The 40,703-nt window shown below is 72.0% G+C and carries 33 protein-coding genes and 3 pseudogenes (1 of these 36 cut by a window edge); 24 read left to right on the top strand and 12 right to left on the bottom strand.

The genetic code is table 11. The features are described from left to right. Positions 1 to 9: 9 nt before the first annotated feature. Both ABZ457_RS16675 and ABZ457_RS16670 read right to left on the bottom strand, forming a co-directional pair. Positions 10 to 102, bottom strand: a pseudogene (locus ABZ457_RS16675) (Scr1 family TA system antitoxin-like transcriptional regulator); the annotation flags it as partial. A gap of 67 nt (positions 103 to 169) precedes the next feature. Beyond that, on the bottom strand, positions 170 to 1,846 hold the full coding sequence (locus ABZ457_RS16670) for a fumarate hydratase (RefSeq protein WP_359158290.1): 1,677 nt from the start codon (positions 1,844 to 1,846) through the stop codon (positions 170 to 172). A gap of 208 nt (positions 1,847 to 2,054) precedes the next feature. On the opposite strand from ABZ457_RS16670, the gene ABZ457_RS16665 reads away from it, so the two are divergent. Together ABZ457_RS16665 and ABZ457_RS16660 are read left to right on the top strand one after the other, a co-directional pair. Next, a complete protein-coding gene (locus ABZ457_RS16665) occupies positions 2,055 to 2,711 on the top strand; it encodes a DUF1707 domain-containing protein (RefSeq protein ID WP_359158289.1) in 657 nt (218 codons plus the stop codon). 153 nt (positions 2,712 to 2,864) lie between these two features. After that, a complete protein-coding gene (locus tag ABZ457_RS16660; protein ID WP_359158288.1) occupies positions 2,865 to 3,230 on the top strand; it encodes a WhiB family transcriptional regulator in 366 nt (121 codons plus the stop codon). Between the two features lie 207 nt (positions 3,231 to 3,437). Here ABZ457_RS16660 and glpX read toward each other — a convergent pair whose 3' ends face one another. After that, positions 3,438 to 4,469 (bottom strand): class II fructose-bisphosphatase, encoded by a 1,032-nt coding sequence (glpX, locus tag ABZ457_RS16655; protein ID WP_359158287.1) that lies wholly within the window; start codon positions 4,467 to 4,469, stop codon positions 3,438 to 3,440. A gap of 131 nt (positions 4,470 to 4,600) precedes the next feature. Between glpX and ABZ457_RS16650 the strand changes: the two genes are divergently transcribed. Continuing rightward, the gene (locus ABZ457_RS16650; protein ID WP_359158286.1) at positions 4,601 to 5,158 is read left to right on the top strand and encodes a DUF4245 domain-containing protein; all 558 of its coding nucleotides are present in this window, start codon (positions 4,601 to 4,603) and stop codon (positions 5,156 to 5,158) included. Between the two features lie 157 nt (positions 5,159 to 5,315). Further along, positions 5,316 to 5,906: a malonic semialdehyde reductase gene (locus ABZ457_RS16645; protein ID WP_359158285.1), complete on the top strand. Its 591-nt coding sequence runs from the start codon at positions 5,316 to 5,318 to the stop codon at positions 5,904 to 5,906. Positions 5,907 to 6,035: 129 nt separating this feature from the next. Here ABZ457_RS16645 and ABZ457_RS16640 read toward each other — a convergent pair whose 3' ends face one another. The 3 genes from ABZ457_RS16640 to ABZ457_RS16630 all read right to left on the bottom strand — a co-directional run bounded on the left by ABZ457_RS16640 (position 6,036) and on the right by ABZ457_RS16630 (position 9,091). After that, positions 6,036 to 6,275 carry an exodeoxyribonuclease VII small subunit gene (locus ABZ457_RS16640; protein WP_359158284.1) on the bottom strand — a complete coding sequence of 80 codons (240 nt, stop codon included), beginning with the start codon at positions 6,273 to 6,275 and terminating at the stop codon, positions 6,036 to 6,038. Positions 6,276 to 6,395: 120 nt separating this feature from the next. After that, positions 6,396 to 7,604 (bottom strand): exodeoxyribonuclease VII large subunit, encoded by a 1,209-nt coding sequence (xseA, locus tag ABZ457_RS16635; protein WP_359158283.1) that lies wholly within the window; start codon positions 7,602 to 7,604, stop codon positions 6,396 to 6,398. A 95-nt stretch (positions 7,605 to 7,699) separates the two neighbouring features. Then, positions 7,700 to 9,091 (bottom strand): APC family permease, encoded by a 1,392-nt coding sequence (locus ABZ457_RS16630; RefSeq protein WP_359158282.1) that lies wholly within the window; start codon positions 9,089 to 9,091, stop codon positions 7,700 to 7,702. 125 nt (positions 9,092 to 9,216) lie between these two features. On the opposite strand from ABZ457_RS16630, the gene ABZ457_RS16625 reads away from it, so the two are divergent. Beyond that, entirely contained in the window at positions 9,217 to 10,209 is a 993-nt protein-coding gene (locus ABZ457_RS16625; protein ID WP_359158281.1) for a 4-hydroxy-3-methylbut-2-enyl diphosphate reductase, read from the top strand. Between the two features lie 110 nt (positions 10,210 to 10,319). Then, a complete protein-coding gene (gene ppgK, locus ABZ457_RS16620) occupies positions 10,320 to 11,060 on the top strand; it encodes a polyphosphate--glucose phosphotransferase (RefSeq protein ID WP_359158280.1) in 741 nt (246 codons plus the stop codon). Between the two features lie 30 nt (positions 11,061 to 11,090). On the opposite strand, the gene ABZ457_RS16615 is transcribed toward ppgK, so the two are convergent. Beyond that, on the bottom strand, positions 11,091 to 11,612 hold the full coding sequence (locus ABZ457_RS16615; protein WP_359158293.1) for a DUF6542 domain-containing protein: 522 nt from the start codon (positions 11,610 to 11,612) through the stop codon (positions 11,091 to 11,093). A gap of 327 nt (positions 11,613 to 11,939) precedes the next feature. Here ABZ457_RS16615 and ychF point away from each other — a divergent pair, with 327 nt between their 5' ends. Beyond that, positions 11,940 to 13,049: a redox-regulated ATPase YchF gene (gene ychF, locus ABZ457_RS16610; RefSeq protein ID WP_359158279.1), complete on the top strand. Its 1,110-nt coding sequence runs from the start codon at positions 11,940 to 11,942 to the stop codon at positions 13,047 to 13,049. A 135-nt stretch (positions 13,050 to 13,184) separates the two neighbouring features. On the opposite strand, the pseudogene ABZ457_RS16605 reads toward ychF, so the two are convergent. Further along, positions 13,185 to 13,342 (bottom strand): annotated as a pseudogene (locus tag ABZ457_RS16605) (NAD-dependent protein deacetylase 1); the annotation flags it as partial. A 297-nt stretch (positions 13,343 to 13,639) separates the two neighbouring features. Between ABZ457_RS16605 and ABZ457_RS16600 the strand changes: the two are divergent. The 4 genes from ABZ457_RS16600 to ABZ457_RS16585 all read left to right on the top strand — a co-directional run bounded on the left by ABZ457_RS16600 (position 13,640) and on the right by ABZ457_RS16585 (position 17,716). Then, positions 13,640 to 15,289, top strand: a complete 1,650-nt coding sequence (locus tag ABZ457_RS16600) for an alpha/beta fold hydrolase (protein ID WP_359158278.1) — start codon at positions 13,640 to 13,642, stop codon at positions 15,287 to 15,289. Next, the gene (locus ABZ457_RS16595; protein ID WP_359158292.1) at positions 15,289 to 16,881 is read left to right on the top strand and encodes an alpha/beta fold hydrolase; all 1,593 of its coding nucleotides are present in this window, start codon (positions 15,289 to 15,291) and stop codon (positions 16,879 to 16,881) included. Before ABZ457_RS16600 ends, ABZ457_RS16595 begins: the two co-directional genes overlap by 1 nt. Positions 16,882 to 17,180: 299 nt before the next feature. Next, positions 17,181 to 17,465, top strand: coding sequence for a type II toxin-antitoxin system prevent-host-death family antitoxin (locus ABZ457_RS16590; protein ID WP_359158277.1), 285 nt, complete (start codon positions 17,181 to 17,183; stop codon positions 17,463 to 17,465). Then, entirely contained in the window at positions 17,462 to 17,716 is a 255-nt protein-coding gene (locus ABZ457_RS16585; RefSeq protein WP_359158276.1) for a Txe/YoeB family addiction module toxin, read from the top strand. Before ABZ457_RS16590 ends, ABZ457_RS16585 begins: the two co-directional genes overlap by 4 nt. 179 nt (positions 17,717 to 17,895) lie before the next feature. Here the strand turns inward: ABZ457_RS16585 and ABZ457_RS16580 are convergent. Beyond that, a pseudogene (locus tag ABZ457_RS16580) lies at positions 17,896 to 18,496 on the bottom strand (hypothetical protein); the annotation flags it as partial. A gap of 220 nt (positions 18,497 to 18,716) precedes the next feature. Between ABZ457_RS16580 and ABZ457_RS16575 the strand changes: the two are divergent. Both ABZ457_RS16575 and ABZ457_RS16570 read left to right on the top strand, forming a co-directional pair. Beyond that, on the top strand, positions 18,717 to 20,291 hold the full coding sequence (locus ABZ457_RS16575) for a S8 family peptidase (protein WP_359158275.1): 1,575 nt from the start codon (positions 18,717 to 18,719) through the stop codon (positions 20,289 to 20,291). A gap of 354 nt (positions 20,292 to 20,645) precedes the next feature. Continuing rightward, entirely contained in the window at positions 20,646 to 21,674 is a 1,029-nt protein-coding gene (locus ABZ457_RS16570; protein WP_359158274.1) for a DUF4190 domain-containing protein, read from the top strand. A gap of 88 nt (positions 21,675 to 21,762) precedes the next feature. Here the strand turns inward: ABZ457_RS16570 and ABZ457_RS16565 are convergent, their stop codons facing one another. After that, positions 21,763 to 23,175 carry a glycoside hydrolase family 18 protein gene (locus ABZ457_RS16565; protein ID WP_359158273.1) on the bottom strand — a complete coding sequence of 471 codons (1,413 nt, stop codon included), beginning with the start codon at positions 23,173 to 23,175 and terminating at the stop codon, positions 21,763 to 21,765. A gap of 241 nt (positions 23,176 to 23,416) precedes the next feature. On the opposite strand from ABZ457_RS16565, the gene ABZ457_RS16560 reads away from it, so the two are divergent. From ABZ457_RS16560 to ABZ457_RS16540, 5 genes are all read left to right on the top strand, one after another. Further along, entirely contained in the window at positions 23,417 to 24,169 is a 753-nt protein-coding gene (locus ABZ457_RS16560; RefSeq protein ID WP_359158272.1) for a GntR family transcriptional regulator, read from the top strand. A 203-nt stretch (positions 24,170 to 24,372) separates the two neighbouring features. Further along, positions 24,373 to 24,552 carry an SPOR domain-containing protein gene (locus ABZ457_RS16555; protein WP_359158271.1) on the top strand — a complete coding sequence of 60 codons (180 nt, stop codon included), beginning with the start codon at positions 24,373 to 24,375 and terminating at the stop codon, positions 24,550 to 24,552. A 109-nt stretch (positions 24,553 to 24,661) separates the two neighbouring features. Then, a complete protein-coding gene (locus ABZ457_RS16550; protein WP_359158270.1) occupies positions 24,662 to 25,096 on the top strand; it encodes a (deoxy)nucleoside triphosphate pyrophosphohydrolase in 435 nt (144 codons plus the stop codon). A 158-nt stretch (positions 25,097 to 25,254) separates the two neighbouring features. Continuing rightward, positions 25,255 to 25,680 (top strand): ATP-binding protein, encoded by a 426-nt coding sequence (locus ABZ457_RS16545; RefSeq protein ID WP_359158269.1) that lies wholly within the window; start codon positions 25,255 to 25,257, stop codon positions 25,678 to 25,680. 148 nt (positions 25,681 to 25,828) lie between these two features. Further along, complete coding sequence (locus ABZ457_RS16540) at positions 25,829 to 28,447, top strand: SpoIIE family protein phosphatase (protein WP_359158268.1); 2,619 nt, start codon at positions 25,829 to 25,831, stop codon at positions 28,445 to 28,447. Between the two features lie 126 nt (positions 28,448 to 28,573). Here ABZ457_RS16540 and ABZ457_RS16535 read toward each other — a convergent pair whose 3' ends face one another. Both ABZ457_RS16535 and ABZ457_RS16530 read right to left on the bottom strand, forming a co-directional pair. Next, positions 28,574 to 29,284 carry a PspA/IM30 family protein gene (locus tag ABZ457_RS16535; protein WP_359158267.1) on the bottom strand — a complete coding sequence of 237 codons (711 nt, stop codon included), beginning with the start codon at positions 29,282 to 29,284 and terminating at the stop codon, positions 28,574 to 28,576. 80 nt (positions 29,285 to 29,364) lie between these two features. Then, positions 29,365 to 31,467, bottom strand: coding sequence for a TPM domain-containing protein (locus tag ABZ457_RS16530; RefSeq protein ID WP_359158266.1), 2,103 nt, complete (start codon positions 31,465 to 31,467; stop codon positions 29,365 to 29,367). Between the two features lie 292 nt (positions 31,468 to 31,759). Here ABZ457_RS16530 and ABZ457_RS16525 point away from each other — a divergent pair, with 292 nt between their 5' ends. The 6 genes from ABZ457_RS16525 to ABZ457_RS16500 all read left to right on the top strand — a co-directional run. After that, the gene (locus ABZ457_RS16525; RefSeq protein WP_359158265.1) at positions 31,760 to 34,246 is read left to right on the top strand and encodes an ABC transporter family substrate-binding protein; all 2,487 of its coding nucleotides are present in this window, start codon (positions 31,760 to 31,762) and stop codon (positions 34,244 to 34,246) included. A gap of 334 nt (positions 34,247 to 34,580) precedes the next feature. Next, entirely contained in the window at positions 34,581 to 36,488 is a 1,908-nt protein-coding gene (gene typA, locus ABZ457_RS16520; RefSeq protein WP_359158264.1) for a translational GTPase TypA, read from the top strand. 428 nt (positions 36,489 to 36,916) lie between these two features. Beyond that, on the top strand, positions 36,917 to 38,539 hold the full coding sequence (locus ABZ457_RS16515; protein ID WP_359158262.1) for an ABC transporter substrate-binding protein: 1,623 nt from the start codon (positions 36,917 to 36,919) through the stop codon (positions 38,537 to 38,539). Between the two features lie 131 nt (positions 38,540 to 38,670). Beyond that, positions 38,671 to 39,600 carry an ABC transporter permease gene (locus ABZ457_RS16510; RefSeq protein WP_359158260.1) on the top strand — a complete coding sequence of 310 codons (930 nt, stop codon included), beginning with the start codon at positions 38,671 to 38,673 and terminating at the stop codon, positions 39,598 to 39,600. Next, positions 39,593 to 40,561 carry an ABC transporter permease gene (locus ABZ457_RS16505; RefSeq protein WP_359158259.1) on the top strand — a complete coding sequence of 323 codons (969 nt, stop codon included), beginning with the start codon at positions 39,593 to 39,595 and terminating at the stop codon, positions 40,559 to 40,561. The genes ABZ457_RS16510 and ABZ457_RS16505 overlap by 8 nt, the downstream gene beginning before the upstream one ends. 11 nt (positions 40,562 to 40,572) lie before the next feature. Then, positions 40,573 to 40,703, top strand: the 5' portion of a protein-coding gene (locus tag ABZ457_RS16500; protein ID WP_359158257.1) for an ABC transporter ATP-binding protein. Its footprint extends 928 nt past the window's final position; only the first 131 of its 1,059 coding nucleotides appear in the window; the start codon lies at positions 40,573 to 40,575; the stop codon falls past the right edge of the window.

Genomic DNA, 40,703 nt, shown 5'->3' with positions numbered 1-40,703 from the left:
CCGATCTTAGAAGATGTCCGGGTGGTCCTCGAAGCGCAGCAGATTGAAGGCACCTGCCAGTCCAGGATGCTCACCCGCCGAGAACGGCAGTACCTGTACCCGGGCACCACGCTCCGCGCGGTGTCCTCAATCGCCGGACGGGCTGAAAAGCCCTCCGGCGCCAAGGGCGTCAGCCCAGCCCCGGCCCCCGCACCGGAATCGCCGTGAACGTCGGCGCCGGAGCCGGCTCCGTGAAGAAGTCGTTCCCCTTGTCGTCCACCACGATGAACGCCGGGAAGTCCTCCACCTCGATCCGCCAGACCGCCTCCATGCCGAGCTCCTCGTACTCGACGACCTCGACCTTCTTGATGCAGTCCTGCGCCAGCCGCGCCGCCGGGCCGCCGATCGAGCCCAGGTAGAAGCCGCCGTGCGCCCCGCACGCGTCCGTGACCTGCTTCGAGCGGTTGCCCTTCGCCAGCATGATCTTCGAGCCGCCCGCAGCCTGGAACTGCTCCACGTAGGAGTCCATCCGGCCCGCCGTCGTCGGCCCGAAGGACCCCGACGCGTACCCCTCCGGCGTCTTCGCCGGGCCCGCGTAGTAGACCGGGTGGTCCTTCAGGTACTGCGGCATGTCCTCGCCCGCGTCCAGCCGCTCCTTGATCTTCGCGTGCGCGATGTCGCGCGCGACGACCAGCGGGCCGGTCAGCGAGAGCCGGGTCTTGACCGGGTACTTGGTCAGCTCCGCCAGCATCTCGTCCATCGGCCGGTTGAGGTCGATCCTCACGACCTCGCCCTCCTCCGCGAGCTGCTCGTCCGTGGTGTCGGGCAGGAAGCGCGCCGGGTCCTTCTCCAGCTGCTCCAGGAAGACGCCCTCCGCCGTGATCTTCGCGACCGCCTGGCGGTCGGCGGAGCAGGAGACCGCGACGGCCACCGGCAGGGACGCGCCGTGGCGCGGCAGCCGGACCACGCGCACGTCGTGGCAGAAGTACTTGCCGCCGAACTGCGCGCCGATGCCGATCTTCTGGGTCAGCTCGAAGACCTTCTTCTCCAACTCCTCGTCCCGGAAGCCGTGCCCGAGCTCGGAGCCCTCGGCGGGCAGCTCGTCCAGGTAGTGCGCGGAGGCGTACTTCGCGGTCTTCAGCGCGAACTCGGCGGAGGTGCCGCCCACCACGATTGCCAGGTGGTACGGCGGGCACGCGGCGGTGCCCAGCGAGCGGATCTTCTCCTCCAGGAACCTCATCATGCTCGCCTCGTTGAGGACGGCCTTGGTCTCCTGGTAGAGGAAGGACTTGTTCGCCGAGCCGCCGCCCTTCGCCATGAAGAGGAACTTGTACGCGCCGCCGTCGGTCGCGTACAGCTCGATCTGCGCGGGCAGGTTGGAGCCGGTGTTCTTCTCCTCCCACATGGTCAGCGGCGCCATCTGCGAGTAGCGGAGGTTCAGCTCGGTGTAGGCGTCGTAGATGCCCCGGGAGAGCGCCTCCTCGTCCCCGCCGGAGGTCAGGACGTTCTGGCCGCGCTTGCCCATGACGATCGCGGTGCCGGTGTCCTGGCACATGGGCAGCACCCCGGCCGCCGCGATGTTCGCGTTCTTCAGCAGGTCGAGCGCGACGAACTTGTCGTTGGACGACGCCTCGGGGTCGTCGATGATCCGGCGGAGCTGGGCGAGGTGCGCGGGGCGGAGGAAGTGCTGGATGTCCTTGATCGCCTCGGCCGCGAGGGTGCGCAGGGCCTCCGGCTCGACCTTGAGGAAGGTGCGCCCGTCGGCCTCGAAGGTGGAGACACCCTCGGAGGTCACCAGCCGGTACGGGGTGGTGTCCTCGCCCAGCGGGAGCAGATCCGTATACGCGAACTCCGGCATGTCGCCCATTCCTCACTTCACAGACAGCAGCGTGCCTCCGTTGGCAGCGCCATCCAGGGTAGGGCGAGCCCCGGAGCCGGACCTTGTGAGGTAAGGCTCACTTGCCGCCGCCCCGGTCCGGGCCCGGCTCCGGCTCCTGTCCCTGTCCGGTTCCGCGCCGCGCCGCGCCGTGTGCCACCCCTGGTCGCGATCTATCGCGTTTCGCTACGCTGGTTCCGTGGACCTCGAGAAGCACTCCCAGAAGCCGGCCGCCCCCGCCGACGCCGAGCCGGCCCTCCGTGCGTCCGACGCCGACCGGGACCGCATCGCGGACATCCTGCGGGACGCGCTCGCCGAGGGCCGGCTGGACGCCGAGGAACACGCCGAGCGGATCGACGCGGTCTACCGCGCCAAGACCATGGGCGAACTGGAGCCCCTGGTGCGGGACCTGCCCGCGACGGGGCACCGGTCCGCCGCGGCCGCCCGCGCCGAGGACGGGGACGACACCGCACCCGCGGAGAACCTGGTCGCCGTCTTCTCCGGCTCCACCCGCAAGGGCCGCTGGCGCGTCGGCCGCCGCACCAACGCCTTCTCCCTCTTCGGCAGCGTCGAGATCGACCTGACCCAGGCGCTGTTCCGCCAGCGCCTCACCGTCATCAACGCGACGTCGATCTTCGGCAGTGTGGAGATCCGCGTCCCGGAGAACATCACCCTGCGGGGGAGCGGCACGGGTGTCTTCGGCAGCTTCGAGGTGGTGACCCTGGAGGCGGAGGACCCGGAGGCTCCGGTCGTGGTCGTCAACGGGTACTCGGTTTTCGGCAGCGTCGAGGCGAAGCCCAAGCGGGGGCGCAGGATCTCCGACCTCCACGGCCGCCTGCGCAAACACCTGGGCTGAACACCCGGCGCGTGCGGGGGATTTCACGCCGTGCGCGGCCGCGCGTGATCCCGCGCCTCCCGGCGGTGTGCCACTCAGTGCATAGGCGTGCGCACAGCGGGTAGGGACTGCTGCATCGTCTCTCGCTCGCGAATTCGTCGTCAGGAGTAGACCGTGCTGCAACTGCCGCCTCAGTCCCTGCAGGTAGCCGCGCAGGTAGCCGCCGTTCCCCGCCAGCGCGTCCCCACCCGGGACGACGAGGCCGGGCCCTGGCACGCGGAGGCGGCCTGCCGCCGCGACGAGGCGGGGCTGTTCTTCGCGCCGTCGAAGGAGCCCACGGCCGCGCGGCTGTCCCGCGAGGAGGCGGCCAAGCGGGTCTGCGCCCGCTGTCCCGTGATGATCGAGTGCCGTGAGCACGCCCTCCTCCAGCCCGAGCCGTACGGCGTCTGGGGCGGGCTCACCGCGGCCGAGCGGCGGGTGGTGCTGGCCCGGCGGCGCCGGCGCGAGACGGAGGTCAAGAAGCCCGCGTCCGCGGCCTGAGACGCGTCGCGCGGGCCGGGCCGCCTCGTTCCGCCGCGCGGTTCGGGCAGGACACGCGCGACACCGGCGGCCCGCCGCACACCCCGCACCACGGTCGTACGCAACGCGAGAGGCGCCCCTCCGCACAGGGGCGCCTCTCGTGTGCGCGTTCGCCGTGGCCGTGAGCCGGTCGCCGCGACGCGGCCGCGGCGACCGGGGCCGCCGCGCCTACTGCGCGCGGTCGAAGTCGATCTGGCTGTACGCGCGCAGCTTGGAGAGCCGGTGCGTCGAGTCGATCTGGCGGATGGTGCCCGACTTGGACCGCATCACCAGGGACTGCGTGGTCGCCGTCTCGGCCCGGTAGCGCACCCCGCGCAGCAGCTCGCCGTCGGTGATGCCGGTGGCCACGAAGAAGACGTTCTCGCCGCTGACCAGGTCGTCGGTGGAGAGCACCCGGTCGAGGTCGTGCCCGGCGTCGATCGCGCGCTGCCGCTCCTCGTCGTCCTTCGGCCACAACTTGCCCTGGATCACACCGCCCAGGCACTTGATCGCGCAGGCCGAGATGATGCCCTCGGGCGTACCGCCGACACCGAGCAGCAGGTCGACGCCGGTGCCCTCCTTGACGGCCATGATCGAGCCCGCGACGTCGCCGTCCGAGATGAACTTGATCCGGGCGCCCGTCTCGCGGATCTCCTTGACGATGCCCTCGTGGCGCGGGCGGTCCAGGATGACCACGGTGACATCCTCGGGGGAGGAGTTCTTCGCGCGGGCGACGCGGCGGATGTTCACCGAGACCGGGGCGTTGATGTCGACGAAGTCGGCGGCCTCGGGGCCGGTGACCAGCTTGTCCATGTAGAAGACCGCGGACGGGTCGAACATGGTCCCGCGGTCGGCGGCGGCCAGCACGGCGATGGCGTTCGGCATGCCCTTGGCCGTCAGCGTGGTGCCGTCGATCGGGTCCACGGCGATGTCGCACTCGGCGCCGGTGCCGTCGCCGATGCGCTCGCCGTTGAACAGCATCGGCGCCTCGTCCTTCTCGCCCTCGCCGATCACGACGACGCCGTTCATCGAGACGGTCGAGACGAGGGTCCGCATGGCTTTGACGGCGGCGCCGTCGGCGCCGTTCTTCTCGCCGCGGCCGACCCAGCGGCCGGCGGCCATGGCGGCGGCCTCGGTGACCCGGACGAGCTCAAGGGCGAGGTTGCGGTCGGGGGCCTCGGGTGAGACCTCCAGTTGGGACGGCAGCTGATGCTCGGTCATCGGGAGCGCACCTTTCTGTACGACGCGACGGCCGTAGGTAAAGAGGGTGGTGCCGACTCTATCGGTACATCGACAAACTGAGCAGAGGGGGCCACGTTTGAGCACGGACCCCGGATGCGACCATAGGCGGCGTGGCAGGCAATCGAGGCAGACAGACAATCCGCGGCATGATCCAGTCGATGGCGGTCATCGGCATCGTCGTGGCCGGTATCTACATGCTGGTCCCGCACGACGAGAACGCGGACCCGATCAAGGAGCAGGACTACCGCGTCGAACTCCTGACGGCGCGCCGCGCCGCCCCGTACCCGATCGCGGCCCCCGAGGGTCTGGGCACCGGCTGGAAGGCCACCTCGGTGCGGTTCGACGGCGCGGACGCCCACGCGTGGCACCTCGGCTTCCTGGACCCGGACCGCCAGTACGTGGCCGTCAAGCAGTCCTCGGCCGAACCCCGTGACAAGTACGTCCGCGAGGTGACCCACGAGGCGCGCCCGACCAAGGAGACCCGCACGGTCGGCGAGCGGACCTGGCAGCGCTGGGAGGGCCCGAAGTACGACGCCCTGGTGCTGACCGCCGACGGCGCGACCACGGTCGTCCTGGGCACGGCCTCCGAGGACCGGCTCGCCGAGATGGCCGGCGCGCTGGTCGCCGAGCGCGGCGAGAAGCCGTCCGCCGCCCCCTCCGCGTCGTAGGCGGAGCCCGCCGAAGGGCGACCTGACCCGGCTCACCCCGCATCGGGCTGTGTGAGTCGGGTCACGTGCGCCCGCATTTTTGTTGAACTTTAATCAAATGCGGTACCGTGGGGCTCGTTAGTTGGTTGGCCCATGATTCGCCCCCGGGAAGGTTCCCATGTCCCTCGTTCTTGACCCCACCGCGCAGGACCTGCTGTTCCGCGAGGCCCGTACCGCGAACACCTTCACCGGCGAGCCGGTGACCGACGAGCAGGTCCAGGCGATCTACGACCTGGTCAAGTACGGCCCGACCGCCTTCAACCAGACCCCGCTGCGCATCGTGCTCGTCCGCAGCGAGGAGGCCCGCGAGCGCCTGGTCGCGCACATGGCCGAGGGCAACCAGCCCAAGACCCGCACCGCCCCGCTGGTCGCGATCCTGGCCGCCGACAACGAGTTCCACGAGGAACTGCCGGCCCTGCTCCCGCACTTCCCGCAGGCCAAGGACATGTTCTTCAGCGAGCGCCCGGCCCGTGAGCCGGCCGCCCTGCTCAACGCCGCCCTCCAGGCCGCCTACTTCATCGTCGGCGTCCGCGCCGCCGGCCTCGCGGCCGGCCCGATGACCGGCTACGACGCCGCGGGCATCCAGAAGGAGTTCCTCGACGGCGACCACACCCCGCTGATGGTCGTCAACATCGGCCGCCCCGGCGAGGACGCCTGGTTCCCGCGCTCCCCGCGGCTCGCGTACGACGAGGTCGTCACCACGGTCTGAGGCGCCCCCGGCCGCCCCCCTGTAGGGCGTTCGCGGCCGCATACGCTCATGGCACGGCGAAGGCCGCCGCTCCCGGTCCTCCCGGGAGCGGCGGCCTTCGCCGTACGCGTGCGTGCGGGCCGGTGCCCGCTACTCGCTGTCCGCCGACGCGCCCTCCGGCGGCGCGGACTCCGCCAGCGCCGCGTCCAGGCGCGCCCGGGCGCCCTCCAGCCAACGCCGGCAGACCTTGGCCAGCTCCTCGCCGCGCTCCCACAGGGCGAGCGACTCCTCCAGCGTGGTCCCGCCCGCCTCCAGCCGGCGCACGACCTCGATCAGCTCGTCCCGTGCCTGCTCGTAGCCGAGCGCGGCCTCTTCCGTCTTGGCAGCCATGTGATCCACCCTAAATTTGAGCCTGCTGAGCCTGCTGAGCCTGCTGAGCCTGCTGAGCCTGATCTGCCCGATGAGCCTGACGCCCCCGAGGTCCCCGGCGTCCCCGCTGTCCCCAGGGCCTCACTCCTCCACCCGGACCGCGAACTCGCCCTCGGCGACCCGGGCCCGCAGCCCGTCCCCCGCCGCGACCTCCTCAGGGGAGCGCACCACCGCGCCGTCCGCCCGCTGGAGCACCGCGTACCCCCGCTCCATCGTGGCCGCGGGGGAGAGGGAGAGGACCCGGGCGCTCGTGTGCGCCAGCTCCGAGTCCGCCCGGTCCAGGAGGTGGCCGAAGACCCGGCGGCCCCGCGCCAGCAGGGCGTCCACCTCGTCCTCGCGCTGCTCCACCATCCGCTGCGGATGCTCCATGGACGGCCGGGCCAGCGCGTGCGCGAGGCCGCGTTCCTCGCGGTCCAGCAGCCCCCGCACCGTGCGCAGCGCCCGGTCCCGCAGCATGCCCACCCGCTGGAGCTCCTCGCCGACGTCCGGGACGACCTTCTTCGCCGCGTCCGTCGGGGTCGACGCCCGCAGGTCCGCCACCAGGTCGAGGAGGGGGGTGTCCGGTTCGTGGCCGATGGCCGAGACGACCGGCGTCGAGCAGTCGGCCACCGCCCGCACCAGCTGCTCGTCCGAGAACGGCAGCAGATCCTCGACGCTGCCGCCGCCCCGGGCCACGATGATCACGTCCACGTCCGGGTGGTCGTCCAGCTCCTTCACCGCCTGGACCACCTGCGTCACGGCGTGGACACCCTGGACGGCGACGTTCCGCACCTCGAAGCGGACCTGGGGCCAGCGCCGGCGCGCGTTCTCCAGGACGTCCCGTTCGGCGGCCGAGGCGCGCCCGCACACCAGGCCCACCCGGTGCGGCAGGAACGGGAGCGCCCACTTCCGGTCGGCGGCGAACAGGCCCTCCGCGCCCAGCGCCCGCTTCAACTGCTCCAGCCGCGCCAGCAGTTCACCGATGCCGACCGGCCGTATCTCCGTCGCGCGCAGCGAGAGCTGGCCCCGGGGCGCGTACCACTCCGGCTTGGCGAGCACCACCACCCGCGCCCCCTCCGCGACCACGTCGGCGACCGCGTCGAAGACCTGCCGGAAGCAGGTGACGCCCACCGAGATGTCGTACGAGGGGTCGCGCAGGGTCAGGAACACGACACCCGCGCCCGGGCGCCGCGAGAGCTGGGTGATCTGCCCCTCCACCCACACCGAGCCGAGGCGGTCGATCCACCCGCCGATGAGGCGGGACACCTCGCCGACGGGCAGGGGCGTCTCCGCGGACGTGTTGAGAGCCATACGGGGGAGCGTATCGGCCGCCTGTGACAATCCCGGCGTCCCGAACCGGCCGCGTGCCCCGGCCCCGTGCCCGTGTCCCGGGCCCGTGCTCCCCCTCACCCCGTCCCGCGCCGCCCCCACTGCACCGAGAGCACCACCAGCCCCACCCCCAGCCACACCACGCCCACCACCTGAGCCGAGGCCGCCGCCTCCACGATCACCGCGACCAGCACCGCCGTGCCCACCAGCGGCACCACCAGATGCCGCAGCCAGTCCGGCGGCCCGTCCATCCGGCGCACCACGAACCAGCCGACCACACTCGCGTGGAGCAGCACGAACGCCGTCAGCGCCCCGATGTCCACCACCGACACCAGAAGATCCAGACCGTCGTCCCGCTGGGCCGCCCACACCGCGGCGACCATCGTCACCACCGCCGCGACCAGCAGGGCCAGCCGCGGAACCCCGCCGTCCGTCCGGGCCAGCGCCCCCGGCAGCCGCCGGTCGCGGGCCATCGCGAACAGCAGCCGCCCGGCCGCCGCCTGCCCCGCCAGCGCCGCGAAGGCCGCCCCGATCGCCTTGCTCACCGCCACCAGGTCGTGCAGCCAGGTCCCGACCGAGGCGTCCACCGCGTCGTAGAACGCCGCCCCCTGCCGGGCCGGCTCCGCCGCCAGTTCCGCCGAGGACACCGGGGTGAGCAGCGCCGCCAGATACGTCTGGAGGACGAACAGGGTGCCCGCGAGCCCCAGGCAGAACAGCACCGCCCGCGCCACCTTCCGCGAGCCGCCCGTCACCTCCTCCGCGAAGGAGACGATCGCGTCGAACCCGAGGTAGGAGAGGACCGCGACCGACACCGCGCCGAGGACCGCAGCCAGGGAGAAGGCCGCGTCACCCGTCAGGGGCGACAGCCAGTCCCGCCGCGGCCCGTCCGCGACCAGCACCGACACCGCCGCGGCCACGAAGACCAGCAGCACCGCGATCTCCATCGCCAGCACCGCGAAGCCCACCCGGGCCGCCGCCCGCACGCCCCACAGGTTCAGCGCGGTGGTCACCACCACGGCGATCGCCGTCCACACCCACCGGTCCACCGCCGGAACCAGCGCCTCCATGGCGATCCCCGAGAACAGATACGCCACCGCGGGGATCAGCAGATAGTCCAGCATCGCCATCCACCCGGCGACGAACCCCGGCGCCTCGCCCAGCCCCTTGCGGGCGTAGGTGAACACCGACCCGGCCTGCGGCGCGACCCGGACCATCTGCGCGTAGCTCGAAGCGGTGAACGCCATGGCGACCGTCGCGACGAGGTAGACCAGCGCGACCGCGCCGCCCGACTTCGCGTCCAGGGTGCCGAACACGCCGACGGGCGCCATGGGCGCGATGAAGAGCAGCCCGTACACGACCAGGTCCCGGAACCCCAGCGTCCGCCGCAGCTCGCTGTGCCCCGGACCCGGCTCCTGCCAGGGGCGCCGCCCCGGTCCCCGCCCGGCCCTGCCCGCCGTGGCCCGCCGCATGGTGTCCCTCCCGCTGCCGTCCCCGGGCGCCCCGGGCGCGTCGCCGGCGTGCCGGGCCCGCCGTACCGTCCCGGGCCAGTCTGCGGCCGGGCGCCGATTACCTGCCCGTTCTGGGCGGCCTTACGATGGGACGCATGACTGCTGCGCCGACTGCCCGACGCGTCCTCCTCGCCGCTCCCCGCGGCTACTGCGCGGGAGTCGACCGCGCCGTGATCGCCGTGGAGAAGGCCCTGGAGCAGTACGGGTCGCCCATCTACGTCCGCCACGAGATCGTCCACAACAAGTACGTCGTGCAGACCCTGGAGAAGAAGGGCGCGATCTTCGTCGAGGAGACGGCGGAGGTCCCCGAGGGCTCGATCGTCATGTTCTCGGCCCACGGCGTCGCCCCGACCGTCCACGCGGAGGCCGCCGAGCGCAAGCTCGCCACCATCGACGCGACCTGCCCGCTGGTCACCAAGGTCCACAAGGAGGCCGTGCGCTTCGCCAAGGAGGACTACGACATCCTCCTGATCGGCCACGAGGGCCACGAGGAGGTCATCGGCACCTCCGGCGAGGCCCCCGAGCACATCACCCTCGTCGACGGCCCGGACGACGTGGCCAACGTCGAGGTCCGCGACCCGGACAAGGTCGTCTGGCTCTCCCAGACCACGCTCTCGGTCGACGAGACGATGGAGACGGTCGGCGCGCTGAAGACCAAGTTCCCCGGTCTGATCTCCCCGCCCAGCGACGACATCTGCTACGCCACGCAGAACCGCCAGATCGCGGTGAAGCAGATGGGCGCCGAGGCGGACCTCGTGATCGTCGTCGGCTCCAAGAACTCCTCCAACTCCGTCCGCCTGGTCGAGGTCGCCCTCGGCGCCGGCGCCAAGGACGCCCACCTGGTCGACTTCGCCGAGGAGATCGACGAGGCATGGCTGGAGGGCGTCTCGACGGTCGGCGTGACCTCGGGCGCCTCCGTGCCGGAGGTGCTGGTGGAGGGCGTGCTGGAGTGGCTCTCCCAGCGCGGTTACGAGGACGTCGAACTGGTCAAGGCGGCCGAGGAGTCCATCACCTTCTCCCTCCCGAAGGAGCTCCGCCGCGATCTGCGCGCGGAGGCGGCGAGGCTGTCGGGGCAGTGACGCGCGGGCCGGCCGGGGCGGTGGTGCTCCGGGTAGCCCGGTCCGCCCCGGGGGGTGCTCTCCGGCCGTCCTCGCCGTCACGGTCGGCTCCGGGTCGTAACGTTGGGTCCATGAACGTCTTCGGAGTGGACATCGGCGGATCCGGGATCAAGGGCGCTCCCGTGGATCTGGAACGGGGCGACCTGGCCGAGGCGCGCCACAAGGTCCTCACCCCGCACCCGGCGACGCCGGACGCCGTCGCGGACGGGGTCGCCGAGGTGGTGGGGCACTTCGGCTGGAGCGGGCCGGTCGGCATCACCTTCCCCGGGGTCGTCACCCACGGGGTCACCCGTACCGCGGCCAACGTGGACAAGGGCTGGATCGACAAGGACGCGGCCCGGCTGCTGGGCGACCGGCTCGGCGGCCTGCCCGTGACGATCCTGAACGACGCGGACGCGGCGGGCGTCGCCGAGACGACCTTCGGCGCCGGGCGCGGCCGCAAGGGCACGGTCATCGTCCTCACCTTCGGCACCGGCATCGGCAGCGCTGTCTTCACCGACGGCCGCCTGGTGCCCAACACGGAACTCGGCCACCTGGAACTGCACGGCCACGACGCCGAGAAGCGGGCCTCCACCAAGGCCAAGGAGGACCACGACCTGAGCTGGGAGCACTGGGCCCGGCGGGTGACCAAGTACCTCGCGCACGTGGAGATGCTGTTCTCGCCCGAGCTGTTCGTGATCGGGGGCGGCGTCAGCCGCAAGGCCGAGAAGTTCCTGCCCCTGATCGAGGGCATCCGGGCGGAGATCGTCCCGGCCGAGCTGCAGAACAACGCGGGGATCGTGGGGGCGGCGATGGCGGCGGCCGGCCGCTGAGTGCCCGGCCGGGGCCGGGCGGGGCCGGGCTCAGCCCCTGGACGTCGGGCGGCGCACGGGGCGGGCCCGGTCGCCGCCGGTGCCGCCCCCCGGCCTGGCGGCTGCGGCCCCGGCCCCCTTCCGCCGCCGTCCCATCGCCCGCACCTTCCGCACACAGGTGATCAGCCCGGCGATCAGGGTGCCCCCGTACAGCCAGCCCGCGTGCACCGCGAGGGAGGTGATCACGGCCATCGTCTGCCCGCCGATACCGCCCTCGCCGCCGGAGATCGGCACGATGCCGACCGCGAAGGCGATGGGCACGATGACCGGCGCCATCACCAGGTCCGCTTCCCGTACCCAGAACGCGGTCAGGGCGCTGACCAGCAGGAACAGCACGCCGTACACCGCGGCCGAGCCGTCCAGCAGCAACCAGTCGAAGAAGCCCAGCACCAGCATCACGGCCGCGGCGAAGAGACCGGCGCCCAGCCCCGTCAGCCGGGGGTTCGGGAAGCGCCGCAGCGCGACGGCCGCCGGGCTCGCGGGCCGGGGGGCGCGGGCCGGCACCACGGGCACGGCGGGGCCGTCCGCGAGCGCCCCGCGCGCGGGAAGGGGCCCCCGGGCGGGCCGTTGCGTACGCTGCGGGCGCTGCCCGGCCCCGGGACGACGAGTCTTGTGCTGCTCCACCCTCACAACGTAGGTCTCCGGACACCGCCGTACAGGTACCAGACACGCCCTTTGGCCGACCTTGGCCGTGCGTTCGACCGCGGGCCGCGCCGAGCGGGCCCCGAGCCGGGGCGCGGGCGGGGCCGGGCCGGGTCCCGGCTGCCGTCACCGGCCGGCGCGGGCCGCCCGTAAACTGGGGGATCGGCCCACCACCCACCCACTCAGGAAGTCGCCAACGTGTCGCTCACGATCGGAATCGTCGGTCTGCCGAATGTCGGCAAGTCGACCCTGTTCAACGCCCTGACCAAGAACGACGTGCTGGCGGCCAACTACCCGTTCGCCACCATCGAGCCGAACGTGGGCGTGGTCGGTGTCCCCGACACCCGCCTGACGAAACTGGCCGAGATCTTCTCCTCCCAGCGGATCCTGCCCGCGACCGTCGACTTCGTCGACATCGCCGGCATCGTGCGCGGCGCGAGCGAGGGCGAGGGCCTGGGCAACAAGTTCCTGGCGAACATCCGCGAGTCCGACGCGATCTGCCAGGTCATCCGCGCCTTCAAGGACGAGAACGTCGTCCACGTCGACGGCAAGGTCTCGCCGAAGGACGACATCGAGACGATCAACACCGAGCTGATCCTCGCCGACCTCCAGACCATCGAGAAGGTCCTCCCGCGCCTGTCGAAGGAGGCGCGCATCAAGAAGGACGTGGCCCCGAAGGTCGCGGCCGTCGAGGCGGCGAAGGAGATCCTGGAGCGCGGCGACACCCTCTTCTCCCAGGGCGTCGTCCAGGGCTCCGAGAAGGCCGAGCTGCTGCACGACCTCCACCTGCTCACCACCAAGCCGTTCCTCTACGTCTTCAACGTGGACGAGGACGAGCTGACGGACGACGCCTTCAAGGACGAGCAGCGCGCCCTGGTCGCCCCGGCCGAGGCGATCTTCCTCAACGCCAAGCTGGAGGCGGACCTCGCCGAGCTGGACGACGAGGACGCGATGGAACTCCTCCAGTCCGTCGGCGCCGAGGAGCCCGGCCTCGCCATCCTCGCCCGCGTCGGCTTCGCCACCCTCGGCCTCCAGACCTACCTGACCGCCGGCCCCAAGGAATCCCGCGCCTGGACCATCAAGAAGGGCGCCACCGCCCCCGAGGCGGCCGGTGTGATCCACACCGACTTCCAGAAGGGCTTCATCAAGGCCGAGGTCATCTCCTTCCCCGACCTCGTCACCACCGGCTCCGTGGCCGAGGCCCGCGCCCAGGGCAAGGCGCGCATGGAGGGCAAGGACTATGTGATGCAGGACGGGGACGTGGTGGAGTTCCGGCATGGAGGAACCTCTGGGAGCGGGAAGAAGTAACCACGCCTCAGCACCCGCTTTCCCAGAACGAGAGCCCCGCGACCAGCCACTCCGGTCGCGGGGCTCCGTCGTTGACGCTCCGTCGGAAGAGCAGCTCGGGCTCAACTTCCCCGAAGCATCCGCAAGAAGAACGAGCCCCTCGCCGCGGTAGTCGGGGAGCCCGACTCCGCGGAGATCCCCGCCCCGCCGAGCACCGGCACACCTCCCGAACCCGGAGCGTCCACGGCGGGCCCGAGATCGGTGGTGCCCGGCGGTAGGTCCTCGGCGGGAGACCGGCTCAAGGTGGGGCGCATGCCGCCCAGGGCACGAAAAGCGCCGTCGGGGGCGCTCGGCGCGCGGGATCACCTCGGCCGGCTCAGGGGCGCCCGCCGGGTTGCTTCGAGTGGAGTCAACAAGTGGTGCACGGGTCTGCCCCGCCAGAGGCTGACGTACGCGGTGCCCGCCGAGCGACGCGGTGGCGGGCACCGCGTCGCTCGGAGCGGTCCCCGGCCCTCCAGGCACGGGGCGGGCGCAGTGACGAAGCACGGCGTTCCGCGGCCCCGGCGGCCCGAGGCGCACGCGGTACCAAGACCCCGGAGAAACGAGATCACATGGCAGAGAAGGACATCGGGACGGAGCCTCGGCCCTCCGCCCGGGAGAGCGGCGAGACCGTACGCCGGCGGACGCGGCACGGCTTCGCCCGGCGACGTTCATGGGGCGCGAGCACCGGGAGCACCCTGGTCGTGGCCGGCCTCGCCCTCCTGAGCGTGCTCGGCGCCGCCCCCGGCAGCGCCGCGCAGCCGACCGGGAAGGGACCCGCGCCGGGGGCGCCGCCCCGATTCGTGCCCGCTCCGTGCCCGGACACGCCGGAGCCCATCCCCGGACGGTGCGGGTTCCTGGAAGTGCCCGAGAACCGCGCCCACCGCAGCGGGCGGACCATCCGGCTGACCGTGGCCGTTGTTCCGGCCGCGACCACGAAACCCGCCGAGGACCCGGTCGTGTTCATGGAAGGGGGCCCAGGTGGTGACGCGATCGGCGCCATCCCCTTCCTGATCGACTCGGGCGTCAACCAGGATCGCGACCTGATCGTCATGACCCAGCGCGGCGCCCTCCACTCGCAGCCGAACCTCGCCTGTCCGGAGGTCGACCGCTTCAACGCCGAGGCCGTCGGCCTGCGCTACGACGCGCCCTCCACGGGGCAGCGCCTGGTGCGCGCGGCGAAGGCGTGCCGGGACCGCCTGACCGCCGCGGGTGTCGAGCTGAGCGCCTACAACACCACCGAGAACGCCGCCGACTTCGCCGACCTGCGCAAGGCACTGGGCCTCAAGAAGTGGAACGTCTACGGCTACTCGTACGGCACCGAACTCGCCCTCACCTACCTGCGCCGGCACCCGCAGGGCATCCGCTCGGTGGCGATCGACTCGGTGGTGCCCCCGCAGATCGTGAGCCTGCCGTGGACCTGGGACAGCGCCCGGGAGGGGATCGGTGAGATCCTCGCGGCCTGCGAGGCCCAGCCCCGCTGCAGGAGCCGCTACCCGGACCTTTCGCGTACCCTCACCCGGCAGGTCCGCCGCCTGGAGGCCCACCCCCTCACCCTCACCGTGCCGCCGCCGGGAGGAGGAGACCCGGTGAAGGTGGTCCTCGACGGGGGAGCCCTGGTGAACCTGCTGGTCGCCGACGGCTCCGTGCTGCCGGCCGCCGACGTTCCCGCGGCGCTCGACGAACTCGCCCACGGAAACCCCGAGCGCTTCGCGCGCGCCCGCGCTGCTGGTGCGCAGCCCGCCGTCGGCGAGTTCGCCCACGGACTGACGAACTCGGTGGCCTGCGCCGAGTGGGCGCCGGGCTTCTCGGAGGCCGACGTGCTCCGGGCGGGGCGCCGGGCCTTCCCCGGATGGCCGGACACGGTGCTGGCCCAGCCGCCGCAACTGCCTTTCCAGTACGACGTGTGCCGCGTCTGGGACGTCCCGGACCGCACCGCGGTCCAACGCGTGGCCACCTACAGCAAGGTGCCCACGCTCATCGTCAGCGGAACCTTCGACGCCAAGACCGGCGCGAGCTGGGGCCCCTACACGGGCCGCACGCTGCCTCGCTCGACCGCCGTGCGCATTCCCGGGATCGGCCACTTCGTGGTCCCCCAGTCGCCCTGCGCGCAGAGCGTCCTCGACTCCTTCCTCACCCGTCCCACCGCGCCCGACACCAGCTGCGTGGCAGGACTCAAGCCGAAACCGTTCACCATCACTCCCGAGCCGGAGACCCGATGATGTCCCTCCCCCCACCTCGCCACCCACGCACCACCCCCGGACGACTCCCCACCCTGCTGGCCGCCGCCACGACGGGAGCCCTTGTCGCCACCCTCGCCGCGACGCCCGCCCAGGCCGGACCCGGCCACGGGGCACCCCTCGGCACGGTCGCCCGCACGGTCGGTGACGCCCGCTTCGCGCCGGGCCCCTGCCCGCGGACGGCCGACCCGGTTCCCGCTCTGCAGACGGCCCGCTGCGGGACGCTCACCGTGCCCGAGAACCGTTCCCGGCCCAAGGGGCGGAAGATCACCCTGTCGGTCGCGGTCGTGCCCGCCGCCACCGGACGACCGGCACCCGACCCGATCGTGTGGTTCGCGGGCGGGCCCGGCGACGACGCGATCTCCGAGATCCAACTGGCGCTCGACGGCAACCTGAACCGCGACCGCGAACTCGTCTTCATGTCCCAGCGGGGCACCTACTCCGCCGACCCCGAACTCACCTGCCCCAACATCGACGAGTTCAACGCGCGCGCCCTCGGCCTCGTCTCCAACGCCCCGTCCACCGGACGCCTGCACGTCCGGGCCACCCGGACCTGCCGCGACCGCGTCGACGCCCGTGGCGCCGACCGCAGCACCTACAACGACATCGAGAGCTCAGCCGACTACGACGCCCTGCGCAGGACCCTGGGCCTCAAGCAGTGGAACGTGTTCGGCATCTCCTACGGCACCCACCTGGCGCTCAACTACATGCGCCTGCACCCGAAGGGCATCCGGTCGGTCGGCATCGACGGCGTCCTGCCACCGTCCATCGCCGGCGGGGCCCTCACCTGGAAGGCAGCACGGGAGGGCTTCGACGGCCTGTTCGAGGCGTGCGCGCGGCAGCCCGACTGCAACGCCCGCTACCCGCATCTGAAGGCCACCTTCCTGCGCCTCGTCAGCGAGCTGGAGGCCGACCCGATCACCACCACCGTCACCGTCCCGGTCCACCCGGAACCGGTGAAGGTGGTACTGGACGGGAGCAACCTGGTCACCTGGCTCACTTCCGCCACCCACGTGGCGGCCGGTGTGCCCCGCTCCATCGACGAACTCGCCCAGGGCAACCCGCAGCGGATCGCCGAACAGCTCGCGGGCGGCAGGTACAGCCCGCAGGCCATCGGGAGGGTCGCCCACGGCCTCGTCTACGGCATCTTCTGCAGCCAGTGGACCCCGTACGAGAGCGAAGCGGATGTGATCCGGGGCGGGCGGCAGGCGTTCCCGACGTTCCCCCGCTCGATGCTGGCCAACGCCCCGCAGCTCGCCTGGCTCCACGACGACTGCCGGGCCTGGAACGTCCCGGCGGCACCGCCCTGGATCCGGGACGTCACCCGCAGCGACATCCCGACCCTGCTCCTGTCCGGCGGTTTCGACGCCCAGACCGCACCGAGCAACGGCGCGTACGCCGCCCGCACCCTGAGCCGCTCCACCGCCGTCACGGTCCCCTACGTCGCCCACGTGGTCTTCGCGGACTCCACGTGCGCACAAACCATCACGACCTCCTTCTTCAGGACCCCGACCCGCCCGAACACCCGCTGCCTGGCGGGCCTCCAACCACCCCAGTTCGACATCGCCCCGTAGACCACCCGGCGACGCCCCACCCCGGCCGCAGCAATGCGGCCGGGAACCAGCGAACCAACGGACGTCCGTCCGTCGAGACCCGTGCATCGTGAAACGTGCAGGTGAGCTGACCTGGAGCGGACCATCGCCCGCCGAAGCGAACTGAACCCGTGACAAGGGGTCGGCTCCCGAGGGCCGGCCCTTGGTCATGTGCGGGCAGGGGTGGGTGTCGGGCCTCCCGGTCACCGGTCAGGCGTCCGCGGCCCGGATGTGACGGAAGTGGTACGTTATTCGGTACCACAGTCGGGAAGGGGTAGGTCATGTCGATAACCGCGAGTGAAGCCCGTAAGGCACTCTTTCCGCTGATCAAGAAGGTCAACGACAACCACGAGGCCATCGAGATCGTTTCCAAGCACGGCAATGCGGTGCTCGTCTCGGCCGAGGACTACGCGGCCCTGCGCGAAGGCTCGTACCTGCTGCGCTCTCCGGCGAACGCTCGCCGCCTGCTCAAGGCGTACGAGAACGCCCTGTCCAACATCAACGTGTCCGAACGGGATCTGATCGATCCCGACTCACCGGATGCGGCCCGTGAGGGTGCGGCGTGAGGCTTGTCTTCGAAGGTCAGGGCTGGGAGGACTACACGTCCTGGCTCAAGAACGACCGGAAGATACTCGCTCGGATCAACAAGCTCATCGAGGACGTCACGCTCGAACCCTTCACCGGGATCGGCAAGCCCGAGCCGCTGAAGTACCACTTGCCCGGGGCGTGGTCGCGGCGGATCGACGACGAGCACCGCCTTGTCTACCTGGTGACAGACAAGGAGACCATCATTCTCGCGGCCCGCTACCACTACTGACATCCCGACGCCTTCGCCTACGGCTTGCCAAGGGCGGGCGCGGAATCTCGGGTGGGCTGCGGTACCCGACGGAGGGTCAATCCGTCGGCTACCGGTCGGGTCAGCCGGAACTCGGCTTGGCCGCGACCTGGTTGACCAGGTCGCGGCACTTCGTGGTGTTTTTGAAGAGCGGTGCGAGGTAGGCCGCGGCGGGCCAGGTCCGCCTGGGCGGTGCGGAGTCGGGGCTCGGTGACCGTCAGGAACTCGCCACCCGACTCGCGGACCGCGCGGAGGATCTGGCGGGCCCGGGGCGGGTTCGGGATCGGGTGCCCTCGTCCGGCAGCGCGCCCCCGAGGTCCTCCCGCAGCTCGTAGACATAGGTCTTGGTGCCGTGCAGGAAGTGCGGGTTGTACACATGGCCGGCCGCGACCACCCGGCGCGGCCCCGGCCGGCGGGCCGGTTCGGCGAGCGTCACCCGCGCCCCGGTCCTTGAACGACAGGGTCGGCGTCGGGGAGTCGAGTTTGGCCGAAACGGTAGGGGTCAGCTCCACCAGCGGAGTTCGTCCCTCCCCGAGCGAGATCCCGGGGGACCCGGTCCCCGGGCCCGAGGGCCCGGGGGGCGCGAGCGGCAGCGCTTCCGCGTACCGCCAGAGGGAGTCGACCCGGTGGGGGAGGGTGTCCCGGGGCACCGCGCCGGCGCCAAAGGGCCAGGTCGAGGGGCCCCTGGCAGCCGGGGCAGCGCCAGATGACAGAATCGCCCGGCCATTCGTTTCTGCAGTCGGGGCACTGACAGCGCGTCATGGGTCGTCCGCATGGCAGCCGTGTGGCGCTTGTGTTTCACAGCGCCCCGGCCTCTTGTGCGATTCCTATGGATCGGTCAATCTTTCGGTCGGCGGACGTGCAAGGGGGAACCGCCTGTTGATGCCGAATCGTTGACGAGCCGTCGGTGATTCGGAGGCTCCCCTCTCGCGTTTGTCATGACCCCCACAGCAGCGCACCACCTATGAGGAGGACCCCTCACATGTCTGTGATGCGTAACTCGCGGCGAAGAATCGTCGCGGCCAGCGCCATAGCCGTCGCCGCCCTCGCGGCCGGCACGGTCTCCGCCCTTCCCGCCGCGGCCGAGCCGGCCCCGGAGGGTGTCATCGCGAACGCCGGCGCCCCCGGCGCGATCAAGGGCAGCTACATCGTGACGCTCGACGAGTCCGAGGCAGACGCGGGCTCCAAGGAGGGCAAGGCCCTCGCGGCCGAGTACGGAGCCAAGATCAAGCGGACGTTCAACGCCGCGGTCAACGGCTACTCGGTCCAGCTCACCGAGGCGCAGGCCAAGAAGTTCGCAGCGGACCCGGCCGTCGAGTCCGTCGTACAGAACCGCACCTTCACGATCACCGGCACCCAGCCGAACCCGCCGTCCTGGGGCCTCGACCGGATCGACCAGCAGTCGCTCCCGCTGAACCAGAGCTACACCTACCCGGACCCGGCCGGTGAGGGCGTCACCGCCTACATCATCGACACCGGTGTCCGCATCGCCCACAGCGACTTCGGCGGCCGCGCCGTCGACGGCTACGACGCCATCGACAACGACAACACCGCGCAGGACGGCAACGGCCACGGCACCCACGTCGCCGGAACCGTCGCCGGCACCGCCCACGGCGTCGCCAAGAAGGCCAAGATCGTCGGCGTCCGCGTCCTCAACAACCAGGGTTCCGGCACGACCGAGCAGGTCGTCGCCGGTATCGACTGGGTGACGCGGAACGCGGTGAAGCCGGCCGTCGCCAACATGAGCCTCGGCGGCGGGGCGGACCCGGTCCTCGACGCGGCCGTCCGCAACTCGATCGCCTCCGGCATCACCTACGCGATCGCGGCCGGAAACAGCGGTGCCAACGCGGCCAACTACTCGCCGGCGCGCGTGACCGAGGGCATCACCGTCGGCTCCACCACCAGCACCGACGCCCGCTCCAGCTTCTCCAACTACGGCAGCGTGGTGGACATCTTCGCGCCGGGCTCCTCGATCACGTCGGCCTGGCACACCAGCAACTCGGCGACGAACACGATCTCCGGCACCTCCATGGCGGCCCCGCACGTCGCGGGCGCGGCGGCGCTGTACCTGGACGGGAACCCGACCGCCACTCCGGCGCAGGTCTCGGCCGCGCTCACCTCCGCCGCCACCCAGGGCAAGGTGACCAACCCCGGCTCCGGTTCGCCGAACCGGCTGCTGAACGTGGGCGGCGGCGGCACCACGCCCCCGCCCGGAGCGAAGTTCGAGAACACCGGCGACTACACGATCCGCGACAACGCCACGGTCGAGTCGCCGATCACCGTCAGCGGTGTGACCGGCAACGCGCCGTCGAACCTGGCCGTCTCGGTCGACATCAAGCACACCTACATCGGTGACCTGAAGGTCGACCTGGTCGCGCCCGACGGCTCGGTCTACAACCTGAAGGCGTTCGGCTCCGGCGGCAGCTCGGACAACGTGATCACCACCTACACGGTGAACGCCTCCTCCGAGCCGGCCAACGGCGTCTGGAAGCTGCGGGTGGCGGACAACGCCAGCTGGGACACGGGCAAGATCGACGCCTGGTCGCTGCAGTTCTGAGGTACCCGGCTGTGCGCTGAGGCGCGCGCCGGCGCAGTGAGGGAGGGGCGGCCGTCCGCGGCCGTCCCTTCCGCGTTCCCGGGCCGCCCGCGCCGCCCGGCCCGGTCCAGCCCCGCCCCGCCCGGCCCGGTCCAGCCCCGCCCCGCGCCGCCCGGCCCGGTCCAGCCCCGCCCCGCGCCGCCCGGCCCGGCCGGGCCCCGTGTGCCGGGACCGCCCCGCGCCTGCCGTCCCCGCCGTGCTTCGTCGTATGATCCGCGCGCCGTTCCGAACGCGCGCGGCCGATCGGTCCGGGTCCGCCGGAACATCCGGACACACCGGACGCCGATCCCTTTCAGCACCGAGGAGCACCGAGTCGTGGACCCCGCAGCCCCCGGCGGCCGGCCGGACCCGCAGCAGCCGTGGGGCGCGCCCCCGTACCCCCAGCAGCAGCCCGCGGCCCCGCAGCAGCCGTACGGGACGCCCCCGCCCGGCTACGGCCCGCCCACCACCCCGTACCCGTACGGCGGCGGCTACGGGCCCTACCCGCCGCCCTCGCGCCAGGGCGGTGACTCCCACAACGGCCTCGCCATCGCCGCCCTCGTCACCGGCATCGTCTGCTGCCTCCCGCCCCTGGGCCTGGTCCTCGGCCTGATCGCGCTCCGCCAGATCCGGCGCACCGGGCAGCGCGGCAAGGGCATGGCCGTGGCGGGCGTCGCCCTGTCCGCGGTCAGCACCCTGCTGGTGGTGGTCTGGACGGTCTCGGGCGCCGCGGGCGACTTCTGGCGCGGCTTCAGCGAGGGCGTGGACGAGGCGACGAACTCCAGCAGCCCCTTCGACCTGGAGAAGGGCGACTGCTTCGACATCCCGGGCACGGAGGTCCCCGACGAGACCGAGACGACCTCCGTCCCGACCGTCGACTGCGCGGAGCCGCACGACGCCGAGGTGACCGGCGGCTACCGCCTGCGGGGCTCGGACGGCTACCCCGGCTCGGCCGCGGACGACACGGCCATGGAACGGCGGTGCAACGACATCAGCGACGCCCATGTGCCCGACCCCACCGCCCTGGCACCGCACATCGCCAACTACTACTACCTGCCGACCCGGGAGAGCTGGGCCCTCGGCGACCGGACGGTGACCTGCGCCCTGGCGGCCACCGAGGGCAAGCTCACCGGCACCCTGGCGGACGGCGCCGGCACGGACGAGGGCACGGGGGAAGGCACCGACGGAGCCACCGGCGGCACGGACGGCACCGGCGGCACGGACGGCGGCGCCGAGGCGGTGACGGACGAGGCCGCCGGGACGGGCGGGACCGCCGGCCCCGGCGAGCGCGCCCCGGCCGCACGCGCCGCCGCACGCACGGCCGCCGCCACGGCGCGCACGCCGGACGGCGGGACCGGCGCCTGAGCCGGCGCCGGTCCCGCCTGCCCCGTCCCGGAGCGGCCCGCCCCGGGACGGGGGTTCTCAAGGGCGTCCGGGCAGGCGGACGCGGGCCTCAGCGGCGCCCGAGCCCCCGGTCGACCGCGGTCATCAGCTCGCCGTCGGCCGTGTCGCCGTCCAGCGACCAGAACATCGCGCCGCCCAGGCCCATCGACCGCACATACGCGGACTTGGTGCGCAGCACCTGCGGGTCGTCGTAGGTCCACAGGGTCGTGCCGTCGAAGATCCACGCGTGCCCGTTCCGCAGATCGCGGTGGATCTTGTACGTGCCCGACCGGGCCAGCTTCTTGAGGGCCTTGTAGTCCTCGTAGCCGTTCGCCCAGGTCGCCGGGGCCGGGCCCGCGGCCGGCTGGTTGAGGCCGTCGCCGCCGCCCGTCACCCCGGTCCAGCCCTGCCCGTAGAACGGCATGCCGACCACCAGCTTGCGTGCCGGAGCGCCCCGGCGCAGCCAGTCGCGGACGGTCTGGTCGACGCTGAAGTCGCCCCGGGCGCGCAGTGCGGACTGCTGGTTGGTGACCGGCTCGCCCGAGACATGGAAGTCGTAGCCCTGGAGGGTCACGAAGTCGAAGTCCCGCATGATCTTGGGGACTTCGAAGCCCGCGTCGATCTTCTCCGGCGCGGTGGGCACGAAGGCGGTCAGCTCGTAGTGCCTGGGCTTCGGCCTGTGCTTGCCCTTGCCGTCGCCGTGTCCCTTCGCCTTCGCCTTCGCCTTCGACTTCGCGTACGCGTCGAGCTGGGAGCGGAACTCGCGGACCAGGGCGGTGAAGTTCTTCTTGTCCTCCGGCCGGAAGACGGTGTCGGTGTCGCCCGCCGAGCCGGGCCACTCCCAGTCCAGGTCGATGCCGTCGAAGAGCCCGGCCGCCGCGCCTTCGCCGCCGCGGGCGCCGTCGACCGGCAGATTGCCCTTGATGTAGAGGTCGATGCAGGAGGAGACCAGGGCCTTGCGGGAGGCGGGGGTGCGGACGGCGTCCGAGAAGTGGGTGGACCAGCTCCAGCCGCCGAGGGAGATCATCACCTTGAGCCCGGGGTGCTTGGCCTTGAGCTCGCGGAGCTGGTTGAAGTTGCCGGCCAGGCGCTGGTCGGGGGTGTCGGCGACGCCGTCCACGGAGTCCGCGGCCTCCAGCGGGCGCGCGTAGTCCGCCCAGGCGTCGGCCTCCCCGGGGATGTTGCCGGTGAAGCACTTGCCCTCGGCGCTGACGTTGCCGAAGGCGTAGTTGATGTGGGTGAGTTTGGCGGCCTGGCCGCTGGTGTCCATGTCCTTGACCTGGAAGTCGCGGCCGTAGACGCCCCACTGGGTGAAGTAGCCGACGCGCTTGTACACGGGGGCGGAATGCCGGTCGCCGGGCCGGTCGCCGTGGCGTTCCCCGGGCCGGTCGCCGCCGGTGGCGGCCGCGGCGGGGGCCAGGGTGGCCACGAGGGAGAGGGCGCTGACGGCGACTGCCGTGCGGAGCAGGGTGTTTCGACGCATGGGGCTGGGCTCGTTCCTGTGCGTGTGCCGACGGGGGATGAGCGAAGTCGTGCGTGCACGCAGGAAGTTATTGGTCTGGACCATTAGGGTCAAGGGGTCGGGCGGTTCGTCCGTGCATACCCGGGGTAAACCCCCGCTCACCGGTAAGTCATCACATCGGGTGAAACCGTGGCCCACACTTGCGGTCAACAACCGACGGTTGCCAGTCTGTTGCTGTCTGTCAACCTGTTGGGAGTGGCCAGTGACATTCGGTGAGCAGCCCGCCTATCTGCGCGTTGCGAGCGATCTGCGGCAGAAGATCGTGAACGGCGCGCTGCCGCCGCACACCCGGCTGCCGTCGCAGGCGCGCATCCGCCAGGAGTACGGGGTCTCGGACACCGTCGCGCTGGAGGCGCGCAAGGTGCTCATGGCGGAGGGGCTCGTCGAGGGCCGGTCCGGCTCGGGGACGTATGTGCGTGAGCGGCCCGTGCCGCGCCGGGTCGCCCGCACGGGCTTCCGGCCGCCGTCGGGCGCCAGCCCGTTCCGGCAGGAGCAGGCGGACGAGGGGGCCCGCGGCACCTGGGAGTCCAGCAGCGAGCAGGAGGTCGCCGGCCCCGAGATCGCCGGGCGCCTCGGTATCGAGCTGGGCGACCGCGTGATGCGCACCCGCTACCTCTACCGGGACGCGGGCGAGGCCATGATGATCTCGACCTCCTGGGAGCCCCTGGCCGTCACCGGGCGCACCCCCGTGATGCTCCCCGAGGAGGGGCCGCTCGGCGGCTGCGGTGTCGTCGAGCGGATGGCCGCCATCGACGTCGTCGTGGACAACGTGGTGGAGCAGGTCGGCGCCCGCCCCGGCCTCGCCGAGGAACTGCTCGCGCTCGGCGGGGTACCGGGCCATGTGGTCATGGTGATCGAGCGGACGTACTACGCCTCGGGGCTCGCGGTCGAGACGGCGGACGTGGTGGTCCCGGCGGACCGCTACCGCGTGGCGTACCACCTCCCGGTGCGCTGACGGCTTTTCCCGGGGTCCCGGGCCCACGAGGTGCCTTCGCCGGTCGATCAGGGGGCGTATCCAGCCGGATGCGCCCCCTTGTGCTGTCTCTTTGTAAAAACACGTATCCGCTCAGTGAAGGTCAGGCGTACGCTTGGGCATATGCGTAGTGCGGTTTCCCGGCGATGGTTACGGACGCTCGGCACGACCTGGGGAGGGACGCGATGACGGAAGGCGCCGCCGTGCTCCCCTGGCAGGTGGTACGGCAGGACGACAACGGCAACCGGTACCGCGTCGGCCGGTACGCGACCCGGGCCGAGGCGGAACGGATCGCGGACTCCCTCGATGTGCGCGGCCACAAGCAGCTCTACTCGGTGGAACAGGTCGGTCAGCCCGGGCGCTGATCCACCGGCCGGGCGGGCCCCCTGACGGCCCGTCCGCGCCCGCCCGCCCGTGGTCCCGCCCCCCCGGTCCCGTCCATGCCCCGTGCGCCGGCGCAGTACGCTCCGGCGCATGGACGAGCGTGTGGTGGTGGCCGGTGCCGTGTACGACGACGGGCGGCTGCTCGCCGCCCGGCGGAGCACCCCCGCGGAGCTGGCGGGCCGGTGGGAGCTGCCCGGCGGCAAACAGGAGCCGGGGGAGAGCCCCGAACAGGCCCTGGTGCGCGAACTCCGCGAGGAACTGGACATCGAGACCGAGCCCGTGGAGCGCGTCCCGGGCCAGTGGCCCCTGAAGCCCGGCTATGTCCTCCAGGTGTGGACCGTGCGCATCCTCTCCGGCCGCCCCCGCCCGCTCCAGGAGCACGACGCCGTCCGCTGGCTCGCCCCGCACGAACGGGACGACGTGGACTGGCTCGACCAGGACCGGCCCGCGGTCGCGGAGGCCGTCCGGCTGCTCCTCGCCCGCGCGGAGCCGGGGGAGCGGGCCGACGGGTCCCCACGCGGCTGACGCCCGCCTCGCCTGCGCCCCCGCGCTCCGTCATATGCCCGTCACACCCGTCCCGGCCGTCACGGTACCCACCCCGGTAAACGGGGTATGTGCACCTTGTCCCCCGAAAAGGGCGTGGGGTCGTGGGCCGTCCGGCGAAGTCCGGGGAAGTGAGCGGCGTGAGCGACGTGGTCGGCGCCGAAGGCACCTGTGCCGAATGGAGCTTCCCCGCGCGCCCGGGCGCCGTGCGCGCCGCCCGTCACGCCGTCCGCGACACCCTGCGAGGCTGGGGCGTCGACGAGACCGCGCGGGATCTGGTGGTCCTCCTGGTGAGTGAACTGGTCACCAACTCCCAGCGCTACACGGCGGGACCGGTCGGCGTCCGCCTCGTCCCGCTGGTCGGCCCCGATCCGTCCGCGCCGCCGTCCGCCCTGCGCGTCGAGGTCTCCGACCCCCTCCCGGACCCGCCCGTCGCCAAGGCCGCCCACCCGGAGGACGAAGGGGGCCGCGGCCTGCAACTGGTGGCCTGTTCGGCCCGCCGCTGGGGTACCCGGCGCGGCAGAACGGGCAAGACGGTGTGGTTCGAGCTGGCTCTGACTGGTTAGGAGTCGGGGAGGGACGACGATCACGGAGAACTCGGCCGGAAATGAACGAGACCTCTCTGTGATCGTGAACGCCGTGTCCGCCGGGGCCGTAGTGCTGAATACTGCGGTCATGGCCGGTCCGGTGCGGTGAGCTGGAGGGGACGGTCGCGTGAGCGAGATACCTGGGACGGCGAGCGGCGTCATGTGGCAGAGCAGCCCGCCTGGCTCGATCTACGACTACATCAAGGTCGCATCCTTCTCGATCGGCCCGGACGGGCTGGTCGACCAGTGGAGCCGGCGTGCCGCCGAACTGTTCGGCATCACGTCCGAGCAGGTCAGGGGCAAGGACCCGATCGAGGTCTTCCTCCCCGCCGAACTGCGCACACGCGGACGGCGCAAGGTCGCCGAGATCCTCGACGGCAAGGAGTGGACGGGCCTGGTCCCGTTCCGCGTCCCGGGAGCCCCCGACGGGGCGCGGGCGGCCGGTGAGCGCGGCCGGACGGCGCACGGACTCGCCGAGATCTACGTCATGCCGAGCGAGGCGGAGGACGGCCGGCAGGCGGCCCTGTGCATCGTGGTCGATGTGCGCGCGCTGCGCCGGATCGAGAGCGATCTCGCCGCTTCACAGGCCATTTTCGGCCAATCCCCGTTCGGTTTCCTCCTGTTCGGTACCGATCTGACGGTGCAGCGGGCCAACCGCCGCTTCGCCACCGTCTTCGGCGGCGAGGCCGAGGACCACCGCGGACGCACCGTCCACGACTACCTCCAGCGCCCCGAGGCCGAACGCCTGGACGCGGCCCTGCGTCATGTCCTCGCCACCGGGGAGTCCGTCACCGACCTCCAGATCTCCGGCACGGTGGCCGGCAGCAGCGAACGCCGCCACTGGTCGGTCAACCTCTACCGCGTGCACGGCGGATCGGGCCGGCCCGTCGGCGTCGCCGGTCTCGGCACCGATGTCACCCGCCGTCAGATCGCCGCCCGGGAGGCCGCCAACGCCCGCCGCAACCTGGCCCTCCTCAACGAGGCCGGGGCCCGGATCGGCAACTCCCTCGACCTGGAGACCACCGCCCGGGAACTGCTGGACGTCGCCGTCCCGGGCTTCTGCGACCTCGCCTCCGTCGACCTCTACCAGGGCCTGCTCACCGGGGACGAGGCCCCGCCCGGGCAGTTCGGCTCCGCCCACTCGGAGAGCTACGGCGGCGGCACCGCCGAGCTGCGCCGGGTCGCCTTCGCCAGCGCCGTCTCGGACGCGCCCCTCGTCGCCACCCCGGACTGCGTCGAGAACGGCGCCTCGCCCGCCGCCGTCGGCGAGGTCCACCGCTACCCGTTCAACTCCCCCTGCGCGGACGCCCTGCGCACCGCGACGGTCCGCTCCCTGCCCGGGGCGGAGGGCAGCCTGGTGCAGTCCGCCCTCGCCGTGCCGATGGTCGCCCACGACACCGTCGTCGGGCTGGTCCAGTTCGCGCGGGCCAAGGGCAGCGAGCCGTTCGGCGAACGCGACCGGGCCCTCGCCGTGGAACTCGCCTCCCGTGCGGCCGTCTGCATCGACAACGCCCGCCTCTACCGCCGTGAGCACGAACGCGCCCTGATCCTCCAGCGCAGCCTGCTCCCGCCCGGCGACCCCGAGGCCGCCGGACTGGACATCGCCTGCCGCTATCTGCCCGGTACCACCACCACCGAGGTCGGCGGCGACTGGTTCGACGTCATCGAACTCCCCGGTCACCGCACCGCCCTGGTCGTCGGCGACGTCATGGGCCGCGGTCTGCGGGCCGCCGTCGCCATGGGCGAACTCCGCACCGCCGTACGGACCCTGGCCCTGCTCGACCTGGAGCCCGCGGAGGTGCTGTCGGCTCTCGACGAGATCGCCCGCGGTCTCGGCGGCCCCGGCACGCCCTCCCAGGTCCGGCGCTCCGGCCCGGCGGGCGGCTCGGCCCCCCGCGGCACCCAGCAGGCCGACCTCGCCGAGGTCTACCTCGCGACCTGCGTCTACGCCGTCTACGACCCGGTCACCCGCCGCTGCACCTTCGCCAACGCGGGCCATCTGCCGCCCGTCCTGGTCGAACCGGGGGAGGAGGCGCTGCTGCTGGACGTGCCGCCCGGGATGCCCCTCGGCGTCGGCGGCGAACCCTTCGAGGAGGTGGAGGTCGAACTCCCCGAGGGCTCCCTGCTCGCCCTCTACACCGATGGCCTGGTGGAGTCCCGCGACCACCCCCTCGACGAGGGCCTCCAGGCCTTCCGCGCCGCCCTCGGCGACCCGGGCCGCCCCCTGGAGGACGTCTGCGACCACGTCCTCTCCACCCTGGACACCCGCCACGGCGAGGACGACATCGCCCTTCTCATGGCCCGTATCCAGGGCCTGCCCGCCGAGTCGGTGGGCGACTGGCGCCTGCCCCGCGAGCCCCGCTCGGTGGGCCGCGCCCGGGAACTGGCCCGGACCCAGCTCACCGCCTGGGACCTGGACGCCCTGGTCGACACCGTCGAACTCCTCGTCAGCGAACTGGTCACCAACGCGCTCCGCTACGGCGAGGGCGAGATACGGCTGCGGCTGCTGCGGGACCGCACCCTGGTCTGCGAGGTCTGGGACGCGGGCCTGGTCCAGCCCCGCCGCCGGCGCGCCCGCGACACCGACGAGGGCGGCCGGGGCCTCCAGCTGGTGGGCCTGCTCAGCTCCGGCTGGGGCTCCCGCAGGACCCCGCGCGGCAAGACGGTCTGGTTCGAACTGGGCCTGCCCGAGGAGGGCGGCGGGACGGCGGAGCCGACGGTGGACCAGCTCCTGAGCATGTTCTGACGGCCGGTCTTCCGGCGCCCGGTTTCACCAGGGCGCCCGGCCTTCAGAAGGCCGGGCGCCCTGGTGAAACCGGGCGCGGGGCCGGGCCCCCGCCGACCCGCGCGGCTCGCCCCGGAACGACCCGCCTCACGCCGACTTCAGCGCCGCCAGCCTCGCCTCGACCTCCGCGCCGTCCCCCAGCGCGTCCAACTGCTCGAACTGCGCGTCCAGCGAGGAGGCGGCCAGCTCCTGCTTGCCCAGCGCCCGGGCCTCCTCACGGCGGACCTTGTCCTCGAAACGGTTCAGCTCGCTGGTCGGGTCCAGGACGTCGATGCTCCGCACCGCGTCCGTCATCCGGTTCTGCGCCTCGGCCGACTTCGCCCGCGCGACCAGTTCGTCCCGCTTCGCCTGGAGCTGGGAGAGCTTCTCCTTCATCTGCTGGAGACCGGACTTGAGCTTGTCGACCACCTCGGTCTGCGAGGCGATCACCGGCTCGGCGGCCCGGGCCTCCTTCTCCGACGCCAGCTGCCGGCCGAGCGCCACCTTCGCCAGGTTGTCGAAGCGGTCCGCGTCCGGGACACTGCCCGCCGCGCGCAGCTCGTCGGCCTTTCGGCTGGCCGCGAGCGCCTTCCCGCCCCACTCCGCCGCCGCGTCCACGTCCTCCCGGTGGTCCTGCTCCATCAGCCGCAGATTGCCGATGGTGGCCGCGACGGCCTGCTCGGCGTCGGCGATGTTGTTGGTGTAGTCGCGGATGAGCTGGTCCAGCATCTTCTGCGGGTCCTCCGCCTGGTCGAGGAGCGCGTTGATGTTCGCCCTCGCCAGTTGGGCCACACGTCCGAGGACGGTCTGCTTGGTCATCGCCACTCTCCCTTGAACCTGGTGAACAGGAGCCTTGTCGGTACGAGCCTGTGAAATACGGGGCCGGCCGCCCTCCGTGGTCAGAAGCGGCCGCCGCCCATCCGGCCCCGCGTGCCCCCGCCGCCGAAGCTGCCGGGACGGCCGCCCCCGAAACCGCCCCCGCCACCCCCGCCGAAGCCGCCGTACCCCCCGCCCCCGCGGCCGCCGAGCATGCCGCCGAGGATGATCCCGCCGAGGACCGCGCCGCCCAGCCCGCCGCCGGGACCGCCCCGCATCCCGCCGCCGCCCGGGCCGAAGGGGCCGCCGCCGTAACCCCGGACGTCGTTCTCGGCGAGGGTCTGTGCCTCCTGGGCCATCGCGTCGGCCCGCTGCGCCTCCGCCAGCGCGGCCTGGGGGTCGCCCCCGGCGCCCGAGCCGTCGCCGCTCAGCGACTCCGCCCGCTCCAGCCGCCGCCGCGCCTCGGCCAGGCGGGTGCGCGCCTCGCTGCCGACCGCGCCCCGGTGGGTGGCGATGTAGTCGGCCGCCGCGTCCACGGCCGCCCGCGCGCCGAACAGCGCCCGGTCCAGCAGGGCCCGGGCCCGCTGGGAACCCTGCTCCCGCTCGCGTGCCCCGGCCAGCGCCTCGTCGAGGGCGGCGTCCGCCTCCTCCACCCGGCGCAGCGCGTCGATCGGGTCGTACGGCCCGGCCTCCGTCTCCCGCCGCACCTCCCCGGTGACCGTCTCGGCCCGGGCCATCCGCCCCTGGAGGGCCGCCGTGGCCACCCCGTCCGGGGTGCCCTCAAGCACCCCGCGGGCCTCGGCGAGGTCGGCCTCGGTCTCGGCCAGCGTCCCGGGCAGCCGCCCCGCCGCCCCGGCCAGCTCCTGCGCCCGCCGGTCCACCGCGTCCACCAGCAGCACCGCCTGTGCGAGGGCCCCCTCTGCGGCCCGCACCTGGACGGCGGCGGTCCCGTTGTCGCCGCTCTCCACGGCCTCGCGCGCCTCGGCCAGCGCCCCGGCCGCGAACTCCAGCCGGTCGGCCGCCTCGTCCACGGCCCCGGCGACGGGCGCCGAGGCGGTCGGGGCGTAGCGCTCGCGCATCACGCCGAGGGCGGCCTCGGCGCTGATCATCCGCCCGGCGGTCTCGTCGTGGGCCGTCTGCGCGGCGGCCAGTGCCGCGGGCGCGTTCCGCTCCATGGCGCGCAGCCGGTCGAAGTCCTCGGACTCGGCGTCCAGCCGACGGTTCGCCTCGGCGCAGCGGGCCAGGATCTCCTCCAGCATCCGCCGCCGGGTCGCCTCGTCCTCGGGGTACGCGTCGTCGAGCTGCTGGCGCAGCCGGAACGCGGCGGTCAGCTCGCCCTGGGCGTGCGCCACCGCCTCGGTGAACGGGCGGGCCGCCTCCTCGCCGAACTGGGCGGTGGCGAAGCCGAGTTCCTCCTGGCTGGTGCGGATCGCGTCGTCCGTGTCGACGAGGGCCTGCCGGGCCCGGCCGTCCAGCTCCGGCAGCGGGGTGGCCGGCGGAGCGCCCCAGCCCTCCTGGCCGCCCCGGGGCGTGGTCCGGGTCTCGGTGCGCCGCCGCCGCTTGGTGTACGTGTACGCGGCGAGCGCGCCCGCCGCGCCGATCACCGCGATCGGCAGCACCAGGTCGCCCGCCCCGGTACCGGCGTCCCCGCCGCCGCCCGGGTCCACCTGCCCGGGGGTGACGGCGACCTCGGGCACCGGGCGCCCGGCGAGCACGGCGTCATAGCCGTCGGCCGCCCCGATCGCCGCCCCGGCCCAGTCGTTCTCGCGCAGGGCGGGCTCGATACCGCGCTGCGCCACGGCGGCGAGCTGGGCGTCGGTGAGCCGGGAGTCGTCGGCGACCCAGTAGGCGTACTGCCGGGCACCGGTGGCGACGGCGAGGAGGACGTCGCTGTCGCCGAGGCCGTTGCGGTCGGCGGTCCGGGCGGCCCACTCGGGGGCGGCGGTGCCGGAGAAGTCGCGGACGTAGACGACGAAGAGCTGGAGGCGCTGGCGTTCCCAGAGCCGGTCCAGGGCGGTGGCGACCGCGGCCTCCCGGTCGCCGAGGGCGTCGGTCCGGTCGGTGATCTGGCCCTGCCGGGACAGTTCGACGGGCTCGTCGGCCAGGGCGCCCGGGACGGCGGGCCCGAGCAGCCACCACGCCGCCGCCAGCGCCGAGAGCAGGGCCCGCACGGCAGTTCGCGTCACATTCCGGAGGCTAAGCCGGGCCCCGGTGGGCCGCGACCGGACCGGACGGCCCCGGAGGACCTGCCGCGACCGCCCCGCCCGGCCCGCCTCCGCCCGGCCCGCCTCCGCCCGCACCGCACGGCCGCCCGCGACCGCGCACCGGGGCCCCGGACGGCCCCCCGGAGGGCTGTCCGGGTGAGCTTCCGGGCCGCCCCCGCCGTGTCGGCGCGCGGGACGCCGGAGCGTCCACTTGAGTGGGGAATCGGTGTGATCATCTCCAAATTCGACGAACCAGGACTAAGAGGTGCAGGCCATGTCCCAGGTCGAGGCCCCCCGCGGGCGGACATGCTCCCGAAGGCTCCGCTCCGTCGCCCTGCTCACCAGCGGTGTCCTCGCGCTCCCCGTCCTCGCGGCGTGCACCGCCGAGGACGACGGGAGCTCGGCGAAGCCGCCCGCCCAGGACATCGCCCCCGCCGGCCGCGGCGCCACCGCCGACGGCGGCACGGTGCGCTGGGCCGTCGACACGGTGCCCGCCACCCTCAACGCCTTCCAGGCCGACGCGGACACGACGACCGGCCGGATCGCGGCGGCCACCCTCCCCGCCCTCTTCACCGTCGACGAACGCGGCCGTCCGGTGCGCAACCCGGACTACCTCGAATCGGCCGAGGTCGTCGAGCGCGAGCCCAAGCAGGTCGTCCTCTACAAGATCAACCAGCAGGCGGTCTGGAGCGACGGCCGGGAGATCGGGGCCCCCGACTTCCTGGCCCAGTGGCGCGCCCTCAGCGGCAAGGACTCCGCCTACTGGACCGCCCGCAACTCCGGGTACGAGCGGATCGAGCGGATCGAGCGCGGGGCGGACGACCTGGAGGTCAAGGTGACCTTCACCAAGCCCTACGCCGACTGGGAGTCGCTGTTCACCCCCCTCTACCCGAAGGAGGTGACGGCCACCGCCGCCGCTTTCAACGACGGGGCGCGCGCCAAGCTCCCGGCGACGGCCGGGCCCTTCCGGATCGAGAAGGTCGACCGGGACGGCGGGGCCACCACCCTGGTCCGCAATCCGCGCTGGTGGGGGGAGCGGGCCAAGCTCGACTCCCTGGTCCTGACCGCCGTCCCGCGCGGGGAGCGGATCGCCGCCCTCACCGCCGGAAAGCTGGACGTCGCGGACATCGACCGCCCGGCGGCGGAACGTATCTCCTATGCCGCGAAGGACGCCGGCCGGGGCGGCAAGCCCCTCGCCCACGGCCCCGGCTCCGGCCTCACCCCGTCCGCCGCGCTCCGCTCCTGGGCGCTGGCCCACGGCTCCGACGAGGGAGTGGCGGAGACGGCGCGCGCGGCCCGCGAGCGCACCGCGAAGGCGCAGGCCCGCTACGCCGAGGAGCAGTCGGTGCTCCGGGGCTACCGGGTCCGCAAGTCGCTGGAGCCCGCCTACACCCAGCTCGCGATGAACGGCGAGTCCGGTCCGCTGGCCGACGACCGGGTCCGCCGGGCCGTCGCCCGGGCGATCGAGCGGGCGGAACTGGCCGAGACGGTCCTCGGCCCGCTCGGTCTGCCGGCGAAGCCGCCCGGCAGCCACCTCGCCCTGGCCGGCCAGCCCCACTACAAGGACAGCAGCGGCGCCCTCGGCAAGCAGAACACCCAGGAGGCCCAGGCCCTGCTGACCGCGGCCGGCTGGACCCCGGGCGGGGCGCTGGAGAAGAAGCCCGCCGAGGCGGCCGGCGCCGAGAAGGACGCCACCGGCAAGGACGCCACCGGCAAGGACGCCACCGGCAAGGACGCCTCCGAGAAGGACTCCCCCGAGGAGAACAAGGACAAGGACGGCGCCGGGCAGTCCGACAAGCCCGGCGGTGCCGACACCGCCTCCGACGAGGGCCTCTACATCGTCGGCGACGACAAGCCCGCCACCGATGCGCGCCTGCGCGAGCACGCCCCCACCGGCACCCGGGTGATCGCCCCCGCCCCGGCCGCCGCCCTCCAGAGCCTCGCCCTGGAGCGCCAGGCCCGCGCGCTGACCGAGAGCGACGACGCGGAGGGCTCCGGGGCCTCAGGGGACGCGGACGGCACCGCGACCGCGAAGGGACAGGAGAAGGGCGACGGCATGGCCGGCGCCTACGCCCCGCGCGGCACCGCCGCCCCCTCCCCGGCCGCCGCCGGCGGCGCGGTCGGCAAGGACGGCAAGCCCCTGACCCTGCGCTTCGTCCTCCCCTCCGGCCCCGGCTCCGAGCAGGTGCGCACGGTCGGGACGAAGATCTCCCGGATGCTGGAGCACATCGGCATCCGGACCGAGGTCACCAAGGTCGCCGACGAGAGCTACTTCAAGGACCACGTCGCCTCCGGCGACTACGACCTGGCCCTCTACTCCTGGCCCGCGAGCGCCTACCCGGCGACCGACGCCCGCCCGATCTACGCCAAGCCCCGGCCGGCCTCGGACGGCTCGCTGCTGGTCGAGCAGAACTACACCCGGGTCGGCACCGACTACATCGACCAGCTCTTCGACCAGGCGGCCGGCGAGCTGGACGACAAGGCCGCCCGCGAGCTGATGCACCGGGCCGACGCCCGGATCTGGGCCGCGGCCGGGTCCGTGCCGATCTACCAGCGCCCCGACCTGGTCGCGGTGAAGTCCTCGCTCGCGAACGTCGGGGCCTTCGGCTTCGAGACCCCGCGCTACCAGGACATCGGCTACCGCAAGCCGTCGAGCGGGCCCGAGAAGCCCGCCGGGAAGCCGTCCGAGCAGCCCGGGAAGGCGACCGGGAGTCCCGCGGCCGAGTCCCGGCCGCCGGCCGAGGAGTCCGCGACGCCGTAGGGCGCGTACCGCCCCGGGCGGGTGCCACGGCCCTCCGGACAGCCGCGGGACTTGCTTGCGCAAGCTCATGACCTGCTCAATTCCCTTGCCCGCCGGCCACGCCGGCGGGCAAGCTCGTTCCCGCCTCCCGACCCGGCCCGACCGGCGCCCTTCCCCACCCCACCCCCGGGCGCCCCGGCGTGATCCTCGTCCCATGCCCGCCCGCCCCCGATCGGCCGCGCGGCCCCGTGCGCCGCCGCCCCGTACCATGGGGGGAGCCGTGGCGCGTCCGCCCGGCGGGCGTACGAAGGAACTGACGCCGATTCCCACGATCCGAGAGAAGCGCAAGCCACTCATGCCCACGCGCCATGACATCCGCAACGTCGCCATCGTCGCCCACGTCGACCACGGCAAGACGACCATCGTCGACGCCATGCTCAAGCAGGCGGGAGCCTTCGCCGCGCACCAGCTCGACTCCGTCGACGACCGGATGATGGACTCGAACGACCTGGAGCGTGAGAAGGGCATCACGATCCTCGCCAAGAACACGGCGGTGAAGTACCACCCCAAGGACGGCGGGGCGCCCATCACGATCAACATCATCGACACCCCCGGCCACGCCGACTTCGGCGGCGAGGTCGAGCGCGGTCTGTCGATGGTGGACGCCGTGGTGCTCCTCGTCGACGCCTCCGAGGGCCCGCTGCCGCAGACCCGGTTCGTGCTCCGCAAGGCGCTCCAGGCCCGGATGCCGGTCATCCTCTGCATCAACAAGACGGACCGCCCGGACTCCCGGATCGACGAGGTCGTCAACGAGACCTACGACCTCTTCCTCGACCTGGACGCCGACGAGGACCAGATCGAGTTCCCGATCGTCTACGCCTGCGGCCGTGACGGCGTCGCCTCGCTGACCAAGCCGGAGGACGGCACGGTCCCGGCGGACTCCACCAACCTGGAGCCGTTCTTCTCCACGATCCTGGAGCACGTCCCGGCCCCGACGTACGAGGAGGACGCGCCGCTCCAGGCCCACGTCACCAACCTCGACGCCGACAACTTCCTCGGCCGTATCGCGCTGCTCCGCGTCGAGCAGGGCGAGCTGCGCAAGGGCCAGACGGTCGCGTGGATCAAGCGCGACGGCACGGTGTCCAACGTGCGCATCAGCGAGCTGATGATGACCGAGGCGCTGACCCGCAAGCCCGCCGAGGTGGCCGGCCCCGGTGACATCTGCGCCGTCGCGGGCATCCCCGACATCATGATCGGCGAGACCCTGGCCGACCCGGAGAACCCGGTCGCGCTGCCGCTGATCACGGTCGACGAGCCCGCCATCTCCATGGTGATCGGCACCAACACCTCCCCGCTGGTCGGCCGCGGCGGCACCGGCAAGGGCGCGGACGCCAAGTCCGCGGTCAAGGACCGCAAGGTCACCGCCCGCCAGGTGAAGGACCGTCTGGACCGCGAGCTCATCGGCAACGTCTCGCTCCGCGTCCTGGACACCGAGCGCCCGGACGCCTGGGAGGTGCAGGGCCGCGGTGAGCTGGCGCTGGCCATCCTGGTCGAGCAGATGCGCCGCGAGGGCTTCGAGCTGACCATCGGCAAGCCGCAGGTCGTCACCAAGGAGGTCGACGGCAAGGTCCACGAGCCGGTCGAGCGCATGACGATCGACGTGCCCGAGGAGCACATGGGCGCCGTCACCCAGCTGATGGGCGTCCGCAAGGGCCGGATGGACAACATGTCGAACCACGGCTCCGGCTGGGTCCGCATGGAGTTCGTCGTCCCGTCCCGCGGTCTCATCGGCTTCCGCACGGAGTTCCTGACGAACACCCGCGGCACCGGTATCGCGCACTCCATCCACGAGGGCCACGAGCCCTGGTTCGGCGCGCTGCAGACCCGCAACAACGGCTCCCTGGTCGCCGACCGCTCCGGCTCGGTGACGGGCTTCGCGATGACCAACCTCCAGGAGCGCGGCGTCCTGTTCGTCGAGCCGGGCACCGAGGTCTACGAGGGCATGATCGTCGGCGAGAACTCCCGCGCCGACGACATGGACGTGAACATCACCAAGGAGAAGAAGCTCACCAACATGCGCTCCTCCACGGCCGATGTCGCGGAGTCCATCGTCCCGCCGCGCAAGCTCTCCCTGGAGCAGTCCCTGGAGTTCTGCCGCGACGACGAGTGCGTCGAGGTGACCCCGGAGGCCGTGCGCATCCGCAAGGTCGTCCTGGACCAGCGCGAGCGCGCCCGTACCGCCTCCCGCGCCAAGCACGCCTGACGGAGCGCCAGAGTCCCTGGCGCACCCACGACGGACGGCCCGGCCCCTGCGGACACTCACGGGGGGCCGGGCCGTCCGTCAAAGTGTTTTCCGGCGGCCGCGGTGCTCCGAGTGTCCGTATATCGACCGTCGCTCTCCGGAACATGTGTTAACGGTCCGTTTCGCGGGTGTCTGTCTGTGCTCGCTTTGTCCGGATTTCGGTCCGGCGGGCACCTCTGATGTTGTCAAAACGAGACCCTTTAAGTGTGGTTTACCGCCCGGACGTACTTAATAGTTGGCTCCATTGAGCTCGGGTCAATGGGTCATGCGCTGTGGGGAGCGCCGACTCACGAGCACACTCGGGGCATTGCCGCAGCGCCGTCAGGGGTGTCGGCGCGTCAGACAGTGCCTCTCTTGTAGTGACAAAGTGGACTCATGAGGAGGAACCCATGCGTGGTGCCAAGAGCGCCAAGTGGGTCGCGGGTGCGATAGTCGTCGCTCTGGCCGCGACTGCCTGTGGTGGCAGCGACAGCGGTTCGGACAAGAACAAGGGCAACGCCTCGGGCAAGCCCGCGGGCTACGTCTCGATCGACGTCGGCGAGCCGCAGAAGCCGCTGATCCCGGCCGACACCAACGAGAGCCTTGGCTCCTACGTCATCCAGTCGCTCTTCACCCAGCTTCTGGACTTCGACTCCGACGGCAACATCGTGTACACGAACGCCGAGTCGGTCGAGACCGAGGACTCCAAGACCTGGACCGTCAAGCTCAAGTCGGGCTGGAAGTTCCACAACGGCGAGGCCGTCACCGCGCAGTCCTACGTGGACGCCTGGAACTGGTACGCCAACGTCAAGAACAAGCAGCAGAACGCGTTCTGGTTCAGCGACATCAAGGGCTACGGCGACGTCCACCCGGACAAGGGTGAGCCGAAGGCCGACAAGATGTCCGGTCTGAAGGTCGTCGACGAGACCACCTTCACGATCGAGCTGACCGAGAAGGTCCCGTACTTCAACTACAAGCTCGGCTACGCCACCTGGGCCCCGCTGCCCAAGGTCTTCTACGACGACCCGAAGGCGTTCGGCCAGAAGCCGGTCGGCAACGGCCCGTACAAGTTCGAGAAGTGGAACCACAAGAAGCTCATCCAGGTCGCGGCCTACGATGAGTACCAGGGCCCGAACAAGGCCCAGAACAAGGGTATCCAGTTCAAGAACTACGCGACCGTCGAGGCCGCGTACCAGGACGTCGTCTCCGGCAACCTGGACATCATCCGCCAGGTCGGCCCGACCGACCTGCCGAAGTACAAGCAGGACCTGGGCAAGGGCGCCATCGAGCAGCCCTACGCGGCGATCCAGACCCTCGTGCCGGCGTTCTACACCGACACGTTCAAGGACATGGACCCGAAGGTCCGCCAGGGCCTGTCCATGGCGATCGACCGTGACACGATCACCAAGACCGTCCTGAACAACACCCGCACCCCGGCGACGAGCTTCACCCCGCCGCAGGTCAAGGGCAACCAGGACCTGGGTACGGACGTGTTCACGTACAACCCGGAGAAGGCCAAGCAGCTCATCACTGAGGGCGGCGGCGTTCCGGGCAACAAGATCATGATCCAGTACAACACCGACGGTGGCCACAAGGAGTGGGTGACCGCCGCCTGCGAGTCCATCCGCAAGGCCACCGGTGTCGAGTGCGTCGGCGACGCCAAGCCCGACTTCCCCACGGACCTTGAGGCCCGTGACAACGACCAGGTGAAGTCGATGTACCGCGGTGGCTGGGTGGCCGACTACCCGGTCAACGTGAACTTCATCAAGGAGCTCTACCACTCCAAGGCCGAGGCGAACAACGGTCGCTTCAAGGACGCCGAGATCGACAAGATGATGGCCGAGGCCGACAAGGCCAACTCCCTGGAAGACGCCGTGAAGGGCTACCAGGAGGTCGAGAAGAAGCTCCTCGACAAGATGCCGGCCATCCCGCTCTGGTACTACCGCATCAACGGTGGCCACGCGGACACGGTCGACAACGTCAAGGTCGACTTCCACGGTGACCTGGAGCTCACCGGAGTCACCGTCAAGTAACCCCTTGGCGGGCCTAACCCCCACTCGGCCGTCACCCGCCGCCGTCGGATCTCCGGCGGCGGCGGTCGTCCGGGGGCATTGCGCTGCACTGGCAATGCCCCTGGACGTGCTAACCCTTCACGGAGGCACCCATGGGGCGCTACGTCGCACGACGACTGCTCCAGATGATCCCGGTGTTCATCGGGTCAACCCTGCTGATCTTCCTCATGATGTACGCGCTCCCCGGCGACCCCGTCAGAGCGCTGGCAGGCGAACAGAACGTCGATCAGTCCCAGATCGACGCATTGAAGGCCCAGTACGGCCTCGACAAGCCGGTCTGGATCCAGTACGTCACCTACCTGGGCAACCTGCTCCAGGGTGACTTCGGAACCCAGATCGCCAGCCAGCGTCCCGTCGCCGACGTGATCGCCGAGGCGTACCCCGTGACGATCCAGCTCACGGTGTTCGCGTTCGTCTTCACGGTTGTGGCAGGCATCACCCTGGGTGTCCTCGCGGGCCTCAAGCCCGACACGCTGCGCGACCGCGGACTCCTCATTCTCACCCTGCTGCTGATCTCGGTCCCCTCCTTCGTGCTGGGCCGTATGTCGCAGTACTTCTTCGCCTTCGAGCTCGGCATCGTCGAGCCGAACGTCTCGCTCAACGAGGAGTGGAACGAGCTGCTGCTGCCGGCCTCGGTGCTGGCGGCCCTCTCCCTCGCGTACGTCGCGCGTCTGACGCGTACCTCGGTGGCCGAGAACCTGCGCAGCGACTACATGCGCACCGCCGTCGCCAAGGGACTTCCGCGCCGCCGCATCGTCGGTGTGCACCTGATGCGAAACTCGATGATCCCGGTCGTCACCTTCCTCGGCACCGACCTCGGCACCCTCATGGCGGGCGCGGTCGTCACCGAGGGCATCTTCAACATCCACGGCGTCGGCAGCCTCATCTTCGAGGCGCTGAGGCGGCGAGAGGGAGCCACGGTCGTCGGCGTCGTCACGCTGATCGTGCTCGTGTACCTCGTCTGCAGCCTGCTCGTCGACCTGCTTTACGCGGTCCTGGACCCGAGGATCCGGTATGCCTGAGAAGATCGCAGAGACCGCAGAGGGCCCCGCGAAGGTCACCACCGTCGCCGCGCCCGACACCGCGCTGGTCGCCGAAGCCGGACCGGCGCCGACGGGCAAGCCCCGCAGCCTCTGGTCCGACGCCTGGCGCGACCTGCGCCGCAGCCCGCTGTTCATCGTCTCCTCGGTGCTGATCCTGCTGCTGATCGTGATGGCGGCGGCCCCGGGCCTGTTCACGAGCGCCTCGCCGCGTGACGGCGACCTCGTCAACCACTACCTGCAGAAGCCCAACTGGGGGCACTTCTTCGCCCCCGACTGGTTCGGCTACGACATCCAGGGCCGTTCGATCTACGCCCGCGTGGTGCACGGCGCCCGTGCCTCGATCACCGTCGGCATCAGCGTGACCCTCATCGTCACCCTCGTCGGCGGCACCCTCGGCATGCTCGCCGGCTACTTCGGCGGCTGGCTGGACAGCCTGCTCTCCCGCCTCACCGACATCTTCTTCGGCATCCCGTTCCTGCTCGGCGCCATGGTCATCCTGACCAGCTTCGAGAAGCGTGCCGTGTGGACCGTCATCCTGGCCCTGTCGTTCCTCGGCTGGACCCAGATCGCCCGTGTCGCCCGCGGTGCGGTGATCACCGTCAAGCAGGCCGACTACGTGGTGGCGGCGCGCGCCCTGGGCGCGTCCACGACGCGCATCATGCTCCGGCACATCATGCCGAACGCCCTCGCGCCGGTGATCGTCGTCGCGACCATCGCGCTCGGCGGCTACATCGGCGCCGAGGCCACCCTGTCCTTCCTGGGCATCGGCCTCGCGGAGCCCACGGTCTCGTGGGGCATCGACGTCTCCGACGGCTTCGCCCAGATCCGCAACGCCGCCTATGTCCTGATCGTCCCCTCGGTGATGGTCTCGATCACGGTGCTCGCGTTCCTCATGTTCGGCGATGCGGTCCGCAACGCCCTCGACCCGAAGATGCGCTGAGGGAGGCGTACGTGACCACCATCGAGAAAACGGCGGACGTCCCGGCCCCGCGCAGCGCGGGCGACTTCGAGGGACCCCTGCTCGACGTGCGCGACCTGCACGTGGAGTTCCACACCCGCGACGGCGTCGCCAAGGCCGTCAA

This window comes from Streptomyces sp. NPDC005805 (assembly GCF_040630445.1).
GTDB lineage: Bacteria > Actinomycetota > Actinomycetes > Streptomycetales > Streptomycetaceae > Streptomyces.
The sequence above is the reverse complement of the archived record's forward strand: the minus strand, read 5'-3'. Positions and strand labels throughout refer to the sequence as shown.

Coding starts and splice junctions, on each gene's coding strand:
- ABZ457_RS16550 (WP_359158270.1), top strand. CDS start 24,662: ATGGACGAGCGTGTGGTGGTGGCCGGTGCCGTGTACGACGACGGGCGG.
- ABZ457_RS16590 (WP_359158277.1), top strand. CDS start 17,181: ATGTCGATAACCGCGAGTGAAGCCCGTAAGGCACTCTTTCCGCTGATC.
- ABZ457_RS16535 (WP_359158267.1), bottom strand. CDS start 29,284: ATGACCAAGCAGACCGTCCTCGGACGTGTGGCCCAACTGGCGAGGGCG.
- ABZ457_RS16515 (WP_359158262.1), top strand. CDS start 36,917: ATGCGTGGTGCCAAGAGCGCCAAGTGGGTCGCGGGTGCGATAGTCGTC.
- xseA (WP_359158283.1), bottom strand. CDS start 7,604: ATGGCTCTCAACACGTCCGCGGAGACGCCCCTGCCCGTCGGCGAGGTG.
- ABZ457_RS16625 (WP_359158281.1), top strand. CDS start 9,217: ATGGGACGCATGACTGCTGCGCCGACTGCCCGACGCGTCCTCCTCGCC.
- ABZ457_RS16645 (WP_359158285.1), top strand. CDS start 5,316: ATGTCCCTCGTTCTTGACCCCACCGCGCAGGACCTGCTGTTCCGCGAG.
- ppgK (WP_359158280.1), top strand. CDS start 10,320: ATGAACGTCTTCGGAGTGGACATCGGCGGATCCGGGATCAAGGGCGCT.
- ABZ457_RS16510 (WP_359158260.1), top strand. CDS start 38,671: ATGGGGCGCTACGTCGCACGACGACTGCTCCAGATGATCCCGGTGTTC.
- typA (WP_359158264.1), top strand. CDS start 34,581: ATGCCCACGCGCCATGACATCCGCAACGTCGCCATCGTCGCCCACGTC.
- ABZ457_RS16670 (WP_359158290.1), bottom strand. CDS start 1,846: ATGGGCGACATGCCGGAGTTCGCGTATACGGATCTGCTCCCGCTGGGC.
- glpX (WP_359158287.1), bottom strand. CDS start 4,469: ATGACCGAGCATCAGCTGCCGTCCCAACTGGAGGTCTCACCCGAGGCC.
- ABZ457_RS16555 (WP_359158271.1), top strand. CDS start 24,373: ATGACGGAAGGCGCCGCCGTGCTCCCCTGGCAGGTGGTACGGCAGGAC.
- ABZ457_RS16525 (WP_359158265.1), top strand. CDS start 31,760: ATGTCCCAGGTCGAGGCCCCCCGCGGGCGGACATGCTCCCGAAGGCTC.
- ABZ457_RS16600 (WP_359158278.1), top strand. CDS start 13,640: ATGGCAGAGAAGGACATCGGGACGGAGCCTCGGCCCTCCGCCCGGGAG.
- ABZ457_RS16565 (WP_359158273.1), bottom strand. CDS start 23,175: ATGCGTCGAAACACCCTGCTCCGCACGGCAGTCGCCGTCAGCGCCCTC.
- ABZ457_RS16640 (WP_359158284.1), bottom strand. CDS start 6,275: ATGGCTGCCAAGACGGAAGAGGCCGCGCTCGGCTACGAGCAGGCACGG.
- ABZ457_RS16505 (WP_359158259.1), top strand. CDS start 39,593: ATGCCTGAGAAGATCGCAGAGACCGCAGAGGGCCCCGCGAAGGTCACC.
- ABZ457_RS16575 (WP_359158275.1), top strand. CDS start 18,717: ATGTCTGTGATGCGTAACTCGCGGCGAAGAATCGTCGCGGCCAGCGCC.
- ABZ457_RS16630 (WP_359158282.1), bottom strand. CDS start 9,091: ATGCGGCGGGCCACGGCGGGCAGGGCCGGGCGGGGACCGGGGCGGCGC.
- ABZ457_RS16595 (WP_359158292.1), top strand. CDS start 15,289: ATGTCCCTCCCCCCACCTCGCCACCCACGCACCACCCCCGGACGACTC.